At 33.4% G+C, this 55807-nt stretch carries 69 protein-coding genes, 1 tRNA gene and 2 pseudogenes (2 of these 72 cut by a window edge); 29 read left to right on the top strand and 43 right to left on the bottom strand.

Annotation, left to right across the window (positions count from 1 at the left end; all coding sequences use genetic code 11):
- The 7 genes and pseudogenes from ACQY22_RS02910 to ACQY22_RS02940 all read right to left on the bottom strand — a co-directional run.
- Window positions 1–323: the 5' portion of a hypothetical protein gene (locus tag ACQY22_RS02910; protein ID WP_428325562.1), read on the bottom strand. The gene continues 802 nt to the left of window position 1, outside the view; only the first 323 of its 1125 coding nucleotides appear in the window; the start codon lies at window positions 321–323; its stop codon lies off the left edge, out of view.
- Window positions 324–506: 183 nt separating this feature from the next.
- Window positions 507–1334 (bottom strand): annotated as a pseudogene (locus ACQY22_RS02915) (STT3 domain-containing protein); the annotation flags it as partial.
- A 61-nt stretch (window positions 1335–1395) separates the two neighbouring features.
- The gene (locus ACQY22_RS02920; protein ID WP_428325053.1) at window positions 1396–1845 is read right to left on the bottom strand and encodes a YbhB/YbcL family Raf kinase inhibitor-like protein; all 450 of its coding nucleotides are present in this window, start codon (window positions 1843–1845) and stop codon (window positions 1396–1398) included.
- Between the two features lie 35 nt (window positions 1846–1880).
- Window positions 1881–2249, bottom strand: a complete 369-nt coding sequence (locus tag ACQY22_RS02925; RefSeq protein WP_428325054.1) for a PIN domain-containing protein — start codon at window positions 2247–2249, stop codon at window positions 1881–1883.
- Window positions 2242–3504 carry a translation initiation factor IF-2 subunit gamma gene (locus ACQY22_RS02930; RefSeq protein ID WP_428325055.1) on the bottom strand — a complete coding sequence of 421 codons (1263 nt, stop codon included), beginning with the start codon at window positions 3502–3504 and terminating at the stop codon, window positions 2242–2244. Before ACQY22_RS02930 ends, ACQY22_RS02925 begins: the two co-directional genes overlap by 8 nt.
- Before the next feature lie 31 nt (window positions 3505–3535).
- Window positions 3536–3946 (bottom strand): S6e family ribosomal protein, encoded by a 411-nt coding sequence (locus tag ACQY22_RS02935; RefSeq protein ID WP_428325056.1) that lies wholly within the window; start codon window positions 3944–3946, stop codon window positions 3536–3538.
- A gap of 198 nt (window positions 3947–4144) precedes the next feature.
- On the bottom strand, window positions 4145–4318 hold the full coding sequence (locus tag ACQY22_RS02940; RefSeq protein WP_428325057.1) for a zinc-domain-containing protein: 174 nt from the start codon (window positions 4316–4318) through the stop codon (window positions 4145–4147).
- Between the two features lie 51 nt (window positions 4319–4369).
- Here ACQY22_RS02940 and ACQY22_RS02945 point away from each other — a divergent pair.
- Window positions 4370–4443 (top strand) — tRNA-Gly (locus ACQY22_RS02945).
- On the opposite strand, the gene ACQY22_RS02950 is transcribed toward ACQY22_RS02945, so the two are convergent.
- The 5 genes from ACQY22_RS02950 to ACQY22_RS02970 are packed head-to-tail and all read right to left on the bottom strand — an operon-like array spanning window position 4444 to window position 11033.
- Window positions 4444–5406, bottom strand: coding sequence for a tetratricopeptide repeat protein (locus ACQY22_RS02950; protein ID WP_428325058.1), 963 nt, complete (start codon window positions 5404–5406; stop codon window positions 4444–4446). It lies immediately after the preceding tRNA gene.
- A gap of 34 nt (window positions 5407–5440) precedes the next feature.
- Window positions 5441–5983 (bottom strand): type 1 glutamine amidotransferase, encoded by a 543-nt coding sequence (locus ACQY22_RS02955; protein WP_428325059.1) that lies wholly within the window; start codon window positions 5981–5983, stop codon window positions 5441–5443.
- Window positions 5984–8839 carry a UPF0182 family protein gene (locus ACQY22_RS02960; protein WP_428325060.1) on the bottom strand — a complete coding sequence of 952 codons (2856 nt, stop codon included), beginning with the start codon at window positions 8837–8839 and terminating at the stop codon, window positions 5984–5986.
- Window positions 8840–8886: 47 nt separating this feature from the next.
- Complete coding sequence (locus ACQY22_RS02965; RefSeq protein WP_428325061.1) at window positions 8887–10008, bottom strand: DNA primase small subunit domain-containing protein; 1122 nt, start codon at window positions 10006–10008, stop codon at window positions 8887–8889.
- The gene (locus ACQY22_RS02970) at window positions 10008–11033 is read right to left on the bottom strand and encodes a DNA primase (RefSeq protein ID WP_428325062.1); all 1026 of its coding nucleotides are present in this window, start codon (window positions 11031–11033) and stop codon (window positions 10008–10010) included. Before ACQY22_RS02970 ends, ACQY22_RS02965 begins: the two co-directional genes overlap by 1 nt.
- Window positions 11034–11118: 85 nt before the next feature.
- Between ACQY22_RS02970 and ACQY22_RS02975 the strand changes: the two genes are divergently transcribed.
- From ACQY22_RS02975 to ACQY22_RS02985, 3 genes are all read left to right on the top strand, one after another.
- Window positions 11119–11958 (top strand): deoxyribonuclease IV, encoded by an 840-nt coding sequence (locus ACQY22_RS02975; protein WP_428325064.1) that lies wholly within the window; start codon window positions 11119–11121, stop codon window positions 11956–11958.
- 30 nt (window positions 11959–11988) lie between these two features.
- Window positions 11989–13446 carry a glycine--tRNA ligase gene (gene glyS / locus ACQY22_RS02980; protein WP_428325065.1) on the top strand — a complete coding sequence of 486 codons (1458 nt, stop codon included), beginning with the start codon at window positions 11989–11991 and terminating at the stop codon, window positions 13444–13446.
- Window positions 13447–13619: 173 nt separating this feature from the next.
- Window positions 13620–14780 (top strand): glycosyltransferase, encoded by a 1161-nt coding sequence (locus tag ACQY22_RS02985; protein WP_428325066.1) that lies wholly within the window; start codon window positions 13620–13622, stop codon window positions 14778–14780.
- A gap of 47 nt (window positions 14781–14827) precedes the next feature.
- On the opposite strand, the gene ACQY22_RS02990 is transcribed toward ACQY22_RS02985, so the two are convergent.
- Window positions 14828–15478: a Snf7 family protein gene (locus ACQY22_RS02990; RefSeq protein ID WP_012214448.1), complete on the bottom strand. Its 651-nt coding sequence runs from the start codon at window positions 15476–15478 to the stop codon at window positions 14828–14830.
- Between the two features lie 105 nt (window positions 15479–15583).
- On the opposite strand from ACQY22_RS02990, the gene ACQY22_RS02995 reads away from it, so the two are divergent.
- Window positions 15584–16339, top strand: a complete 756-nt coding sequence (locus tag ACQY22_RS02995; protein WP_428325067.1) for a glutamate racemase — start codon at window positions 15584–15586, stop codon at window positions 16337–16339.
- On the opposite strand, the gene cobM is transcribed toward ACQY22_RS02995, so the two are convergent.
- The 4 genes from cobM to ACQY22_RS03015 are packed head-to-tail and all read right to left on the bottom strand — an operon-like array spanning window position 16320 to window position 18932.
- Window positions 16320–17090, bottom strand: coding sequence for a precorrin-4 C(11)-methyltransferase (gene cobM, locus ACQY22_RS03000; protein WP_428325068.1), 771 nt, complete (start codon window positions 17088–17090; stop codon window positions 16320–16322). The two genes, ACQY22_RS02995 and cobM, sit on opposite strands and share 20 nt — an antisense overlap.
- Window positions 17083–17805 (bottom strand): precorrin-2 C(20)-methyltransferase, encoded by a 723-nt coding sequence (gene cobI, locus ACQY22_RS03005; protein WP_428325069.1) that lies wholly within the window; start codon window positions 17803–17805, stop codon window positions 17083–17085. The genes cobM and cobI overlap by 8 nt, the downstream gene beginning before the upstream one ends.
- 35 nt (window positions 17806–17840) lie before the next feature.
- Window positions 17841–18431, bottom strand: a complete 591-nt coding sequence (cbiT, locus tag ACQY22_RS03010) for a precorrin-6Y C5,15-methyltransferase (decarboxylating) subunit CbiT (protein ID WP_428325070.1) — start codon at window positions 18429–18431, stop codon at window positions 17841–17843.
- Between the two features lie 24 nt (window positions 18432–18455).
- On the bottom strand, window positions 18456–18932 hold the full coding sequence (locus ACQY22_RS03015) for a hypothetical protein (protein WP_428325071.1): 477 nt from the start codon (window positions 18930–18932) through the stop codon (window positions 18456–18458).
- 103 nt (window positions 18933–19035) lie between these two features.
- On the opposite strand from ACQY22_RS03015, the gene rqcH reads away from it, so the two are divergent.
- The gene (rqcH, locus tag ACQY22_RS03020; protein WP_428325072.1) at window positions 19036–20985 is read left to right on the top strand and encodes a ribosome rescue protein RqcH; all 1950 of its coding nucleotides are present in this window, start codon (window positions 19036–19038) and stop codon (window positions 20983–20985) included.
- Here the strand turns inward: rqcH and ACQY22_RS03025 are convergent.
- Entirely contained in the window at window positions 20960–21346 is a 387-nt protein-coding gene (locus tag ACQY22_RS03025) for an aconitase X swivel domain-containing protein (RefSeq protein ID WP_428325073.1), read from the bottom strand. The genes rqcH and ACQY22_RS03025 overlap by 26 nt on opposite strands.
- Window positions 21343–22497 carry an aconitase X gene (locus ACQY22_RS03030; protein ID WP_428325074.1) on the bottom strand — a complete coding sequence of 385 codons (1155 nt, stop codon included), beginning with the start codon at window positions 22495–22497 and terminating at the stop codon, window positions 21343–21345. Before ACQY22_RS03030 ends, ACQY22_RS03025 begins: the two co-directional genes overlap by 4 nt.
- Before the next feature lie 55 nt (window positions 22498–22552).
- Here ACQY22_RS03030 and ACQY22_RS03035 point away from each other — a divergent pair, with 55 nt between their 5' ends.
- Window positions 22553–23203: an endonuclease III domain-containing protein gene (locus ACQY22_RS03035; RefSeq protein ID WP_428325075.1), complete on the top strand. Its 651-nt coding sequence runs from the start codon at window positions 22553–22555 to the stop codon at window positions 23201–23203.
- On the opposite strand, the gene ACQY22_RS03040 is transcribed toward ACQY22_RS03035, so the two are convergent.
- The 3 genes from ACQY22_RS03040 to ACQY22_RS03050 are packed head-to-tail and all read right to left on the bottom strand — an operon-like array spanning window position 23187 to window position 25753.
- The gene (locus ACQY22_RS03040; protein WP_428325076.1) at window positions 23187–23852 is read right to left on the bottom strand and encodes a hypothetical protein; all 666 of its coding nucleotides are present in this window, start codon (window positions 23850–23852) and stop codon (window positions 23187–23189) included. The genes ACQY22_RS03035 and ACQY22_RS03040 overlap by 17 nt on opposite strands.
- Before the next feature lie 31 nt (window positions 23853–23883).
- A complete protein-coding gene (gene sat, locus ACQY22_RS03045) occupies window positions 23884–25026 on the bottom strand; it encodes a sulfate adenylyltransferase (RefSeq protein ID WP_428325077.1) in 1143 nt (380 codons plus the stop codon).
- A gap of 1 nt (window position 25027) precedes the next feature.
- Window positions 25028–25753, bottom strand: a complete 726-nt coding sequence (locus ACQY22_RS03050) for a phosphoadenylyl-sulfate reductase (RefSeq protein ID WP_428325078.1) — start codon at window positions 25751–25753, stop codon at window positions 25028–25030.
- A gap of 84 nt (window positions 25754–25837) precedes the next feature.
- Here ACQY22_RS03050 and ACQY22_RS03055 point away from each other — a divergent pair, with 84 nt between their 5' ends.
- The 4 genes from ACQY22_RS03055 (at window position 25838) to ACQY22_RS03070 (ending at window position 29095) form a co-directional block, all read left to right on the top strand.
- Window positions 25838–26953 (top strand): thiamine biosynthesis protein, encoded by a 1116-nt coding sequence (locus tag ACQY22_RS03055; RefSeq protein WP_428325079.1) that lies wholly within the window; start codon window positions 25838–25840, stop codon window positions 26951–26953.
- 31 nt (window positions 26954–26984) lie between these two features.
- Complete coding sequence (locus tag ACQY22_RS03060) at window positions 26985–28220, top strand: glycosyltransferase (protein WP_428325080.1); 1236 nt, start codon at window positions 26985–26987, stop codon at window positions 28218–28220.
- Between the two features lie 153 nt (window positions 28221–28373).
- Window positions 28374–28685 (top strand): hypothetical protein, encoded by a 312-nt coding sequence (locus ACQY22_RS03065; RefSeq protein WP_428325081.1) that lies wholly within the window; start codon window positions 28374–28376, stop codon window positions 28683–28685.
- Window positions 28686–28696: 11 nt separating this feature from the next.
- Window positions 28697–29095 (top strand): hypothetical protein, encoded by a 399-nt coding sequence (locus tag ACQY22_RS03070; protein WP_428325082.1) that lies wholly within the window; start codon window positions 28697–28699, stop codon window positions 29093–29095.
- 7 nt (window positions 29096–29102) lie between these two features.
- On the opposite strand, the gene ACQY22_RS03075 is transcribed toward ACQY22_RS03070, so the two are convergent.
- Both ACQY22_RS03075 and ACQY22_RS03080 read right to left on the bottom strand, forming a co-directional pair.
- Window positions 29103–29897 (bottom strand): SDR family NAD(P)-dependent oxidoreductase, encoded by a 795-nt coding sequence (locus ACQY22_RS03075; protein ID WP_428325083.1) that lies wholly within the window; start codon window positions 29895–29897, stop codon window positions 29103–29105.
- Between the two features lie 34 nt (window positions 29898–29931).
- On the bottom strand, window positions 29932–30948 hold the full coding sequence (locus ACQY22_RS03080) for a lysylphosphatidylglycerol synthase transmembrane domain-containing protein (RefSeq protein ID WP_428325084.1): 1017 nt from the start codon (window positions 30946–30948) through the stop codon (window positions 29932–29934).
- 167 nt (window positions 30949–31115) lie between these two features.
- On the opposite strand from ACQY22_RS03080, the gene ACQY22_RS03085 reads away from it, so the two are divergent.
- The 3 genes from ACQY22_RS03085 to ACQY22_RS03095 are packed head-to-tail and all read left to right on the top strand — an operon-like array spanning window position 31116 to window position 33483.
- On the top strand, window positions 31116–31874 hold the full coding sequence (locus tag ACQY22_RS03085) for an ATP/GTP-binding protein (RefSeq protein ID WP_428325085.1): 759 nt from the start codon (window positions 31116–31118) through the stop codon (window positions 31872–31874).
- Complete coding sequence (locus tag ACQY22_RS03090) at window positions 31874–32797, top strand: homoserine kinase (RefSeq protein ID WP_428325086.1); 924 nt, start codon at window positions 31874–31876, stop codon at window positions 32795–32797. The genes ACQY22_RS03085 and ACQY22_RS03090 overlap by 1 nt, the downstream gene beginning before the upstream one ends.
- Before the next feature lie 11 nt (window positions 32798–32808).
- Window positions 32809–33483 (top strand): 7-cyano-7-deazaguanine synthase, encoded by a 675-nt coding sequence (locus ACQY22_RS03095; RefSeq protein ID WP_428325087.1) that lies wholly within the window; start codon window positions 32809–32811, stop codon window positions 33481–33483.
- Window positions 33484–33485: 2 nt separating this feature from the next.
- On the opposite strand, the gene ACQY22_RS03100 is transcribed toward ACQY22_RS03095, so the two are convergent.
- The 7 genes from ACQY22_RS03100 to ACQY22_RS03130 all read right to left on the bottom strand — a co-directional run bounded on the left by ACQY22_RS03100 (window position 33486) and on the right by ACQY22_RS03130 (window position 37055).
- A complete protein-coding gene (locus tag ACQY22_RS03100) occupies window positions 33486–33740 on the bottom strand; it encodes a hypothetical protein (protein WP_428325088.1) in 255 nt (84 codons plus the stop codon).
- Between the two features lie 40 nt (window positions 33741–33780).
- The gene (folE, locus tag ACQY22_RS03105; RefSeq protein WP_428325089.1) at window positions 33781–34338 is read right to left on the bottom strand and encodes a GTP cyclohydrolase I FolE; all 558 of its coding nucleotides are present in this window, start codon (window positions 34336–34338) and stop codon (window positions 33781–33783) included.
- Between the two features lie 62 nt (window positions 34339–34400).
- On the bottom strand, window positions 34401–35114 hold the full coding sequence (locus ACQY22_RS03110) for a 7-carboxy-7-deazaguanine synthase QueE (protein ID WP_428325090.1): 714 nt from the start codon (window positions 35112–35114) through the stop codon (window positions 34401–34403).
- Between the two features lie 41 nt (window positions 35115–35155).
- Window positions 35156–35350, bottom strand: a complete 195-nt coding sequence (locus ACQY22_RS03115; protein ID WP_428325091.1) for a hypothetical protein — start codon at window positions 35348–35350, stop codon at window positions 35156–35158.
- Window positions 35351–35409: 59 nt separating this feature from the next.
- Window positions 35410–35760, bottom strand: coding sequence for a hypothetical protein (locus ACQY22_RS03120; RefSeq protein ID WP_428325092.1), 351 nt, complete (start codon window positions 35758–35760; stop codon window positions 35410–35412).
- Complete coding sequence (locus tag ACQY22_RS03125; RefSeq protein ID WP_428325093.1) at window positions 35757–36764, bottom strand: helix-turn-helix transcriptional regulator; 1008 nt, start codon at window positions 36762–36764, stop codon at window positions 35757–35759. The genes ACQY22_RS03120 and ACQY22_RS03125 overlap by 4 nt, the downstream gene beginning before the upstream one ends.
- A 3-nt stretch (window positions 36765–36767) precedes the next feature.
- Window positions 36768–37055: a winged helix-turn-helix domain-containing protein gene (locus tag ACQY22_RS03130; protein ID WP_428325094.1), complete on the bottom strand. Its 288-nt coding sequence runs from the start codon at window positions 37053–37055 to the stop codon at window positions 36768–36770.
- A gap of 316 nt (window positions 37056–37371) precedes the next feature.
- Here ACQY22_RS03130 and ACQY22_RS03135 point away from each other — a divergent pair, with 316 nt between their 5' ends.
- On the top strand, window positions 37372–38013 hold the full coding sequence (locus tag ACQY22_RS03135; protein ID WP_428325095.1) for a hypothetical protein: 642 nt from the start codon (window positions 37372–37374) through the stop codon (window positions 38011–38013).
- Between the two features lie 100 nt (window positions 38014–38113).
- Window positions 38114–38587: a transcriptional regulator gene (locus ACQY22_RS03140; protein WP_428325096.1), complete on the top strand. Its 474-nt coding sequence runs from the start codon at window positions 38114–38116 to the stop codon at window positions 38585–38587.
- On the opposite strand, the pseudogene ACQY22_RS03145 reads toward ACQY22_RS03140, so the two are convergent.
- Together ACQY22_RS03145 and ACQY22_RS03150 are read right to left on the bottom strand one after the other, a co-directional pair.
- A pseudogene (locus tag ACQY22_RS03145) lies at window positions 38584–39132 on the bottom strand (hypothetical protein); the annotation flags it as partial. The gene ACQY22_RS03140 and the pseudogene ACQY22_RS03145 overlap by 4 nt on opposite strands.
- Before the next feature lie 598 nt (window positions 39133–39730).
- Window positions 39731–40378: a Snf7 family protein gene (locus ACQY22_RS03150; RefSeq protein WP_428325097.1), complete on the bottom strand. Its 648-nt coding sequence runs from the start codon at window positions 40376–40378 to the stop codon at window positions 39731–39733.
- 125 nt (window positions 40379–40503) lie between these two features.
- Here ACQY22_RS03150 and ACQY22_RS03155 point away from each other — a divergent pair, with 125 nt between their 5' ends.
- The 5 genes from ACQY22_RS03155 to ACQY22_RS03175 all read left to right on the top strand — a co-directional run bounded on the left by ACQY22_RS03155 (window position 40504) and on the right by ACQY22_RS03175 (window position 43602).
- Window positions 40504–41055 carry a hypothetical protein gene (locus ACQY22_RS03155; protein ID WP_428325098.1) on the top strand — a complete coding sequence of 184 codons (552 nt, stop codon included), beginning with the start codon at window positions 40504–40506 and terminating at the stop codon, window positions 41053–41055.
- 37 nt (window positions 41056–41092) lie between these two features.
- A complete protein-coding gene (locus ACQY22_RS03160) occupies window positions 41093–41521 on the top strand; it encodes a hypothetical protein (protein ID WP_428325099.1) in 429 nt (142 codons plus the stop codon).
- Between the two features lie 264 nt (window positions 41522–41785).
- Complete coding sequence (locus ACQY22_RS03165) at window positions 41786–42529, top strand: SDR family NAD(P)-dependent oxidoreductase (RefSeq protein WP_428325100.1); 744 nt, start codon at window positions 41786–41788, stop codon at window positions 42527–42529.
- Between the two features lie 41 nt (window positions 42530–42570).
- Window positions 42571–42777, top strand: a complete 207-nt coding sequence (locus tag ACQY22_RS03170) for a hypothetical protein (RefSeq protein ID WP_012214412.1) — start codon at window positions 42571–42573, stop codon at window positions 42775–42777.
- A 9-nt stretch (window positions 42778–42786) separates the two neighbouring features.
- A complete protein-coding gene (locus ACQY22_RS03175) occupies window positions 42787–43602 on the top strand; it encodes a 3'(2'),5'-bisphosphate nucleotidase CysQ family protein (protein ID WP_428325101.1) in 816 nt (271 codons plus the stop codon).
- On the opposite strand, the gene cysC is transcribed toward ACQY22_RS03175, so the two are convergent.
- Window positions 43594–44109, bottom strand: a complete 516-nt coding sequence (gene cysC / locus ACQY22_RS03180; RefSeq protein WP_428325102.1) for an adenylyl-sulfate kinase — start codon at window positions 44107–44109, stop codon at window positions 43594–43596. The two genes, ACQY22_RS03175 and cysC, sit on opposite strands and share 9 nt — an antisense overlap.
- 36 nt (window positions 44110–44145) lie before the next feature.
- Window positions 44146–44688 (bottom strand): hemerythrin domain-containing protein, encoded by a 543-nt coding sequence (locus ACQY22_RS03185; protein WP_428325103.1) that lies wholly within the window; start codon window positions 44686–44688, stop codon window positions 44146–44148.
- Between the two features lie 114 nt (window positions 44689–44802).
- Between ACQY22_RS03185 and ACQY22_RS03190 the strand changes: the two genes are divergently transcribed.
- Window positions 44803–46257, top strand: a complete 1455-nt coding sequence (locus ACQY22_RS03190) for a cation:proton antiporter (protein ID WP_428325104.1) — start codon at window positions 44803–44805, stop codon at window positions 46255–46257.
- Here ACQY22_RS03190 and ACQY22_RS03195 read toward each other — a convergent pair whose 3' ends face one another.
- A complete protein-coding gene (locus tag ACQY22_RS03195; protein ID WP_016939443.1) occupies window positions 46258–47163 on the bottom strand; it encodes a transcription initiation factor IIB in 906 nt (301 codons plus the stop codon). It lies immediately after the preceding gene.
- Window positions 47164–47280: 117 nt separating this feature from the next.
- On the opposite strand from ACQY22_RS03195, the gene ACQY22_RS03200 reads away from it, so the two are divergent.
- A complete protein-coding gene (locus tag ACQY22_RS03200; RefSeq protein WP_428325105.1) occupies window positions 47281–48222 on the top strand; it encodes a hypothetical protein in 942 nt (313 codons plus the stop codon).
- Here ACQY22_RS03200 and ACQY22_RS03205 read toward each other — a convergent pair.
- The gene (locus ACQY22_RS03205; protein WP_428325106.1) at window positions 48219–48518 is read right to left on the bottom strand and encodes a hypothetical protein; all 300 of its coding nucleotides are present in this window, start codon (window positions 48516–48518) and stop codon (window positions 48219–48221) included. The genes ACQY22_RS03200 and ACQY22_RS03205 overlap by 4 nt on opposite strands.
- Before the next feature lie 107 nt (window positions 48519–48625).
- Between ACQY22_RS03205 and ACQY22_RS03210 the strand changes: the two genes are divergently transcribed.
- Together ACQY22_RS03210 and ACQY22_RS03215 are read left to right on the top strand one after the other, a co-directional pair.
- Entirely contained in the window at window positions 48626–48853 is a 228-nt protein-coding gene (locus tag ACQY22_RS03210) for a hypothetical protein (RefSeq protein ID WP_428325107.1), read from the top strand.
- A 99-nt stretch (window positions 48854–48952) separates the two neighbouring features.
- Window positions 48953–49225, top strand: a complete 273-nt coding sequence (locus ACQY22_RS03215) for a hypothetical protein (protein WP_428325108.1) — start codon at window positions 48953–48955, stop codon at window positions 49223–49225.
- On the opposite strand, the gene ACQY22_RS03220 is transcribed toward ACQY22_RS03215, so the two are convergent.
- Both ACQY22_RS03220 and ACQY22_RS03225 read right to left on the bottom strand, forming a co-directional pair.
- Entirely contained in the window at window positions 49226–49453 is a 228-nt protein-coding gene (locus ACQY22_RS03220) for a hypothetical protein (protein ID WP_428325109.1), read from the bottom strand. It lies immediately after the preceding gene.
- 6 nt (window positions 49454–49459) lie between these two features.
- On the bottom strand, window positions 49460–49840 hold the full coding sequence (locus ACQY22_RS03225) for a fluoride efflux transporter FluC (RefSeq protein ID WP_428325510.1): 381 nt from the start codon (window positions 49838–49840) through the stop codon (window positions 49460–49462).
- 127 nt (window positions 49841–49967) lie between these two features.
- Here ACQY22_RS03225 and ACQY22_RS03230 point away from each other — a divergent pair, with 127 nt between their 5' ends.
- A complete protein-coding gene (locus ACQY22_RS03230; protein WP_428325110.1) occupies window positions 49968–50159 on the top strand; it encodes a DUF1059 domain-containing protein in 192 nt (63 codons plus the stop codon).
- Window positions 50160–50333: 174 nt separating this feature from the next.
- Window positions 50334–51254 (top strand): transcription initiation factor IIB, encoded by a 921-nt coding sequence (locus ACQY22_RS03235; RefSeq protein WP_428325111.1) that lies wholly within the window; start codon window positions 50334–50336, stop codon window positions 51252–51254.
- A gap of 16 nt (window positions 51255–51270) precedes the next feature.
- On the opposite strand, the gene ACQY22_RS03240 is transcribed toward ACQY22_RS03235, so the two are convergent.
- From ACQY22_RS03240 to hsp20, 4 genes are all read right to left on the bottom strand, one after another.
- Window positions 51271–51705, bottom strand: coding sequence for a hypothetical protein (locus ACQY22_RS03240; RefSeq protein WP_428325112.1), 435 nt, complete (start codon window positions 51703–51705; stop codon window positions 51271–51273).
- Window positions 51706–51775: 70 nt separating this feature from the next.
- Entirely contained in the window at window positions 51776–51994 is a 219-nt protein-coding gene (locus ACQY22_RS03245; protein WP_428325113.1) for a hypothetical protein, read from the bottom strand.
- A 29-nt stretch (window positions 51995–52023) separates the two neighbouring features.
- Window positions 52024–54165 (bottom strand): CDC48 family AAA ATPase, encoded by a 2142-nt coding sequence (locus tag ACQY22_RS03250; RefSeq protein ID WP_428325114.1) that lies wholly within the window; start codon window positions 54163–54165, stop codon window positions 52024–52026.
- A gap of 27 nt (window positions 54166–54192) precedes the next feature.
- Window positions 54193–54690: an archaeal heat shock protein Hsp20 gene (gene hsp20, locus ACQY22_RS03255; RefSeq protein WP_428325511.1), complete on the bottom strand. Its 498-nt coding sequence runs from the start codon at window positions 54688–54690 to the stop codon at window positions 54193–54195.
- A gap of 104 nt (window positions 54691–54794) precedes the next feature.
- Here hsp20 and ACQY22_RS03260 point away from each other — a divergent pair, with 104 nt between their 5' ends.
- Window positions 54795–55460 (top strand): ACT domain-containing protein, encoded by a 666-nt coding sequence (locus tag ACQY22_RS03260; RefSeq protein ID WP_428325115.1) that lies wholly within the window; start codon window positions 54795–54797, stop codon window positions 55458–55460.
- Window positions 55461–55530: 70 nt separating this feature from the next.
- Window positions 55531–55807, top strand: the beginning of a protein-coding gene (locus tag ACQY22_RS03265; protein ID WP_428325116.1) for an NAD(P)/FAD-dependent oxidoreductase. Its footprint extends 1079 nt past the window's final position; only the first 277 of its 1356 coding nucleotides appear in the window; its start codon is at window positions 55531–55533; its stop codon lies beyond the right edge, outside the window.

Here is a 55807-nt window from a genome sequence, read left to right on the forward strand (position 1 = left end):
GTTTTTGTTTTTTCTTTTGCATTTGAAAAAAATTCTTTAAATAGAATTGACAATCCTAATGAGGAAAAAATAATTATTGATAAAGTCGCAAATACTTCTAATCTTACAAATGCAGAACTGATGTAAATTCCCAGCAACCCAATAATTAAAGAAAAAGAAATCATATCGTTCTTAACAAGATCAGATCTTTTCGAACTTTTCAAAAGCAGCCAAATTCCCATACCAGCAAATATCATCAATACAGAATGAAATACGAATGACTGTTGAATAGTAGTAGTTGCATGTTCTGAAACAGAATCAACAAGTGGATCAGCAGTTATCATAAATGGATTTATTGCATTTAGGTATCTATAAGTGGGAAGAGGTAAAATTTCTTCAGTGAAATTTACTGCAAGGAAACTAGAGGAAATTATAAGAAATGCTGTAAGGAAAAATAATCCATTACGGGTTTTGGAATTAACATTACTTTTATTTTGTATGGTGATACAAATTACAAGAAATATTGTAGGTATAATAAGTGACAATCCACCTAACCCAGTAGCAAAAGTATCTGCTAATCTTTCAAAAGCCAAAGAAGTAACAATTGTGGAAATTGTAAAAGTAGGAATTGCCCAAATCAAAAATTTAAAATCTTTTCTCAAAAAAGGCAATACTAAAAAGAAAACCCCTAATGGGATTATGAAAAATTGGCTTCCTCCCCATGAAGATAGTGAAAAAATAAAGAAAATTCCACCTAAAATTAATTTTATAAAAGAAATTTTATGATTTTCAGATTTTATTCCACTTAGGAACAAGTAGATGGCTAAAATGCCAAAAAATAGTCCTAATGGTTCCGATTTAAACCAACCAATTTGTCCTCTAATTAATACGGGTAACGATATTGAAAAGAATAGAGCAGAAAACAGACCAGCAGTAGTTCCTCCAATTACTCGAACTAATCCAAAAACAACAATACAAGTTAATGAACCAATAATAGTTGGAAATAAAATTGTAAAATCATACAAACTGCTATTCCCTCCAAAAATCCAATAAGTTGAAGCAGTTGTAATGTGTAACATAACTTGAGATGTTTGAGAAACATCTCTCCCGTGAGGATACCAACTTAATTCATCATTCCATTGAAAATATGCATCAAATCCATTATTTACCAAATATTCAGTTGCTCTAAAATTAAAAAATGGATCAAATTCATGCAGTTCCCATCCCCATTCTGCAGGTTGGGAACGAATTAAAAAAGATAATGAAAAAGATAATGAAAGAATTCCTATTATTAAGAGATGATTTAATTTTAAATCAAATTGCCCAATAGAAATTAGAGTATAATGAGAATTCAATAATTTCCAGCGTAAATCTAGGCTTATTACTCTTTATGAAGAAATTATATTTTCAAGACGATTATTGTGGGGCATATTTTCCAGTTAATTTTGCTTCAGCAACAATATGATCTTTTATCAAAATTTCAAGATCTTTCTTGGTTGAACCTTTACTAAGATCGAATACTTTGTCAAGAGCATATAGTTTAAAGATGTAAGTATGTTCTTTATCAGGAGGTGCTGGTCCACCATAACCAATTTCTCCAAAGTCGGTTTCTCCTTCAATTGAATTTTCAGGTATAGAATTTTCATTTATTTTTGTAATTTCTGTAGGAATGTTCCACAAAACCCAATGAACCCAAACTTTACCTACAGCCCCCATTGCATCTGGATCATCCATGATCAAAGCTAAAGATTTTGTAGATTCTGGAATATCATTAATAATTAGTGAGGGACTAATGTTTCCATTCTTGTAACCAAATTTTTTTGGTATTGTTCCTCCATTTTCAAAAGATGAGCTTTCTAATTTCATAATTATAATCAAAAAATACCTAAAGTTAAATTTTTCTAAGATTCTAAAATTATCTTATCATTAGAAAAAGACAGTATAGTACTACCTACAGATTTAATTTGTTTTTTTAATTCTTTATCCATTGTCCCAATAATAGATTTATTGGATTTTGCAAATTCCAGTAATTCTTTATCTGCAAAAGAACCTGATAATTGAATAGTTTTAAAATTTTTAATAAAATCTAATGTTTTTTCAATATCATGTTTTTTTTCAGGGATTTTGAGTAATTTTGATAATTCTGTTTTTACAACATCAGGAACGACAAAAGAGATTGCACCTATCTCGACATCAAGATTATCAATATTTTTTATTCTTCTAGTAGCAAGATTAATCAGAAAACTGGTATCACAGATTACTTCAACCAACTATTCCTGCACCAATTAGTCTCCAGCGCTCATCAATTCGTCTACTTAGTGCTACATTTCCACCTTCAAAAATGCAGGCAGGTCTTCTTAATTCAATTTCCACATTTTTGGATTTAACTTTAGTTACTTTACCTAATAATGGTGCAGTACCAATATTTACTCGAAGTAGTTCTCCTGTTTGTATTGGTTGAACTTTGATGTCTTCAGTTGTTCCTACTGCTGAATCAAATAAAGTTACATCTAGTTTTAATTTTGTAGAATTTTCAGGTAATGTTCCTGGTTTTCCAATAACTGAACCAATAAATGAATCACTACGAGTCATCGATGGATCTAGTTTAGTTCCAATAGCAACTAGACCACCAGGTTTTACTGATTCAACAATTCCTGCAGCAGTTCCTAAAGAAGTAATTTCTGTTACTAGTGGTTCATAATTTTTTTTCTTTTCATTTAAAATTCCGGGTTTAATCTCAATTTCATCACCTACATTGAATATACCTTGAGTTAAGCTTCCTCCAATAACTCCTCCCTTGATATTTTTTAGTTTAGTTCCAGGTTTGTTGACATCAAAAGAACGTAAAACATGCATAACTGTATCTTGTTTTTCATCTCTATCAGGAGTTTTGATATTAGACTCTATCGAACCAATTAATGCATCTACATTTAGTCCAGATTGAGCTGAAATTGGAATAATTGGTGCTTTTGCAGCATGTGTTCCTTTGACAAATTTTGTAATATCTTGATAGTTTGCAAGTGCTTCTTTGTAAGATAATAAATCAACTTTGTTTTGAACAACTACAATCTGTTGAATCCCAAGTGTTTGAAGGGCTAAGAGGTGTTCTTTTGTCTGGGGTCTTGGAACCTTTTCATTTGCTGCAACTAGCAATAATGCTCCATCCATTAATGCAGAACCTGATAACATGTTAGCCATCAAGCTTTCATGTCCTGGGCTATCAACAAAACTAACAACTCTAGATAACTCACTTTCTCCACCACAGTTATTACATTTTGGAGTTGTAGAATATCCCAAAGGTTCTTCACAATTTTTGCATTTGTAAAATGCTGCATCAGAATAACCCACACGAATTGTAATTCCACGTTTTAGTTCTTGGCTATGAACACTTGTCCATGAACCAGTTAATGCTTGAATTAAAGTAGTTTTTCCATGATCTACATGACCTGCAGTCCCAATGTTAACACATGGTTGATATCCATACTTTTCAACGTACCAATCAGGAAGTGTATCTCTCCAATGCATGAGTCAAAATGTAGAATCGGTATATGTTAAGTTATTCTTTTTTGTCTTCAGTTTTTTCTTCTGCAGATTCTGCTGCATCTTCTGCAGGAGCTTCAACAGGTAATTCACCATCAAACTTGCAATTAATTTGATAAATTTCTTCGGAAACAGTATTTCCACGCATTAATTTTCTTACTCGTTGTCCTTTCTCTGCATCTTGTAAACCTACACCTTTAGAAAGTAAAACATATTTTCTTGCAGCTCCATGAATATCATTTCTCATTGGAACACCGGACTTGTCACTACCTCCAGTGAGTTTTAACTTTCCACTTAAACCCGCAACAGAAGCATCAGTTTCTTGTCCCAATTCAAGACCTAATAGAGGATTAGCATCGCTATCTTTAAGCTCCTTAGACATTGATTTTCCTTTGGTATCGGAAATGGTAATCTTGAAGTTTGCCAAGTATTCGAAAAAAATCTAAAACGACTAATTAACCTTTGGACATTATTTTTAAATTAATAGAGATAGAGATGAACATGGCTGAAGATATACGATGCCCCAAATGCGATAACAAGATGGTCGACATGCAAGCCTGTCATATGTTTTGTCCAAATTGTGGATCACATCTAGATTGTTCAGATAAAGGAAATTATTGGTAAATTACAATCCTGGTCTATCAGGAATATACTCAGAAGACATGTTGATTGCTTGATCTTTCATGATTTCAAGATAGGTATCATAATCGGCTTCAAAATTGCAATGAGGGCATTTTACATTTGTCACATCATCATCCAATACTGCAGCCTTTTCACATTCAGGACATCTTGCATCCATGGAATAACTTAGGAATTAAGATATTTAATCATAATTAATGAAGATGCTCAAGCGGAGTTAGTTTAGTCTGGTATGACGTCAGCTTCCCAAGCTGAAGGCCGCGGGTTCAAATCCCGCACTCCGCATTACAATTCACGAATTGCTTGTTCTATAATCCCTCGATCAGGAGCCTTAGGGAAATATTTCAAATAATTTTTGAGATCGTCTTTTGCGTCGTTATTCTTATTTTGTTGTTCTCTAAGATAAGCACGATTTTTGTAAATTTTAGCAGAACGTTTGGGATTAATTTCAATTGCCTTTGTGTAACAATCTTCTGCCTTTTGAAAATCATTTGTTTTAAGATAAAAATTTCCAAGGCCATTATACGTCAAATATGATCGGTTATTGAGTTCCAAGCATTTTTCATAGAGATTTATACACTCAGAAGATTTTTGTTCATTCATCATGGTACCTAAGAGATGAAGTGCAGTTGAATTTTCTGGATTCAATTCTATTGCTTGATTTAACGAATTGATTGCTTCAGAATAATTTTTTAGAATATTTTGTCGTTCTGATTCAAAACAAAGTCTATTTGATTTATCAAAAGAATCATTCTCAAGTGTAATAGAAGACATAATATCTTCAGGCGCAAGTACAATCAATAATTTTCCTTCTTCAGACCATTCTTTTTCAAAAACATCTTCAGGAATTGCACCTTCTTGTATTTCGCCCTCTTGATTTCCTGTTTGGATATAATGCAGAATCGTTTTTTCATCATCATTGTAACCTGTAATAATTGAAGCATGTTGAGTAACTTCAGGAATTCCTGGCAGAATCACTATTAGAGGAATTCCAGAATCAATAATTTTTTTTAATTCATTAAGAGAAGAATGTACAATTTTGCATATCAGACCATGTCTTTCTGCAGATTCAATACCTTCAATTAGAATACTTCCGTTAAATCCTGCATATTTTTTTGCAGTCTCTATGGCTTCGGCCATAGGTAAATCAATATTCCAATATTTTGATACTACATTAACAGGTAATGGGAGACAGATATTTTCTTCTTCAACTAGAGGTAAAAGTAATTCATGATCTTCTTGTTCCATAAATTAATCAAATTTTCAGAGTAATTAAAATCATTCAGAGTACACAGAACTGTTCAATTAGATTATTTCCATCTAAACTCATTTCAGGATGAAATTGAGTTCCAAAAATAGGCTTGTTTACATGCTTGATAATTTCATATTTACAATTAGAAGATTCACCAATGGAAACTAATTCTTTAGGTAGTTTAGCTATCTCAAAATTATGACTTTCAAAAACCAACAATGAATCATTATTAATTAGATCATTCTCAAAGATCTTTACAGTTTCGTTTCCTTTTTGAAGAGATGAGCTTTTCTTGATGGTTCCTCCCAAAGTAAGAGATAAAATTTCTGCACCATAACAAATACCAAGTAGTTTGGAATTATTTTTTATTGAATAATTTACAATTTTGGAATTTATTTCATTAATCTTTTTTTCATTTTTTCTTCTTCCAGATAAAATAAAAGAATCATAATTAGATAATGAACCAAGATCTAAATTATAAGGTGTTTGGATTTTAAATGGAATTTTTTTTTCATTAAGAAAATTAATTAGATTTTTTGTGTAAATGGAACCATTATCTACAACTAGAAGCAACTAACTGCCTACCTCAATTGAGACATAATGAATCTCAGAGATACCATCCTTGACATATATTGTTCCGATATTGAGATTATTTCCTTCCTCCCACATGAACACTCTATCACTCCGTGGTTTTACAAAGTCATCAATGAATTCTGATAAGAATCCTATAGTTTCTTCACGTTCATTTTCAGTAAAGAAGAACAATTCTCCTTCATTAAATGACAATGGAATTTGTATCGATGTAGGTTCAGATATAGTAATTTCATTTTCTTCAAATACTTTCTTGATAATTTCAATTCTATCACTTCTGTCTAGCTCAACATAATTCTCATCAGCTACTGTAATAGAACCTGCTACGCCTGAAACTTTCTTCAAATAAGCTTCAAAGGCTTGTTCTTGAGTTTCTCCCAATCCAACAAAGTATTCTCCATTAAATGCAGCACCTACAGCTGCAATTGTTCCTAATTGTGCAACTACACCACCAGCACCAGCAGTATAAACAGGGATAAAGTAAACATCATGAGCACCTACACGATACAAAATATTATCACCAATTCTTGGATTTCTCAATAATGTCTTTAATTGAGCAAATTCAGGATCTCTATCAAGTGCTTCTCTTACTGCGGTTGGACCAATTAGTTTTGTTTCAGAATCTAGTGGAACTTCATAAAACTGCAAGTCTCCTAGATTGGTAAGATCGTTTTCAACTACCATATATCCAGCAAGGTTTCTTCCTTCAGATCCACGTAATTCTAATGATAATAAGCCTAAGAATTCAGTTTGATCAAATCCAGGTGGTTTTGCTTCAACATAATAGGTATCAAGACCACGAGGAATTTCATAAAATTCATTTGCTTGGATGAATGTTTCAACATTTGTGACATGATAAACATTGTACATTTCAGTCTTCCAGTTGAACAATTCAACAGGATATCTGATTTGTTCTTCTAACCAAGCAGGCATTGGTTGGAATTGTTCCTCATATTGACTTGCAAACATGTCTGTGAAGAAATCATCTCCTGTTTTTAGTAATTGAATATCACCATCGTATGAATCAACAAGAGCATATCCAACTAAACGCAAGTATGGATTTCCAACAGACCATGGAACATCTCGTGTGTCAAATCCAATGATTAATGGAATTAACCAATACGAGTTCTCTCCATCAGTTACAGGAAGTGAATCTAGTTCTTTACCAAACAAGTCATAGAGGAAATAAGGATACAGAGTTTGCATTCTGTCATGAACATCTTTGTATCTCATGATATGAACAGACTCTCCTGGGAATGAAAGCAAAAAGTTTGGCTCAAATATCCAACTCAGTGGGGGTGAAACATCCAATCCTCCCAATCCAGAATAAGATACACCGCCAAGTTCTGCGCTTTCAGATCCTCTGGAATTAGGATAACCTGACCAGGTTTGTTCAAATAAACCACCTTCACCATAGTAAATTTCTCTTTGTTTGAAAAATTGCTCACTATCAACAATTTGTCCATCTGTTGCCTCTAGAGTAAGGAATCCTTCAGGAACATGTGTATAAACAAAATGCTCGTTATACCATCTATTTTCAAGGCTGACTGACGTTGGAAGAATTGGTTTCATTGAGGCTGTCCAATACAAAGTATTGTTGAATCTCAAAATATCATTATCTTCAAAGTCGACATAAGGAATCAAACCAATTTCAGGCTTTAATTTGGCAAAAGCTGCTTCCCAATCCCAAACTCGAATTACATCTAAAACATCACTGTTTTGAGAAACATAATTTTTGATATTATTTGGAGAAACAGAAGTTAGCTGGACATCATGAGTGTTTTCTTGTATATTATTTAGTTCACCTAGATATCTGTTAACACCAATTTGTTGAGCAGTGTATGGTCCCAAAAATTCAATCTTTTTTGCATCTGCAATACTATTATTTACAGAAACAACACCTGCAACAATTATTGCAATTGCAATTATTGTAAGAATTCTAATGTATACATCTCTCTTAAACATATGAGTTAGAACACGTGCTCTAATTCTATCAACTACGGAAAATGCAATTAATGCAGAACCTATTACGAGTGTACCACCAATTACATATCTTGTGTTATAATCAATTTGATCAGTAAAAAAGAGATTAAAGCCTGCCCAGATTATTCCAATGCCAATTATTCCTTCAATAGTTGAAACATAGTTTAAGTATCTAGGTTTGCCTTCATTAGAGTCTTGAAGAAATGAAGTGATTACGTTAATTATTCTGTGTAAGCCAACATACAAAACTAGACGCAAACCAATTGCAGCAAGTATCGGAGGAATCAAAATTACTAATGCAGGTATCATTGGAACTACATTTTCTGCAGCATAGTTTGGATCAGTTTCTGGAGTTACAAATGGTAATGAAAATAATTTTGGTAGGTTTTCAATTCCAAGATAGTTGCCATCAATAAATGACATTGCAGCAAATCCAAACATGATATTTGCAAAGAATGCACCAAAGAGGAAGATTTTGGTAATTTGCCAGAGTGCAAATTGGCCTGAGCTTAATTTGTAGTCTCTAAAACTAGGTACAGCATTAGATATTGGTTGCTGTCCACTTCGACCTAAAAATCCAATTGCAGTATTAATTGCATACCAGAAAATAGAAGATCGCCCAGCGATATTTACACGAACTAATGCAATGGCAGATAAAATAATGGTAGATACAAGTGTGTAAAAGAGCGGCTTGGTGAATTGATCGCCAAACTCTGTGAAATTCATGGATAAAATGACTGCCTGATTTCCTACAATTGCAAGAATAACAACACCAATGATTGCAACAATGCCTAATCTGATGTATTTTCCAGCATCAGGAGGGGGAGTCTGCTTATCAGTAGAGGCGCTATACAAAATCAAGTTGAGTTAAGATTTGGTAAATTAATGTCTTACCAGCAAAATTAGGCGATTGTTGCTAGTTTTTTGCATATCATATAGACTGCAGCAAATGTAGAAACGCTTACTTTTTCATTATGATACGGTCCAAATTTTTTATTTTTTAATTTAAACTCAATTGGGCAATTTGCTAAGACTTCAACAGTATCATCACTAAGAAAAGATGAATCCGCATAAGCATCAAATTTTTCCAAGTCTTTACAATGGATTTTTGTAAGACCACTTTTGCTATTGATAGAACCTGGTAAACGAAAAATTCTATGGATATCCATTGTAACATTTGGATCAATTTTGGTTCCAATATTTTCAGAAACATTATCCAAAGTTTTTTGGAATAACGAATAACCATTTGAAAGTAATTCTGAAATGATCTTTGATCTTTTTGATTTTGAACCATAAACGTATTTTGAAAATCTTCCTCTCCATCCAGATTCGTCAAAATCTGGAAAAGAATTTCTATTTGGCTTAAATTTTTTCATTCCGAATTTTTCAGGGATTGCACCATTAAACATAATGTAATCTACAAGCTCTGATCTCTCTCTAGAACCAATTTGTTGAAATTGTGAATTATACACATAGATATGAAATCCTTCATTCCCAGAAAAATATACTTGAATATCATCTTTGTTTACTAAAAGATCATTTGTTAGAATTTCTGATAATTTTTTAACTTCAACTTTTGAAGAGTCAATACAATTCTTACATGGCAAAGATTTTTTTTCTAATTTTGTAGAGTTACATTTTGAACATTTTTCAGAATTATTTGAAATTTCATGACATTCATTACATATTGATAATGTATGGTTTGATCTACAAGACAAATTAAGATCCTTTGCGTCAATATCAAAGATAAGATCAGCTTCCTTCCAATCTTTCTCATTCATAGGTAAGTTTGGAAATGAATAGTATGCATTTGAACAATAGACATCAGATGGAACATTTTGCATTAGTAGTAAATGTAGTTCTTTGTCATCTTTGACTGAAATATGACGTGTCATTCCTGAGTTGAATTTTTGGTAACCAAACTCTCTTTCAGATGTACGTTCTGGTACTCTAATCAATTCAAATTGTTCAAAATAATATTTTTTGAACGCACTTTCTAGAAATTTTATATCAGTTTCATTCATTATTTTCTCTTTTTTCCAAATTGAAGTGGAGTAATAATGCCATCACATTCAGATGTAGCAAAACAAAGACTTTGTGTTTTTAGTTTTTCACATGAAGGACAAGAATATTGAGTACCACTACCAGAGGTTCCAGCTAAATGATTGAGTTGGTAAAGGGTTACACGCTCATTATAATCAGGAGCATTTTTGAATAATGGTGCAATCTGTTGAACAGATTGTCCTTTTGAAAGAAGAAAGGTTGCCAACATAAATCTACCAGAATGTGGAAGGTTTTCACCTTTTTCAAGTATGTCAATTGCATGTTTGATACATGGGGGGTATTCTCCAGTTGTTACTGTAAAAGTTGAGAATTTTTTTGACAACATTACAAGTTTGTTTACAGAATCTTCAAAGCCAGGAATCATTGTTGGTGTTTTTGCATTTACTATTTTTGAATTGATGTACGTACCAAGTTCTTTTCTAATCAATCTCACAGTTTCATGAGGAGTAAGAAAAACTTGCCCATTTTCAACATGCCTGTTAATTAATTTCCATTCTCTTTCATGAAAATTAATAGAATGTTTTAGATAATCAGATACTGGAATTACAAAATAATCATCTAATTTTTCTATTTGAACTGAAAATAAATCATCAATTACCCTAATTGCTAATTGTTTTTTTGATTCATCTGAAATATTTGCCAAGTCTTTTTCCAGATATTTTTCAGCTCGTCTTGCCTCAGCGAGTGCAAATCTCTTGATCAGAGTATGCATACCACTTAGTTTTAACAAAACTATAGCGAGTAGAAATGAGAAGACTTCTCTAGGAAGTGCTGCCTCTTTTGATACCTGATCCCCAATAAGATCAGATTTGTAGATCTTTCCATCTGCTGCAACTTGAATTCTCTCATATGCTTTAGTTATCAGTTCCTTAAGATCAGGATCTGTTCCAAATTGTTCTAAGGTGAATCCCTTATCTTTTAGATACTGACCAGCATCAGCCAAAAAGGGGTATTTTGCAATTTCATCTTGTCCAAGTGCTAACATACTAGTAAATTACCTAGTTTACTTAAAAATCTGGTTTCAGTATATTTGATGCTGGTTTAAATTATGTTTTAATAAAATTTGGAATATGCAGATCGGTTGTCATGTATCAATTTCAGGTTCTATTGACAAATCAATCGATAATGCAGTGGAAAGAGAATGTTCAGCGTTTCAAATTTTTACCAGAAATCCAAGAGGATGGCATGCAAAGCCATTAACAAAAGATGACATTACCAATTTTAAATCAAAATTAAAAGAAAGTAAAATTGACAGATTTGCAACATGTGCACATATGCCATACTTGCCAAATTTAGCTACTCCAAAAGAAGATGGATTTGAAAAATCAGTAAAAACTCTGGTAGATGAAGTTGAGAGATGTGCACAATTAGGGATTCCATATCTTGTAACACACCTTGGAAGTCATTTAGGAACTGGAGAAGAGGCAGGAATTAAGAGATTAGTCAAAGGATTAACTGAAGCAGGTAAAACAAAAAATGATGTAATGATTTTGCTAGAAAATACAGCAGGACAAAAAAATTCTGTTGGTTCAGACTTTAAACAATTAGGAGAGATATTCAAACAACTAAAACCTGCAAAAAAATTTGGTGTTTGTTTAGACTCATGTCATGCGTTTGTATCAGGATATGATTTGAGAACCGAAGCTAAAGTTAAAGAAACTTTTGCAGAATTTGATAAATATGTAGGAATAGATAATTTGAAAATTCTTCATCTAAATGATGCTAAAGGCGATATTGGTTGTAATCTTGATAGACACTACCATTTAGGAATGGGAGGAATTGGTGAGAAAGGAATTTCTGCCATTGTAAAATTTGCAAACAAGAAGAAAATACCAATAATTTTAGAAACTCCTATTGATGATGATAGAGATGATTTTGAGAACGTTAGAAAAGCAAAAGAATTTGCGTAGAAATTTATTCAATGGTTTTAGTGAGTAAATATGGACTATGAAGCAGTAATGAAACTAGCACTTGAGAGAGGATTTTACTTTCCAAGTTGTGAAGTTTATGCTGATGCACAAGCCGGATTTTGGGAATATGGTCCAACAGGAGTAGGATTGAAAAATAAATTTCTAGAATTATGGAGAAGAGAGTTAATCAGAAGAGATGGAATGCTTGAGATAGATGGTTCTCAGATAATGTCAAAATCAGTTTTTGAAGCTTCAGGTCATTTGGGAAATTTTGCTGATCCAATAATAAAATGTACAAAATGTAATTCAACGTTTAGAGCAGATAGAACTATTGCAGAATTAACGCAAATTGAAATTCCTGAAAGCGCAGATTTGGAAGAATTTGATAACGCAATTATTCAAAATAACATAAAGTGTCCAAAGTGTAAAGGTGATTTTGATAAAACAAAGAATTTCAACATGATGTTTAGAGTAGGAATTGGTCCTGAGGAAGAGGAAGCATACCTTAGACCAGAAACATGTCAATCAATCTTTGTAGATTTTCCTAGATTATACAAAACTATGAGAGGAAAGCTTCCTTTAGGAATTGCACAAGTTGGAAAGAGTTTTAGAAATGAAATTGCTCCCAGACAAAGCTTATTGCGTTTAAGAGAATTTTATCAAGCAGAGATCGAAGTTTTTTGTAATCCATCAAAACTTGATGAAGTTGAAAAGTTTACAGAAGTTCAAGATACAATAATCAGAGTTCAGACAGACTCTGAACCAGTGGAAATGACTTGTAAGGAAGCAATAGAGTCTGGAACTGTTCCAAACAAGTTTGTAGCATATTATCTAGGAATACTAACTGAATTTTATGAAAAAACAGGCATAGATATCTCAAAAAGTAGATTTAGGAAATTGGGAGAAAAAGAAAAGGCGTTCTATGCAGAAGTTGCATTTGATTTTGAGGTAGAAACAACAATTGGGTGGTTAGAACTAGTTGCATGTAACTATAGATCAGATTATGATTTGTCCAGTCACGCAAACAAGAGTAAGGAAAAATTTGAGATTATGGATGGTGATGACAAGGTATTACCACACGTATTTGAGATTTCAATGGGAATTGATAGGAGCTTGTACACAATATTAGAACATTCACTCAAAGATGATAAAGAACATGAAAGAATAGTTCTATCGCTAAAACCATATCTAGCTCCAACTCATGTAGGAATTTTATCTCTAGTAAAAAAAGATGGGTTAAAAGAAAAAACAGATGAGATTTATCTTTCCGTTAAACGAAAATTTGATGCGTTCTTAGATCATTCAGGTGCAATTGGTAGAAGGTATAGAAGATTGGATGAGATTGGAGCTCCTTTTGCAGTCACAGTTGATCATCAGACGTTAGAAGATGATACGGTTACAATTAGAAAAAGAGACTCCATGGAACAATCTAGAGTAAAAATTTCTGATATGGATTCAATTCTTTTAGAATCTGTTGGTTTTCCATAGATTAATCTGAATAATTGTAATCATTTCAGAAATATCTTCTATTTCATTTTAACAGTCAAGTTTTTGATATAGAATTTTTAGAAAAAGTAATGGAAATGAAGAGTGATAAAAATAGACTGCCAAGCCTAAAAAATAATTAAAAATTAATAACTACTGAAAATTTCTGGGAGAATATGTTGGTAGAAAAACCAAGTAATCAGATCTCAATCATAATTCCTACATATAACGAATCTCAAAATATTCTCAATATTTTAAAATCAATTAAAGAAAATTTACCCAAAAATATTTCAGCTCAAGCAATTGTTGTTGATGACAACTCTCCTGACGGAACAGGAAAAATTGTTGAAGATTATCTAAAAAATTTGAAAAAAATTACAAATTATACAATTGAAATTATTCATAGAAAAACAAAAGATGGATTAGGTTCGGCAATTCTTAAAGGAATTCAACAAGCAACAGGTGATACAATTGTTGTTATGGATTCTGATTTTTCTCATCCACCACAAATTATTCCAAAATTGGTTGAATCTATAAAAAAATACCAATATGACATTGCAGTTGCATCACGTTACATTAAAGGCGGAAAAATTGAAAATTGGTCTGCAAAGAGAAAATTAATTAGTAAATTTGCAACACTTGTTGCAAAAAGAGGATTAGGAATCAATACAAAGGATCCAATGTCAGGATTCTTTGCATTCAAAAAAAATATTCTTAATGGATTAAATATTGATGCAATTGGTTACAAAATCCTTTTAGAAATTCTTGTTAAAACAAAAAATGTTACCATTACAGAAATTCCATACACATTTCAAGATAGAGAATTAGGCTCTAGTAAGCTAAGCATGAAGACAGTCTTTGACTATTACAAATCAGTGTGGAAGCTTTATCGATATGGAAAACCAGAAGAAGAGAATGAAAAAAGAAAGTCTGTAAAATTTCTTTACAAGGCAGCAAGATTCTACACAGTTGGAGCTTCTGGATTTGTAGTAAACTATTTGATTTCATTACTATTTGCAGGTGGAATTTCAGATATGTGGTACTTACATGCAAATGTTATTGGAATTATTGCATCAATTACAACTAATTTTATTCTAAACAAAGCATGGACATTTGGAGACAGAGATTTCAGAATAAAAAAGACAATGTCGCAATATGGCAAGTTTGTATTGTTTAGTTCATTAGGTGCATTAGTACAATTAGGAATGGTGTATTTCCTAGTAGATAATGCTGAGATTTCATATCCATTAGCATTAATTTTAGCAGTGGCTACAGCAGCTTTTGGAAACTTTGTATTAAACAAGAAATTTACCTTTAAAGAAAAATTACTAAACTAGTTTTTTAGAAATTAAAATAAAAAGAAACGACTGACGTCTTTTCCCAACTACTCAAAGGTAGAAGTAGAGGTTCCTGACGAAAGTCCAGTTGAGGAAGGTACAGATGGGAATTTATCACCAATCTGTTGTTCAGCTACTGCAGATGCTTCTTGTAGGATCTTCTCTGTTTCTTCACTAGAAACGTCTGACTCCATGTTAAATGAGTCTCCTGCAAGTGAATCCATCATAAGTCCATTGAGTGTCTGGGTCATGGTATTCAATTCTGAGTCTGCTTCTGGCATGAATCTTCCTAGCGATGACTTCAATCCCTTCATTGTAGACATTGCTGGTCCAATTGCCACCATAGCGTCACCAAGATCATGAATAGTTGTGAGTCTTAGTTGGACTTGTTCTAATGACATTCTTGCGTTGCCGAGCATCTTTGTAACCTTACGAATTTCAGCTAATTCGTTAGACAAAACTCTACTTGTGCTAGTATCATGTTGCTGCATTGCAGTCACGACTCTCTGAAAGAGTTGCGCATCTCTTTCGTGCAGTTTACCTAACATAGAGTCCATCTTTGAGATTTGGACTTGTAGTTTGTTTACTGCAGTTTGAATTCGTGGTTTTAATGCACCTTGAGGCTTTACTGCTTCACGGAGTTTGCCAGTTACGCTTTGGGTCTCTTGTCGAGCCCAAGTCTTGTCGAAGTTTGGCATGATTTGGATTTAGAAATTTAGTCTTAATGTCGGGTGTAAATTTAGATCAGTTTTTGGGTAAAATTAGCTAACAAACTATTATTCCGAGATTCTTTTGATAATGTTGTGGTTAGAATTGCAGTTTTTGACTCAGGATTAGGCTCATTATCCATAATTCAAGAAATGCAAAAAACATTCAAGTCGGAAATCATCTACTTTGCAGACCAGCAAAGTTACCCCTATGGTAAAAAATCTCAGGCTCAGCTGAAAAGAATTATGCGTAAATCTATCAATTTGTTAGAAGAATTCTTCCCAGATTTCATAGTTGTTGCGTCAAATACGCCTAGCCTTATGTTAGAATTAGGTACAAAGAAAATTTTTGATGTAAAACCTCCACTAAAAGAAGCAAAAAAAATCACAAAGTCAAAACAAATTGGGATACTTGCAACAGAATCAGCAACAAAAAGTAAAGGATTATCAAAATACATTCAAAAAAATTGTCCAAAGTCTTTTAAAATTTTTAAAATTAATGGAACAAAACTTGTAGATTTAGTTGAATCAGGAAAATTTCTTACAGAAAAAAAATATTGTAAAAAGATCATAAAAAAAGAATTAGAAATATTAAATGAAAATCAAATTGATGTTATTACACTTTCTAGTACACATTTACCATTTTTAAAAAAATATTTACTAAAAGAATTTCCAAATATACAATTTATTGATCCAGGAAATATTGTAGCTCAGAAAATTTATTCCAAAATAAAAAATAAGCAATCTAAAAAAAATTCATTAAAAATTTTTACTTCTAAAGATACAAAAAACTTTCAATCAAAGTTATTAAGAATAGGAATTAAAAATAAAGTTAATTTTTTATCTTTTTAGCTTTTCTGTAACCATGACTGAATTTTTTATCATATAATTTAGAATATTCATATGTTTCAGGATCAATTACATCACTGATAATTACTATAGCAGTTCTAGTAATTTTTTCTTCTTTGAGTTTTTTTGCAATGTCACCAAGTGTTCCTTTGATAATTTTTTGATCTTTCCAACTTGCTCTATACACTACAGCGACAGGTGTTTTCTTTTTGTATCCACCTGCAATTGCTTCTTTAACTAAATCAGAAATCAAATGAACACTGAGATAAAAGATCAAAGTGGATTTGTGTTTTGCAAGTTCAGAAATTTTTTCTCTTTTTGGAACTTTGGTTCTAGATTCTGCTCTAGTTACAATAATTGTTTGAGTAACTCCCGGAAGAGTTAGTTGGGTTCCCAAGGCAGCTGCAGAGGCTAAAAATGCAGTAACTCCAGGCACGACTGTAGATTTTATTCCTTTTTTTGTAAGATTATCAATCTGTTCTTTAATTGCACCATAGATTGATGGATCACCATCATGCAATCTAACAACAAGTTTGTCTTTTTTTGCATTTTTGTATAACATATCAAAAATTTCTTCTCTAACCATTCCAGCTGCATCATACAATTTTCCTTTTTTACATAATTTCAAAATGGGTTCTGGAATTAAAGAACCAGAATAAACAACAACATCTGCTTTTTGAATTAGTTTTTTTGCTTTAACTGTAATTAGTTCAGGATCACCTGGTCCACAACCAACAAAGAATACATCAGACACGTTTTACCACCAAAATTGAAAAGTATTTTGTAGTTAATGTATCATCATTTACTTCACCCAAAGTCATCTTTCTAATAATTTCATTTTCTGTTCCCAAGTCTTGTCCAATTGCAAAAATGGAATTATCAGGGAATCCTGATTCTTTTAGGACATCAATTACTTGATCAAAATATCTACCATCTTTTAGAAATATCATAGACTCAGAATTTTTTGCTATCTCTTTAACACTACTCAAATCATAACAAGAAGGAATGATGGCAACTTTTTCTGCACCCTCTGCAATACTTACACCAACCTTTGATGCAAATGTAAACATTGAAACAATTCCAGGAATAACACTAATATTCATTTCAGGATATTTTTCAGTAAGATCTTTGTGCATGTATATCCAAGTACTATACAAAAATGGATCACCTACTGTTAGATAAACAACATTTTTTCCTGATTGTACAGTTTCAGCCATAATCTTTGCATTTCTTTTCCAAGTTTCTTCAAGAACATTTTTGTCTTTAGTCATAGGAAAAATTAGCTTTACAATCTCTTGATTCTTTGATTTGTCAATGAGGGAATCAACTACAGATAATGCAATACTAGGCCTATCTTCTTTTGAGGCAGGACACATGATAATATCGGCATCTTGAATTGCTTTTACAGCCTTGACTGTAAGAAGTTCAGGATCTCCAGGACCAACACCAATTCCTATCAATCCAGGCATGAAATGATTAAATTTTCTCCCAATTAAAAGCTAGATTAGGCTTTAGTTGCTGAAATTATAGTTACAGGATTGCGTGCCAACATCATAGTTCCAGTAGTGGTTTTTCTGCTCTTAGATATAGTTACTTGAGTAATATCTACATCTTTGAATTGTAATGTATTCATAACTTGTAGTACAGAGTACAATGTTTCAATGAGAATAATTCCAATCACTATACGCCCACCAGTCTTTAGTTTTTTTTCAGACAATTCTACAATTTCTTTGGTATCGCCACCAGTTCCTCCAACAAATATTGCATCAGCTTGTTCTAATTCTAAAATTTTTTCTTTAGCGTTTCCAAGTATTACTGAAACATTTGAAAGTTCAAATTTTTCTAAATTCTTTTTTGTCAAGTCTACTGCATTTTGATCATAATCAATTGCAATGACTTTTCCAGAAGATTCAATTTGTAGTGCAGCTTCGACAGAAATAGAGCCACTACCACAACCAACATCATAGACAGTTTGTCCAGATTTTAGTCGAGCTTTGCTAATTTGAACAGTTCTAACTTCTTCTTTGGTAATAGGAACTTTTTCAGTTCTCTCAAACTCTTCATCAGGAATTCCAGGAGTTTTGTAATCCCACATCAGATTATCACCTTTTGTAATCTACTAGATGTTGATTCCAGTAGAAATATTTCCAGAATGAACTAAAGTATAGGTTACAATCCAAGTAAACAAGTACAAGAAAACATAGCTACCAATTGCTTGTGTAACAATTTTCTTTCTATCTGATGATGGTAATTGCATCTTCATTCCTTTAGCTACAATAATTGTTGCAAAAAATACTATAATCATAAATCCAATGGATGCCCATCGTCTATCTTCACCTTCAATATCTTCAAAGATAAAAGTAGCAGCAGTACCTGCAATAACTGCAAGAGCAACACGCAACCAAAATAATTTGTTTAATTTTCTATCCTTGTCACTTTTTTCAGCCTCACTAATCTGAGGTTCTTTTGATGGTTCAGGATCTGGTTCAGATTTTTCTATTTCAGGAATATCAACTGGCTCTTCTTGAGGAGTTTCCTTCTTAGAGTCCTCAGGCTCAGGTGTAGGTTTTGATTTCTTCTTTTTGAATTTGGCCAATTAAATTTCTAGCGTGTCTCAAGCAAACCATGTTTAATATCTTTGGTCAAAATTTGAGCACATCATAGCAAGGGTATAATTTCAGATAGAAAATATGATAGGCATGGCATTATCAGGAATTGAATTACGATATTTAGTTGATAAAATTTCAAAACAAGTCGAAGACTACTATGTCAGCAATATCTATGGAATAACAAAAGACAGTATTCTCTTCAAATTACATCATACTGAAAAAAGTGATCTATTCATGATGATCTCTACTTCAGGAGTTTGGTTAACAGAAGTAAAGATTGATCAAGTTGAACCAAATAAGTTGCTCAAAAGACTAAGAAGTGATCTCCTTCGATTAAAATTAAAAAAGATTGAACAAATTGGCGCTGAAAGAATTGCATATTTTAGATTTGAAGGATTTGGAAAAGAGTTTGTTTTAGTAGGTGAATTTTTCGGAGATGGGAATATTTTACTTTGCAACAATGAGATGAAAATTCTTGCATTACAGCATTCAATAGATGTAAGACACAGAAAACTAAGTGTGGGATTAGAATATACTCAGCCTCCACAAAGTGGATTAGATATTTTCAATTTAGCAGAAAAGGATTTTGAAGATATCAAAACAACAGAATTGGTTGCGGCAAAATGGTTTGGACGTACTCTGGGTTTGCCAAAAAAATATGTTGAAGGTATTTTTGAAGTTGCAAATGTTGAACCAAAAAAGATTGGTAATCTTCTTACTAATGAAGAGATTAGAAAAATATTTGAGACAACAACGAAGATCATATCAGATATTATTACAGAGAATCATGATCCTATAATTGTTAGAAATGAAAAAACTGAAGTTCTTCCAATTCAACTTGGAAAAATTGAAGGAGAAATTATCAAAGTAAACAGCTTCATAGAAGGACTTGACACTGTTTTTACACAAAATATTGTAGATAAAGGAAAATTGATTCAGACTAGTGGCTCAGACAAGAAGATAAAGGAATTAGAAACTCAGATTTCTGAGCAGGAAAAAGCCATTCAGACAGTAAAAGAGAGATCAAAAAACATCACAAATGTAGCAAATTCACTCTATGATATGATTTCAAAAGGAATTTTATCAATTGAAGATAGTTATGCGCAAGAAATTATGACAGCAAACAATGCAAAATTGATTTCAGAAAAAGGAATTCCACTAATTGTTATTCAAGATGAAAAAATAAAGATAGACCCAAAGGCACCTTTGCAATCAATTGCATCTGCATTATTTAATGAGGCAAAAAAACAATCAGGTGCAATAAGTTCCATTGAAGAAATCAAATCTAAGACTTTGAAAAAATTAGAGAAACTCCAAAACAAAACAGAATCTGAGAAAGATGCAATTATAGTTTCTGAAATTAGAAAAAAGAACTGGTATGAAAGATACAGATGGTTCTACACATCTGATGGATTCTTAGTAATTGGTGGAAGAGATGCTGCATCAAACTCTGCAGTGGTAAGAAAACATTTGGATAATAATGATAAAATTTTCCACGGTGATATTTTTGGTTCTCCATTTTTTATTATCAAAGATGCACAAAATGTTCCTGATACAAGTATGAATGAAGTTGCACATGCAACAGTTTGTTTTAGTCGTGCATGGAGAGAAGGAATGTACGGTGTTAGTGCATATTGGGTAAATCCCGATCAAGTAAAAAAATCAGCTCCAAGTGGAGAATTTCTGCCAAAAGGATCATTTACAATTGAAGGACAAAGAAAATTCATTAAAAGTGGAAATCTTAAACTAGCAGTTGGGATAATTCCACAAGAAGATGGCTTTTCATTAACATGCGGTCCACCTGAAACAATCAAGAAAAATTCGATCTGTTATGCGATAATTGAACCACAAGGAATCGAGATGGTTGATGCTGCAAAGAAAATTAGGCTTGAATTTTCAAAAATTCACGAAGAGATTACTAAAAAAATCAGTATTGATGAATTTGTACGTGTAATGCCTGCTGGGAAAAGTCAGGTAAAAGACGTAAACAGAGGAGAAGCAGATATTCAAAAATTCATTGATACTGAAGAGGATGAGTAGAATCAGTATCAAGTGATAGTTTCATTCCATTATTAATTGAAGAAAATTCTTCATCAGGTAAGATTACAAGTGGAATATTTGCCAATGCACACCCAGTAGCTACAGTCAGATCTGCTTTTTGGCAAATCATTGCAAGTGGTGCTGTTCCATTTGATTTGATAGAGTAAATTGTGTATGCACCAACACTACTTCCAACACCAGAAGGAAAAACTAGAATCGTATCTTTGATTGATTTTTCATATAGATCATGATTTTTGTCACTAATAATTCCAGTTTTTTTGTCAACTGTACCTAGAAAATTAATTGCATCTTTTGATTTTAGGACAGTGCCTTCAACTTTTCCTGAAACTAGAACCTTCATCGTGTCTCATCTTCTATAATTTGTGATAATGATTTTAGATTTACATCAACACCATTAGAGTTTTTTAGATAAAATGCACCCTTGATGCTATTAGTAGTAACAGCATCAACGCTGTCTTTGTTAATTAATGGAGTAAGACAAGTACAACAATCAGAAAGAATCTCACACCCAGCACGTTCTAATTCATTTGTATAGCCAATTTTGTTTGCTTGTTCTTTCACAGTTCGCGGAGTAAATATCATACATCTCTTCTCAAATGTTCGTCCCTTTAGTTTTCCAGCAAGTTCTGAAATTTCTTCTAAACCCAACTGAGGACTTCCAAGTGTAATGATGTCACCTTTCTCAGATGTGTTTAGTTCATCGTGAACATTTTGCATTGCTTTTTCATCAAAATCTATTTTTTCAGTATCAGAATCACCATCTCTAAAGATAAATTTGGCACAGGTTCCAGATGTTCCCATTCCACCACACATTGCTTTGCATTGACGGTTATCCATCTCACCTAAACCAGAAATATTTACAGATGTGTCTCCCACTTTTCCTGCAAAGAAACCTAGCATTCCATATGTTAGCTCATTTGGATTGTCTACGTTCATTCTAATTGTAACATTTGGTGAATCTTCCTTTCGTAGTGAAGAGTAAGGACTTTTTCCAGTTAATGCACTAGCTAGTGCACTAAATGCACTTTCCTTATTTGTTTTCAAATTATCATAAGAATTTGCATGAATTGCAGCATTACTTTCTGCAAATGCAACTTGAGTTCCATCTTTTGGAATATCAAAAATTTCGTAAGGAATACATGAAAAAGATGGAATAACACCCATTGTTTCATATGAATTTCTAATAGAGAGTTGTTTTGAGATAAAGTTCTCATCTAATCCATAGTTTGATACATTATCAATGTCAAATCCCATTGGATTAAGAGTAGTCTTTACTTTGACTCGCGCATCTTTGCTAATACTAGAAAGAAATTCTTCGCCTGCATCACCTATTGTGTTATAATTTACTCCAGATAGATGAGTCCATTCAATTGGAACTAGTTTTTCTGCATCTGTTGCCTCACCGGTTGCAACAAGAATTCTGTATGCCATCTGCATAATTTCACCTTGTTCGCCTTTTAGTGCAGATTCTTCTTCTTTAGTTAGTTCCAATGAGATGAATTTGGATTTACAGTTATAATACTTGTACGCAGTTTTTCATATGAAAATGGAAAAAATTCTAAGCAAAATGATGGATACAATGAATTCTGTAAAGACACCACGAATAACTGCATTACGAGATCTTCATGACGCTGAAACTGGTCCGTTTAGTATTTTGATTGGAACCATACTTTCTGCCCGAACAAAAGATGAGAGCACAACAAAGGTAGTCAAAGCATTATTCTCAAAATATAAAAATCCAAAACAACTTGCAAATGCCAAACTAAAAGATGTAGAAAAAATTATCAAATCAATTGGATTCTATCATGTAAAATCAAAACGAATTATTGAAGTTGCAAAGATTATTGATTCAAAATACAAGGGTAAAGTGCCTGAAGATTTGGATACATTGGTGGAATTACCAGGAGTTGGAAGAAAGACTGCAAACTGTGTACTAGTTTATGCATTTGAAAAACCTGCAATCCCAGTTGACATACATGTTCATAGAATTTCAAACAGATTAGGATTAGTCGAAACAAAAAATCCCGAAGAAACAGAACAAGAGTTAATGAAAAAAGTCGACAAAAAATTTTGGATTGACATTAATGATACATTTGTTATGTATGGTCAAAACATATGCAAACCAATATCCCCAATGTGTGACGTATGCAAAATTAAACGAAGTTGCAAGTTTTACAAATCTAAGAACGCTTCTTAGTTAGAAACAATACTCCAACTATAACACCAATTCCTGCTGCAACATAAAATGGAAACATTGCAAATGCATTCTTTGATGGATCGCCTGAGAGAAATTCTAAAAGTAATCTACCAGAGTTTACTGCAGGAGGATCAGTAGAGCCTTCCATTCCATAAACAGAATAAGAACCAATTGCAAATTCGCCAATATCCAAATTGGTAACGACAATTCTTGCACCGTTATTGACAGTCAGTCCTGCTCTATCAGTAAAGGAGATAATTGATTTTGCCTCTGGGTACCAACCTCTTTCTAAGTCACTGTGAACTACAATATATCCTTCTTTTGGAGTCTGTACTGCTACCCAGAACTTGTTGTCAGGAATTGAACCCATTCCAACCTCAATGAATTCATCTTCAGAGTTTGCGTCATAAAGCCGAAAGACTGCATTTCCATCAGGATTTGCATAAAGTAGATTGTTATCAATTGTTACCTGCCAGCTGACTGCATGGATTTCATCTAGAGGAATAATAGGTGCATCTCGTAAAACTCTGTTAAATTCTTCAGCAGGAATTTCGATTTCATCAATAATTAACGAAGGATTTACCTCCTGAGCAAATGCAGGTGTAGTAAAAATTCCGCATAGTAAAATTACTGCAAATAGATATCTCATTGAGCTAGTGCAAGTTTGATTGAATAAATATCTAATCAACAAAAGGTTTTGGATGATCCAAAATTACTTGTGCAACTTCTGGTCTTAGGATAAATTGAGAAGGTGCTTGTCCATTTTGAATCATTTCTCTCAATGCAGTTCCACTAATTTGCTCCTTGTCATCATTATCATGTGGACATGCCTTTGGGGTTGTGTATGTAAGACATTTTCTACAATAGAAGAACGGTGGGAAGAATACTGGAGCAATTTCTAATTCAGGATAATCTGAAAATATTTTTTGTGCTGCCATTGGATCATAGAACTTTCCAACTCCTGCATGATCTCTTCCAATAATGATATGAGTGCAGCCATAGTTTTGTCTCATTATTGCATGGTGAATTGCTTCTTTTGGTCCTGCATATTTCATTTGAGTATGTAGAGTTCCCAGTTTACATCTATTTTCTGGATAGTAATGTTCTATCATAGTTTCATAACATTTTACAATTACTTCATCAACAAAGTCACCAGATTTTTTCTTTCCAATTACAGGATTTACAAATACTCCATCTCGTGTTGTAATTGACGTTTTTTGTAGCATCTCATGTGCGACATGTGGCGGATTTCTAGTTTGAAATGCACAAATGGTTTTCCATCCAGCTTGTGCAAATGCTTCTCTTGTTTGTTTTGGAGTTAGTCTATTTTTTCTAATTTCAGTATCATTTGGTCTTTGAATAAAATCAATTTTTCCACCAACTAGGAAATCTTTCATTGACATTGTGTATGCTACACCTGGATGGGATGTATCATTAGTGTCATAGACCCCTTTGGCCGCCTTTTCCTTATCAAATGTAAATATTTCATCAACATGTAATACAGCAACACCAATTCCATCTTGATTTTGTAATAGTACGTCTCCTGCATCTTTCATTTTATTGGCAGTCTCCTCATCAACATCCAATACGATAGGAATAGTCCATGCCAGATCATTTGCAAGTCTTCCTCTTGATATAACACTCTCAAAGTCTTGTTGACCTAAAAATCCCTCCAAGGGACTAAAGATACCATCTGCAATATTTTCAACATCATTTGCCAAGTCTTCTGAAATTGTAATTGAGAATAATCCAGTAGGATCAACATTTGTAATTCTGTTAACTAGTACTCCACCATGTGGTTTGATTGAAGCGTTTTCTGACATGCTAATCCTCTTTTTTACGCTCTATATGAAGGCCACACTCTTTGTGTTCTCCTTGTTCCCACCACCATCTTCCTGCTCGAATGTCTTCTCCAGGCTTTATTGGTCGGGTACATGGCTCACACCCAATACTAGGATAGCCCTTGTCAAGAAGGCTATTGTATGGTAAATCATATTTTTTGATATGTTCTTGAATCTGATCCCATGTCCAATCAATTATGGGATTTATCTTGAGAATCCCACCATGTCCATGATCAAGTTGGAACATCGTAACATCTTCTCTAATTTTGGTCTGTTCTCTTCTTAGTCCAGTAACCCATCCATCAAGTGTACTCAACATTTTGTTCATAGGATGTACTTTACGTATCTCACAACAGAGTTTTCTGTTCTCTACACTTTCATAGAACAAGTTTAGTCCTTTTTCTTTTACCATATCTTCAACTTCTTTGGTATCAGGAAATAACACTTCAATTGTAATATTGTATTTTTTTCTCAAGACATCCATGATATCATATGTCTCTTGAGGTAATCGACCAGTATCCAAAGTAAAGAATCTAAATTTTGGATTAATTTTTAACATCATATCCATTACAACTGCATCTTCAGCACCAAAGCTTGAAGCTTTTGCAACCTTAGGATGTAGATTATCAGATACCCATTGAAGAGCTTCTTCAGCTGTTTTTATCTTTGAGTTGAGATCATCTACTTGTTCTTGTGTAAATCTAGTCACATATTGACTTGAAGTATTTGTTTTATATTGATTACCCGAGGTTTTGTCCTAAATTATAAACAAGTAGATTTCCAAGTAGAAAATATGGATGAAACGTCATATGTCATAGTTTTTCCAACTGTATTTTCAAAAAATAAAATTCCACAGTTAATTTCCAATATTAAAAAAATTCTAAAAATAAAAAATCAACAATTCAAATCAGTAAAGCGAGATGGGGAAATTATTTTAGTAGATGCAAATGATCCGGTCTTTGCATCATCTGCAATTAACATGCTTTTTGGAATCAAAGAGATTGCAATTGCAAAACAGATAAAAAATAATTATAAAGATATAGTTTCCGAAATCACTTCTGTAGGAGGTAATTTACTCCTAAAAGGAGAAAAATTTCTAGTCAAAGTTGAAGGGATTTCAAAAGGATTTCTTGTAAAGGATGTAGAGATCGCAGCTACATCAAGCATCATCGAAAAAAAATCAAAGCTTGGGGCTCACCCAGGAACAGAACAAAATTATGATAAATTACTGTATACATATCTAACAAAGAATAATGCATACATCTGTATTTTTTCAGATAAAGGAAAAGGTGGCATTCCATACCAATCACAAAATCAGAAAACAATTTGTGCAGTATATGACGAATTGTCTGCAGTTTCTTGTTATGAGACCATAAAACAGGGATATGACACAAAGATAATCGTTTGTTATCGACAAAAATCAGAGTTGATGAATCTAGTTAAAATGCTAAATCAAATAATTCCAAGATTAGTTCAAGAGAAGATTGAATTAGAGTTTCTCCATCTGAAAATAAATCCGAAGGGAGTCAAAAATTATCTAACATATGTAAATTCAGTTTTAGAAATAATGTTACAATATTCAATCAAGCGAGTGTCATTAGCTATATCACCACAAATATTTTCATCAGATTTTCTAGACAATGCATTAAAACTGATATTTTCAAAAAAGAAGATTCCCTTAGTTTCATTAGCTGGAGTAGACACAAACTTGTTTGATGAAGCAAAAGAGATCGGATTGGAGAGAAATATCAAGAAATTAGAAAATATTGTAACTATGAGTTCAGATGATATTCCTCCTTTTGCAAAAAAAGAGGTAGAAAATGCCCTCAAAACAAGAAAAGTGATTTCTATTCAGGCAGGACCAAACAATGTACACGATGTTTTGGATTCATTAGAAGAGAATCATTGAGAATTTAAACAGCATATTTGGTTGCAATATTGTGCTTAAGATAGGAGAATTTATCTATCCATGGGGAAGTGGTCACTATTCAAGAATGATGAGGCTAAATGAAGTTCTTGGAGATTACATCAAAGAAGACTTCGAAGTTCATTTTTCAAGCAAAGACCATGTATACGAAAAATTATTGAAAAAGTTTCCAAATGAAAGAGAAAGAATTCATGAGATTTTAATGCCAACTCCAATTGATGGAAAGTTTGGTCCAAGTGTTTCAATGTCATTAATGAATTTATTACTGCCAATTTCAAAAAACCCACCTCTAGTAAGACAAATTGCAAATTATCTTAGAGAAGAAAGAAAACTCTACAACAAAGAAAAATTTGATTTGGTAATAAATGATGGAGATATGGGATCAAATATTTTAGCAAAAAATAGAAACATACCAAGCTTATTCATAACAAACCAATTCAGACCAAAACTATACAATTCTAGATCATATCTATATCCATCATTGATATTTGTAGCAAAGCAAATTCAAAAAGCATCAAAAATTCTTGTTGCTGACTCTCCACCACCTTATACGATGTGTGAGTATAATCTAAATTTTATAAAAGAATCTGAGGACAAAGTAACTTTTGTCGGCCATTTTACAAACAGCAAGAAAATTGACAAGACAGAAAGTTCTGATCTTGAAAAACTAATTGAAAATAATGAATTTGGTTACTGGATGAGAACTGGAAATAAATCAACAAATGATGGAACTGGTCAGAGATATGAAGAAGTATTTCATAAAGATGAGATGAAAACAGAAAAAAGAATAATTTCACATGCAAGAAATGATCCAAATATTGATTCTGTTATTGGAAAAGATGGAAAAAGATACTCCATATCTGATGCATTAGAGAAGAAAATAGATTGGATTCAGATTGATGTGGGATTTCTTTCAGAGCAAGAAAAGGATTCAGTGTTGGATTTATGCAGATATACCGTTGTGAATGGGTCTCATACTGTTATGGGTGAGATTATGGGTGGAAAAGCAAAACCAATCATTGGAATTCCAATCTATGATGAGCACACAAACAACATTAGATGGGCAGAAGAGAAGAATTTGGGAATTCTAGCAACAAAAACAAAGCAGGTAATTGAAGGAATTTCAAGGATTAGAGAGAATTATGAGAGGTTTGAAGAGAGTTTGAATGAGTTTTCAAAGAATTTTGTTCCAAATGGGGCTGAAAATTCAGCAAAGATTGCTGCTCAAACCTTGGAGGAAAAGAGATAATACATTATTTTTAGAATTTCGCTCATCTGGCACGCGGGATTTCGATGGGCGAACGGACCGAAAGGGATGATGAAAAAATCCGCGTGTCAGATACTTATCGATCAATTTACAATGTGGGAACGCTTTTATGGAAAAAATTAAGCCAAATCATCAGTGCCTAACTGTCCAGAATGTACACACAGAGAGAAAAAAAAGATTCAAGAAAAATATGAATCTGAAGTTCCTGAAGAAGAAAGAAGTAGAGATGATCTTTTCAAATTATACGATGAAATTGACATTCCAATGAAAATGGATGAGAAGAATAGAAGAAATTTTGTCTGTAAACGATGTGGTCTTTATGCAACAAGAGAACAAGTTTCAGATATCAGATACAAACTTAACCAAAAAGAAAGAACACGTGATGATAAGCATGATGACTATTTAGAATGGTGGTCAAAGAGCAAAAAAGAAAAAGCTGAAAACTAGCGTGAGTTATTATGGTAAAAAAGAAAAAAGAAGATGAAATTCCTGAATGGGTTACTGATGAGATTCAAAATGCAAAATTCAAGAAGCCTGAAGAATTGAAAAAATCGGGATATATACTAGAGTTTTATTACGAGGATAACAAAGTTGATGTTCAATTGTATGATGCTGTAGAAGATGGCAGACACATTGTGACTATGGATGTTTCAAAAAGTATCAAAATAGATGACTTGTTAAAAGGAGAAGTCTATGAGTTTGTTTTTGATCAACACAAAGCACCACTTAGCAAAAAAGTTTCAGAATATTTAGAAAAAGAAAAAGAGATCGATATGAATGCAATTTATCAATTCGAACTAAAATCACTTGAATTGTTAGATGTAGGCTCTAATGAAGCCGCAGATGATGAAGAATAATTTAGAATTATTTTACAGCATCTAATTGTTTTTTGAAAGACTTGCCCATAATAGGATTAATGAAATAAGGAAACGTATGCTTTAACCAAACAGCACTTCTAACTACAGAAGGAACAATAATTTCCAGTCTAGGAGAATGTGCAGCTTTTAGAATTGCTTTTGCAACAGTTTTAGAACTAAGAGATGTTGGAGAGTATTTTGGCATTTTCTCAAATGAAGGATGATCAAAAAAGTCTGTTCTAACCATTATTGGACTAACAACGGTAATTCCTACCCCAGTACCATGAAGTTCATGTTTGAGACCCTCAGAAAATCCTAGCATTGCAAATTTCGATGCGCAGTAAGATGCAATTCCAGGAAGACCAAAGCTTGCAGCAACTGAAGCAACATTAACTATATGCCCAGATTTTTTATCCAACATTGACGGTAGAAAGTTTTTGATACAATACATCATTCCAAAGTAATTTGTTTCCATCTGGGATTCTATTTCATCAATAGACAGATCTTTGACATAACCATAAATTGCAAAACCAGCATTATTTACTAACACATCAATAAAATCAAATTTTTCTAAAACAGTTTTTGACATTTCTTTTACTTGTGCCTTATCTGATACATCACATTTACAAGCAAATGTAGTAACATTGAATTTTTCTAATTCGTTTGCAAGTTCGTCTAATTTTTCTTTTCTTCTTGCAACTAGAATTATGTTAGCACCTAGTTTTGCGAATTCTATTGCTGTTTGTTTGCCAATTCCAGATGATGCCCCAGTAATCAATACTGTTTTATTTTTGAAATCCACAAATCAAAAAAATCGTTTTAAGATAAAGTGGTTTCTATGGGGCTTGAGGTTTTGAGATTCTACTCAGTGCCAATTTTACTAAAAGTAACCAAGTAATCACAATTGGTACATAGTATGTTGCAATTCTCCAGCCTATTACGGCATCCCATGCTAAACCACCTTGAGAAGCATCAAAGTCAAATGGATTAAGGTTGTTCAGATACGCTACAATTCCAAATTCAGCAAGACCAGAACCACCAATAGTAATTGGAAGATTTCCAATTGCGTTTGCACCCATCACAGCCATAATAGAATCAAATGCGTTGATAACATATCCAGTTCCCATTGCAATGATCATAAATGAAATTCCATAAAATGACCAAGATGCTATTGAAAACAAGAATGATATTGTAAAGACTTTTTTTGATTCAGAAGTTTTAAGATTTTCTCTACTCATAGTACACACTTCTTCCATCCAAGAGTTTGTTTGTTCGATATACTTGACGCCTTTCTCTTTTCCAAATCTTTTTGCAAGTTTTCCTAATATTTTAGGAACTTGGAATGTACGTTTAGAAGACAAGAAGAAGAGAACCATCCATAATGTAGTAACAGTAATGCTAGTTCCCAAAACTACTGCTGCTACAACATATGCTCCATTTAGCAGCGCAATTATTCCTGCCATTATAGATAGTAGTCCAGCTGCAAATACTTCAGTTACAATATCCATGATTGCAATCCATGTTGATTTTGAAGGCTTTACTCCCTTTTTGTGCAAATAATAGATTACAATGAATTCTGCTCCAATGAACATCGGAGTTGTAAATTTGATAAACTCACTACCCACACGAACTCCAGTTAATTTCAAAACAGAATCAAAATTACCAAGATATCTTCTTGCAATGTAGGCAAACTTGACTCCCTGAAGTCCTAGTTTGATCATCATTGCTACAACTGCACCAACAAATGGAAAGAATCCAATTGCAAGAACATCTTCAGGTTTAATATCAAATTGAATAGCTATAATGATAATTGGAATTAGGGTAGCAGGAATAGCTGCAAGTCTCCAGTTCATTTGATGATTTCTTTGAAGGATCAAATATGAAAGTTGACAAAATTAGTTCAGCAGAGTTTTCATGCCTAAAATCAGGCATGAATTTTGTACTTTATTGAGGTTAGCCTCAATAATATTCTGCAGTGCTCAACTAGTTTGAAATATGAGCAAATTATGAATCAGACAGATTGAAGACCATTTTTGTTTCTGGAACTGCCGGTTCAGGTAAATCCTTACTCTCATCAAAATTATATGATTACTATACAAAGAACGGAGCATTTGCTGCAGTTCTAAATTTAGATCCAGGAGTTGAAAATCTACCATATAGTTGTGATGTTGATGTAAGGGATTTTGTAGATATTGTATCAATTATGCAACAATACGATCTAGGTCCAAACGGTGCATTAGTTATGGCAGCTGATTTGATTGCATCAAAGATTGATGATATTCAAAATGAGGTAAACAGAGTAAATCCAGACTATCTAATCGTTGATACGCCAGGACAAATAGAATTATTTGCATATCGTTCTAGCGGACGTTTTCTTATAGACAACATTACATCTGAAGAAAAAACAAGTGTATTTCTTTTTGATGGTGCGTTGATTACAAGTCCAGTTAATTTTGTATCAATTGCACTTTTAGCAACATCAATTAGATTACGTCTTAATCTGCCAACAATCAACGTGTTAACAAAAACTGATCTTATTGGAGCCAATCTCAAAAATATTCTGCAATGGTCAAGTAGTTTGAGTACTTTGGAGAGTGCAATTGCAAATGATGCAGATGGTGACACCTATACTCTGACTACAAACATCTTGAGAGGATTGAATCTTAGTGGATTTGCTCAAGGATTAATTCCAATCTCAAATATAACGGGAGACGGATTTGTCAATCTCGAGGGAGCTCTTAGCAGAATTCTTAATTTGGGAGAAGAGGTAGAAGACTAGTGGCATCAAAAATTACAGTAAAAGCACCCTCTTCTACAGCAAATCTAGGTCCAGGGTTTGATGTATTTGGTTTGGCAATAGATGCATTTTATGACGAAGTCACTTTGACTAAAACAAAAACTGGAATCACAATAGTAACTGATGATAACATTCCAACAAATCCAGACAACAATACTGCAGGACTAGTTGTAAAAAATATGAAAAAAAAATTCAAGATAAAAAGCGGAGTAGAGATTAAAATCAAAAAAGGCATTCCTGCAGGGTTTGGGATGGGAAGTAGTGCCGCATCGGCTGCTGCTACTGCAGTGGCATTTGACAAATTATTTAGATTAAAGTTAGATGGAAATTCTCTAGTAGAGTATGCAGGTTCTGGTGAAAAAGCCAGTGCAGGTTCAGTTCACTATGATAATGTTGCAGCTTCTGTATTAGGAGGATTTGTAATTGTTAAAACAAATCCATTACAAGTAACTAGAATAGATCCTCCAACTAATCTTAGAATGTGTGTTGCTGTTCCAAAACTTGATGTTCCAAAGAAAAAGACCAAAGTTTCAAGAGGAGTTGTTCCAAAGAAAATAAAATTAATAGACAGTATTTTGAATTTATCAAATGCATCTGCAATTGTTGCAGGATTTATGAAAAAAGATCCAGAATTAATTGGCAATTCAATCAAAGATGTAATTGTAGAGCCTGCAAGAAAGCATATGATTCCAGGATTTGACAAGGTCAAAGAAAATGCCCTAAAAGCAGGGGCATTAGGAGTGACAATCAGTGGTGCAGGACCTTCAGTAATTGCATTTTCCAAAAGTTCAGCTGATTTGAAAAAGATTAGTTCTGCAATGTCAAGAGGATTTTCATCAGCAAAAACAGAATGTCAGACAGTAATATGCAAACCAAGCAAAGGTGCTGCAGACAAGAAAAAATGATTTGATGAGTCATGAAAAAAGCAGTAATTGTTTTTAGTGGAGGAGTCGACTCTGTTTGTGCAGTATCATTTCTAAAATCAAAGTATGAGTTGTATGGAATTACTTTTTCATATGGTCAAAAAGCAAACATGGAGATTTCTGCCGCAAAATCATTTGCAAAGAAACTAGGACTAAAGAAACACAAGATTATCGATATTGGTTTTATGAAAGAATTGTATGGAGACTCTAATGTTTTGACTAGTTCAAAAAGAAAGATTCCAAGCAAGTTTGAATACTCCATAGTAGTGCCAATCAGAAATGCAGTGTTTCTCTCTGTTGCATCTGCATGGGCATACACACTGAATGCATCCCTAGTTGTATATGGTGCACATACAGGAGACAAACATTATCCAGATTGCAGGCCTGCTTTTGCAAAGAAATTAGAATCAGCATTTAACCAAGGTGAGATTGATGGAATTAATTCAAAATTGAGAAAGAAGATAGAGATTTGGTCCCCATACAGAGAAGGATTATCAAAAAGTGACTTGTTAAAGAAAGGAAAAACAGTATTGGGAGATTCTATTTTTAGAACCTGGAGTTGTTATTCAAACAAAAAACTGCATTGTGGTGTTTGTGAGTCTTGTAATAATAGAAAGATTGCATTTGAAAAAGCAGGAATTATAGATAAAACAAAATATCTAAAATAATTCTAATGTCTATTTTTTAGAATTTTCTTTTTTAGAATAAATCCTCTTATTCCAATATACCATGCCAAGAAAATCAATCCAGTGATTCCCCACCATATGTAGTTCTGAAGATCTGGAGATAATTCTGACAGAGTTGCAACAACTTCTCTTGCAACTAACATACAAACTGCAAGAACTATTGCAAATTCAATTGCATACCAAGTAAAACTAGGCCAGCCTTCCTTTGGGACATATGCAATTTTTCTTCCATCATCCATGAGTTTTTTGAAATAGAATCGGTATTTAATTTTTGAGTATCTAAAATGCAGAATCTGTAGCACGTTTTCTGATTAGAGTCATAATGCTCTCTTTTTCCTCTTTATTTTCATAAATTCCTCTAAATGCTGATGAGGATAGTGTTGCATCATTTCTAACACCACGCATTTTCATACATAGGTGCTCTGCATCAGCTAAAACGACTACTCCCTTAACGCCTTGAGAGTATAGTTCATCTGCGATATTTTTGGTTAGTCGCTCTTGAATTTGGAGTCGTTTAGAGTATTTTTCAACTAGTCTAACAAGTTTTGAGATTCCAAAGACTCTACCATTTGGAGAATATGCAATGTGGATTTTACCAAAGAATGGAAGCATATGATGCTCACACATAGAATAAAACTGAATATCACGTGCTACAACTACATCAGAATCCTCTGAGAATTGAACAGCTAATTCTGAATCAGAGTCATATCCAGAAAAAATTTCTTGATACATGTTTGCAATTCTTTCAGGTGTTTCACGCAAGCCCTCACGAGTAGGATCTTCACCAACTTCAATTATTAATTCTCGGACAAGTTTCTTTACACGTTCTTCATCCATTTTGATGATTTGAGACGATTTTTCTAGTATTTGAACGTAATCGGAATTTTAGGCTGTGGCAACTATGGTGCGCCAATGAATTTATGTAATTGAGGAACAACCTTGACTTCGTTATAATGTGGAAAAACAACATCATACAAACTCAACAACAAATCAAGTGAAGGTTCTGCAACACCATATGTTGGTTGGATGATGAATCCATCAATGTTATCTTTTGATACAACCTCAAATATTTGATTGACTAGTTCTGTAAAATCATTAGGTTTTGTTTTAGAACTGACAACTACTTTGATGTAAGTTGTCTTTTTTGCAGAAACTGAGGATTCTAAGCATTTCATAGTATGACTAATCAATTTTTCATAATGTTGAGAGTCTACAAAATCTGAATCCTTGGTTTTGAATTCAATTTTTACAATGTCAATAAATGGCAAGATATGATTGAATCTATCAATATCAAAACATGATGATTCTAGATATGTTGGAATCTTTTTGTCCTGAATGTGTTTTGCAAGTAATGCAACTGCTTGGTGTTGAATGAGTGGATCACCGCCTGTAAAATTTACCTTGTATGTTTGGTTTTTCAGATTAGAATCAATTAGTTGGTTTGCTTCCTCAATAGAGTATTCTGTGCCAGAATCAAGTGGAAGGGATTCTTTTGTATCACAATAAAAACAAGTAAAGGGACAACCTGCGAGTCTTACAAAAAGTGTCTTTGTCCCATAAAGAATACCTTCTCCTTCTACGGATGTAAATATTTCAAATACTCTAACTTTCAAGTAATAATGGTAATTTTTTTCATTATTTATTCAGTGAGTTTCTAATGCATCACGGGTTCTTTTGTGTAGAACAATCCAGAGATAAAGAACACTATGCCCAGAATGCCAATTGTGCTTCCAATTAGTTCTACTTGATTTTGAAGATTTCCTTCCATTGGAGCCCATAACCATGCCATTAAAGCGCCAACTACAATCATTGGAATTCCCACTCCAACAGTAATTCCTTTAGATGCCATGCTCAATTCTGTTTGGAAAATGTATAATAAGTTTATGATAATTTTTGGAAGTTTGAAAATTATTGGTTGAGATTGACGATGAGTTGTTTTGCAGTGATAATGTTATTTTCAGAATCATAGCTAATCACATAGAGTAATGCAGATGAGCCATTAGGGAATGGTGTAACATTATCCATGGTCATACTATTACCAGTTGTAAATTCCACAATATTTGGAGTGCAACTAACACAGCCAACTTTGTAATTTTTCACTGAATTATCGTTATTCCAAGTAATCTCTACAGTTGCAGAATCACCATCATAGTTTGAAACAAAGGTACTAACAGAATCTAACGGTTCGGCAAATGCTTGGTTTGTAGAAATTATGCCTACCGTCAATACCAATAATGCTAGTAATGCAAAGTTCTTCAATTCTCTTCCTCCAAATCGTTTCGTAATTTGACCATATTTAGAAGATCTTTTTTGTAAATTTCAACTACACCTAATCTTTCTAGTCTTTTTACTGCTCTCCACATAGTAGTTCTTGGTTGAAGGAATTTCTTTCTTAGTTCACTTTCAAAGACTTCACCACCGTTCTCAGAGATGAATTTTACAATCTCTTTGTCATCTTCTCTCATATCTGGTCTCAGATTAAAGATTGTATCAGGAGTTAGTGAATCAGTTGTGGGTTTAGGAGTATCTTGGATTATCTCAGTTTGTAATTGAGGTTTTGATTTTCTCTTTTTTGCTACGATTACTGAAGCAATTACAGCAGCTGCAATTGGACCAACTATCAAACCAATAGTTACTGAATCAAATGAAAATTCAGGTGGAGTTGTAGGTGTTTCTACGGGAGTGCTAAAGATGTAATCAATTTGTGCAGAGCCAGTAGAGATATCTAGTTTAATTTTAGAATCAAGTTGTTCCATATTTTCAGGTAGAATGTTCATTCCAACAATAACAGAGTTTTCTGGCATTAAGAGAGAATATCTTGTAGGAGAATCAAATGAAAATGTCCAAATTCTACCTTCTTTAGAAATCAAGTCATGGATATCATAATTTACGGTAATAGAAGAATAGTCATTTGCCTGAATCATTGCCTTGTTTTCAATGACTTCACCAGATAGTGTTGTACCATCTGACCCAATTGCAACAAAGTTGTCAATAGATGGACCAAAGAGACTTAACTCAAAGTTTGATGAATCCACATCAATTTGGGATGAGATATGTGTAGAACCATCTGAATTGATGATTAGATCAAGAGTTCGAGTAGTGGCAAATGAGGTCTGCAAAGGTATCGTTAGTGCTACAACCAGCAATCCTGCAACTATCAGAGGTGCATTAACCATTGTATCGATGATACCATCAGTCCTTACAAAAAGCATTCCATCTTCTCGAGGCTCTGTCCTATGAATTGGTACGATTTGGGGATTCATTGGCTAATACCTTAGATTCATGCTCTCCACGAGTCCCTGAAATCTCTTGAATTCTTGGAAAAATTTAAGTCCCTTTTCAGTGATTTGAAAGACTCTATTTCTGTCGTTTTTGACAGACTCGACTAAGCCTGCTTCTACCAGTTTCTCACATTTGTCTAGTACTGCATAGTGAGATAGGTTGGCTTTGCGAGATATTGCAGATACAATGATTCCTTCACGACCGCCATCAGCAGTAACGTTTAGGATATCACCCATGATGCCCATTTCGGACCTGTATTGTTGTTTTGACATGGTATAGTATACAATCAATTAGTTATTGAGGAATGTTTTGAAACACCATAGCGGAACACATAGCGGAACACCATTTTGAACAGAAAAAATGGTCAATTTTTAGCAAAATTGTTGCGGGGAAGAAAATTCCTAAAAATTCTGTGCCTAGTTTTTTGTGTAAAAAATGCTAGGTTTCATGCAAAAAACAGACTTTATGACATATTGAGAAAAAACGTCTGAAACTGGCAGATTTTAGGGGATTTTGCTAAAATTCAGTATATAAAGAACAGAACAATTCCTGTCTGTTCCTAATGTATAATTTTGAAGTGTACTATTCATGGTAAAACCCCAAAACAGAACTATTGGTGTTATTGCTGTCCTTTTGATGCTTGGTGCATCTCCAATCACTGTAACCTACTCGTTTGCAGACAATACTGGAGTTTATGAGCCAAAAGGAAGTTCCAAAAATGAGGGGCTAGGAGTAATTCTAACCGAAAAAATGGTTGATGGAAAGCTCAAAGTCCAACGTTATACCTTGCCATCTGATACTTCAAAAGAAGATATGCAGAGAATGTTGTCAACTGACATATCAGGATGGGCAATAATGAATTACAAGGCCTATAATGCTGGAATTACTCTCTTTGATGGAAAAGCAGTAAAAGTCGGGCAAGACTTGTGGGAGATTTCAACTAATGGAGTCCTAAGTCTTGGAGAAAGAGAGTTTGACCTAGAATTAAGTGGAAAATCCAATGGTTCCCATGTAGAACTACATGGAACTGCCTCAGATGAGGATCTCAGTTACAAAGTTGTATTTTCTGGCAAGTTTTCAGAAAATGAGAATGTCTTTGAAATTTTCTTTAATTCAGCAGTAAATCCTGAGATGGGTCAAAATATCAAATTTCTTGAGATTGGAGCTACCAGTTTTGAAAAATCAGTTGATTCTAACCAAGAGTTCAGAAATTCAATTTCGGTGAAATAATTCACCACATTTTTCCTTTTTTTGAGTAAAAATCATTCACCTTGTCAGCTTTGAGATTCATAGTAACTTTTTATTCCCATTTTAGAAAGTAAATCATAAAATGTTTGATAAATTCAAGAAAGAAGAGGGAGGAGAAATGGTAGAGGATAGACCTGAAGAAAATACAGCAGAAGAAACTCCAGAAAATACTGTTTCAGAGACTCCAAGTCAGATTGGAATTGGAGAATTAATGGGAAAACGTGCCCAGCTTGAAGAAGCAATTGATTATGTTGGTTTAATGATTAAGAATCTCAAAGATAAACGAACTTTACTTGAGAAAGATATTGAAGAAGAATCAGTAGATATTAAAAATCTAAAAGAAAAACTCCAAAAAGTCAGTGAATACATTGAGGAAGAAAATAGAGGAATTTCAGAACTTGCTGAAAAGAGAAAACAGGTAGAATCAGAAGCAGACGAAGTTGGTTCTATAATCAACAATTTACGAGAGAAATTATCAGGTGTTGATAGAATTATTGATGATGAGGGCAGTCGAGTTAGAAAAATTAAGGAATCTCGAGAATCATCTTATAACTAGTTTACAATCAAAATTCTATTTTCTACTAGAAATTCAATTCCCTTAACAAATTCATCTTCAGAAATTAATCCTTCAGACCACCAATCTGCATTGTTTTTTATCCATGTAGGAACTGGTTTTGATATTCCAACTGCTTCTTCAATAGTATAATCAGGATAGTTTTCATCAAACCATTCTTTGTATGATTCTTCATTGTTGTATCTGTCAATGTAGCTTTGTGGATCTTTAGTTTCATCTACAAAGTTTGGTTTTGTTTTTTCTGATGGCTGTTGAGGCAAATCAGGAATATTTACAATTTTTTCTTCCATCAAGAATTGTACACCGCTAACAAATGTATCATCATCAATATTTCCTTCAGACCACCACTTTGCATTGTTTTTTATCCATGTAGGAACTTTTTCTTTTGGTGTTTCAAATAGCCCTACTGCTTGCTCTATGGAATCATATTGTGGATAGTTTTCATCAAACCATTCTTTGTATGATTCTTCATTGTTGTATCTGTCAATGTAGCTTTGTGGATCTTTAGTTTCATCTACAAATGATGCGATTTGAATTGAATTGGTTGAAGAGTCTTTTGATAATACATTTACATCTAATTCAATTGGTGTTATTAGATCATTTTTTTCTCCAAGATTATTCCATACTCCAAAGATGAGTGTGTGTTTGCCTTCTTTTTGTGGATTCCAGGTTAAAGCAAGTGTAAAGTCTTGATTAGGGTTTATTGATGCTGAAAAGGAACTGAGTTCCAACAATTCATTTCCATCATCAACCATAGCATAGAAGGTGAAATCTATTGGAGATGTTCCAGTATTCTTCAGTATTGCAGATGGTTGATAGGCAAAATGTACTCCATTTAATGGAGCAAAAATGTCATCTACAGTATTGCCAATACTATCAACAATTTTTGGTTTAGATATTTCTAATTCAACATTTTCGGCGTAAGAAGTGATAGGGATGAAAAGGGCGTATAGGATAAATCCAAAGATTAGATAATTCTTCAACTTTAATCCTCACAGCATAGTATTATTTAGATTCTCAGCCAAAATACTCTCAAGAACGAACAATGAAAATTGAATATAAGAAAATAGACGTGATCAATAGTAAATATTATAACATAACAAGTAAATTTTTAAAAAATATTTTTTAGTAAAATTTTGAAGTTGATTCTGTAGATGCCGTTGATTCAGTAGGAACTGATGGGAACATTTGTCCTGCAGAACTTTCTGCAACAGCTGCTGCCTCTTTAAGAATTGCATCAGATTCTGCATTTGTTGTTTCATCCGTTCCAAATGCAGCATCACCGGAGAAACTTTCAGTCATAAATCCACCTAACATTTCTGCCATCTGACCAATTTCGGCTTCTGCTCCAGGCATTACTTTTCCAAGAGATGATTTGAGATTCTTCATCAATCCCATTGTTGGCATTATAGCTACTACAGTATCTCCGAGATCACTAAATGTCGTTAATCGTAATTCAATTTGTTCTAGAGCAACTCTGGCACTACTCATAATTTTGATAACTTTTCTAATTTCTGCTAGTTCATTTCCTAGAACCTTGCTTGTTTGAGTATCATGTTTCTGGGTTGCCTCTACAATTCTTGAAAATAATTGTTCGTCTCGTTCTTTCAATCCGGACAACATTTTATCTAATTTTTGAATCTGTAATCGTAATCTTTTGACTCCTTCTTGGACACGTGGTTTTAGAGCACCTTTAGGCTTGACAGTATCACCAATTTTTTCAGTAATACTAGTAGTAGGTGGTTTAGTCCACTTGTTACTCAGATTAGCCATGGTTTAGGTTTAGGAAAATGTACTTAATTTCAGGTGTAAAGAATGATTCACAGCGTGTGTAACTTCACTAACAAAGGTGAAAAATCAATCCAAAAACCTATTTGTCATTTTTCTAGGTATAACTCATGAGTGAACCATTTGGTTTTGATTTGCCAGATAATTCCAAAGAATTAACAGATAAGGAATATGTCAATTTGGTAAATCGAATTAGGGGTAATTTTCTGAGCTATGTTTCAGTTCTAGATTCAACACTTACGGTAATTATTTCAGACTTGTTTTTACGTGACAAAAATGATTTTCCATTGTGGGCAAAAACTGTATTTGATGAGGATAGAACTGCATCTTTTGGAACAAAAATAGTGTGGATATCAAGAATAATGAAAAATCATCAAGAATTTAAAAAAGCAATTGAAGAGAAAACAAGAATAAAGATTCAACAAAAATTAAATGAGATTAGAGAAATTAGAAATGATTTTGCACATAATTTTGCACAAAATAAAAAGATTGAATCTGAAAATGTCAAAAATAGAGTTATCAAATTATATGATTTTGAAGAAGGGATGACTACACCAAAATTATTCAAAATGGAAGAAATTATGGATTTGATAAATGACTCATGGATTTTAGAACAACTTGAAAAAATAGAAGAACTAACCAAAAAAATAAGAGAAAACTAGAAATTTATTTTTATAATGGAATTTTCAAAATAATTTTGTGAAAAAGAAAATAATCATCATCTCCATTGCAATAATCATAGGATTTGTTATGATGATGTCTTTGGACTCATCTGAGAAAAGTGACGGGGTTATTTTTCATGTGACATTAGCAGATCCGCAGATGTATGAGAATGGAGAATATACAGAAACTTTTGAAATAGAAAGTGGGGAATATTATTTCAGATTTGTTCCAAACGGAAGTAGTCCTGAGATTTTATCAATTTCATTAGATGGATACAGTATAGAATTTTTTGAAGATTTCAAATTAGAAAATACTTTACATGAAACAGGAATTTCTGAATATTATACATGGGAATATCTTGGAGAAAATAAAATTACAATTTCAGAAGATCAACGGGTATCAATTAACATTAATCCAAATGGGAATGTGATGGGTTCAGTGTCTGTCAGTATTTTACAAAATTAAGAGGCGTAATCCCCTTCATTGCAGAACTATGAGAGATTCCCTCTCGTTGTCAAACGACCTTAGCGCTTGATTGCCTATATCGTTCTGCGGGGTTACGCGGTTTTAGTCGATAGGAATTATATCCTTCGGCATTAATTATTATAGGAACTTCAACTATTTAACACTTAATATAATAAATTACAATTAATTCTTTAATAATTAAAATATTTCATTCCTATTTCTTAAAAATCGATCTATAAATTACGAATTTTTCTGTTAAAGCTATTGAGTTTATCAGGTAAAGTAGCCCTAGTAACTGGCGGAAGCAGAGGAATTGGATTTGCTACTGCAAGGATATTGTCAGAAAATGGAGCTAGTGTAGCAATTACCGGAAAAAACCAAGAGCGATTAGAAAAAGCATCTTCTGAAATTCCCAATTCATTTGCAATTGTAGCTGATGTAAGAAAAACAGATGATGTAAAAAATGTAGTAAGAAAAATTGTTGAAAAATTTGGTAGATTAGACATTCTTGTAAACAATGCAGGGGTTTTTCCGAGAATAAAAAAATTACATGAAATTGATGATGATGAATGGAATGAAGTTTTGGATGTAAATCTTACAGGACAGTTTAGAATTACAAAAGAGGCAATTCCTCATTTACAAAAAACATCAGGTTCGATAATTAACATTTCATCAGATGCAGGACTAAAAGCATATCAGGGATTTAATGCAGATGCATATTCTGCAACAAAAGCAGCACTCGTTGTACTTACAAAATGTTGGGCACTTGAATATTCTGAAGACAAAATCAGAGTCAATTGTATTTGTCCAGGTGTAGTAGATACTGATATGACAAAACCGTTTGTGAAAACTCAAAAAGATAGAGATTTCATGGATGCAGAGCACCCATTAGGAAGAATGGGCAAACCTGAAGAAGTGGCAAAAGCTGTACTCTATTTTGCCTCAGATGATGCAGCATGGACTACAGGTGCAATTTTAGCAGTAGATGGAGGAGAATCAACCAAATAAATTCACATGAATTTAATAGCACCAGGAGAAAGTGAACAGTGATGAAAGATAGAAAAGCAAAAGCAAAGTTGATTATATTATTAGGGATTATTTGGATAATCGTATCTTTACCACTTCCTTGGATTATTAACAATCCACTAGTTTCAGAATCCCAATTTTTCACAATTCTTGGAATTATTGGAATTATTTCGATTCCATTTATTGCACTTGGTGTGGTATGGACATTAAAGCCAGAACTAACAACTTAGGAATACATTTTGAAAGATATATCAATTTTAGACAAGCTTCCTGAGTTAGATATCGCCATAAAGGCAGTACAGGAAGCAGGAGATGCAATTTTAGAGATCTACAGAGGAGAATTTGAAGAATTTACAAAAAAAGATGATTCACCCATCACAGAAGCAGATCTAAAAAGTAACGAGATAATCAAAGGAATTCTAGCTCAAACAGAGCACAAAATATTATCTGAAGAAGACAATGATGACCAAAGTAGATTATCTGAAGAAACAATTTGGATAGTAGATCCGTTAGATGGCACTTCTGATTTCATTGACAAAACAGGAGAGTTTACTGTAATGATTGCACTTGTAAAAAACAAAAGGCCGATTCTGGGAGTTATAGGTTGGCCAACGGAGAGAACATTATTTGTTGCACAAGAAGGAAAAGGAGCATTTAGATATTCTAATGACGAATGGAAGAAAATCTCTGTAACTACAACTGGAGAAATTTCAAAATGCAGAACTGTTGGCTCAAGACATCATTTATCAGACAAAGAAAAGACCTTTATCAGAAAATTGGGAATTGAAGATTTTACAAGTATTGGTAGTTCATTAAAGGTAGGAAAAATTGCATCAGGTGAAGCTGAAGCATATATCACAACCACAAACAAAATGAAAGAATGGGATTCAGCAGCATCATATTGTATAATTTCTGAGGCAGGTGGAAAGATGACAGATATGCTAGGAAACAACATTTCATACAACAATAAGGAAGTTCATCATCAAAACGGAATTCTAGTTACAAATGGAATTATTCATCAAACAATAGTTGATGAATTTAAAAAATTAGAGTAGGTTTCTTGATTTAAGAAAGTCCTTTACTTTGTTTGCACTATCATCAAGTGATTCATTTTCTGTGTCAACTATAAGATCTGCTTTTTCAGGAGCCTCGTAAGGATCGTCAATTCCGGTAAATCCTTTGATTTCTCCTTTTCGTGCCTTGGCATACATGCCTTTGACATCTCTTTTCTCACATTCTTCTAGTGAACATTTGACATAGCATTCTGCAAACTGATCACCTGCATCAACAATAGTTCTGGCATTTTCTCGGTTTTCAAGATATGGTGAAACCAGAGATACTGCACTTGGAACACCATGTTTTAACAACAGTTTTGCCAAGTGTGCAACTTTTTTGTTATGTTCATCACGTCCTGCTTTTGAGAAATCTTTTGGAGAAAACCATTCTCTTAGTTCATCTCCATCAAGCATTGCCAAATTTGGAATGTCTTTTTGCAAGTCTTTCACGATGGTAGTCTTTCCTGAACATGGAAGACCAGTCATCCAAAGAACAAAAGGTTTCATGCAAAAAATTTCTGATTTACCCATAAAGAGCTTACGTTAATTTTGAACCCAGGGTTGGTTTTCAAGATATTCAATTTCTTTAATCATGTCTTCCATTTTTTTTGAAATTGTCATGACCGATCTAAATTGCTCATACATATCTAATTCTTCCTCTTTTGACAAAACTTCAGCTTCTGCTTTATCAAAAAAGTCTTCTTCTTTGTTCATATGATCCATAAGATATACAGAATATGTTTTCAGATATCTTGCAACAGGTTCTCTTGCATCTTCACCTTCTTTCCACCTTTTGAGATGTTTTTTGATTTGTAAAGCAATTCTTCTAGAAAATTCGTGCTCAATTAACAGTCCCCTGATCTCTTGTTTGAGATGATCATATGTTGCAACACAGGGAAAATACGAGTCTTCCTCTCTAGAATAATGAATAGAGTCTAAAAATTCTTCAATAATTAATGTAATTTTGTCAATATCAGAAAATGAGATGTTTTTTCCTGCATAAAGTTCTGTATAGCATTTTATGATAACTTTTTCTAATCGTCGTATTTGTTTATGATCTTCACGTAATGTCTCAGTACCACTCAAGTAAGAAAATTACATTATCGTTGATTTAATGTGTATCTAAAATCACCACTGAGCCTAAAATGATCAACTAAATCTAGTTTAATTTTTATCCGAAGATATGGAGATCAGTCATAAATGAATCCAATAATTTTGTCTATTTTGAATTTAATTAGAGGTCAAACTAGTGAAACTCCTTTAGCTAACTTTGATTCAAGTTTGATTTTTGAAAAATTTGCAGAGATAGAGAATTCGGTTGGAACGTTATCTTCTCAAGATGGTTTCATTGCTCCAGCTCATGTGATTTTACTTGCAGCAGGAGTAGTAATATTTCTTGGAGTTGCAGGTGAAGCGTTTTTCAAAAGAACAGGAATTCCCGATGTTGCATTTTTGATGGTTCTAGGAGTTATTTTAGGTCCAGTACTTGGTTTGATTCAACCAGAAGCTGTAATTCAAGTGGTCCCATACTTTGCAGCTCTTGCATTGATAATAATCATGTTTGATGGTGGATTGAATTTAGATATCAAACATGTGATAAGAACTGCACATTTTTCATCAACACTAGCTATTCTTGGTTTCATTTTATCAGTTGCAATGATTTCAATTGCAGCTCATTATGCGCTAGGCTGGCTTTGGTTAGAGAGCATATTGCTTGGGTCAATTGTAGGAGGAAGCAGCTCTGCAATTGTATTTGGTTTAGTCAGAAATGTCAAAATTTCAGAAGAAACAAAGTCAATGCTAAGTTTTGAATCAGCATTAACTGATATTTTGGCTACAATAGTGGCATTCATTCTATTTGAAGCAGTACTTGCAGGAACATTTGATTTACAAATTTTACAAGAAACTATTGGAAGGGCAGTCATCGTAGGTCTAGTTCTTGGATTTGGTGTAGGAATTCCTTGGATGTATGTATCAACAAAGCTTGGAAACGCTCAACACGCATACATGCTCACATTAGGAATATTGTTTGTACTATTTTTCTTGGCAAATTCGTTTGGGGAGTCAGGTGCTTTGACTGCACTAGTATTTGGTTTGATGTTAGGAAACAAAAATCATCTTGCACGTATTCTCAGATTCAAACTGCCAAAAATTGAGATGGATGATCCGACTCATAACCAACTCACATTCTTGGTAAGAGCATTCTTCTTTGTGTTTGTTGGATTGATGGCAAGTTTTGGACAAATAGAATACATGATATTTGGAATTTTGATTACAATTGCTGTATTCTTTGGAAGAGGAATTGTTACAAGAATAACATTAACGAAAAGATTTTCCAAATTAGACAAAGCTGTTACGAACTCTATGATTCCTAGAGGATTAGCTGCTGCAGTACTTGCAACATATCCAATAACAATGGGACTTCCAAATGCTGAAGCGTATCCACAACTAATATTCTTCATTATTTTATCATCAGTAATTATCACTACAATTGGAATGGGAAGATCAAAAAATATTCCTCCACCTGATCCAGTAAAGGGGGGATTTGTAAAGCCACCAGAAGATCCTGATGATACATCTAAAGATGAATCAGAAGAATTTGTTGATGAATCAAAAGAAGGTGGATTTGTAAAGAAAGTAAATTCTCAAGAGTGATTATAGATCAAGTGACTCTTTGAGTCCTTTGTACCTGTTTCTGATAGTAACTTCAGTCACATTTGCAGCCTCTGCGATGTCTCTCTGAGTCTTATCCTCACCATTTTTAACACAAGATAGGTACAATGCTGCGGCTGCCAATCCCATTGGATCTTTTCCTGCAGAAACCTCGTTTTCTTGTGCTTTTTTGAGAACTTTGACTGCATATCTTTTTGTTTTCTCTGCAATTCCAATTCTACTTGCAATTCTTGCAACACATTGAATTGAATCAGTAACTGGCATCTTCAAGTCAAGTTCTTTGACTAGTAATCTGTAACATCTTGCAATATCTTTTCTTTTAATATTTGCTGCTTGTTCTACATCTTTTAGATTTCTTGGAGTTTCAGTATCACGACATGCGGCATAAAGTGCTGATGCCATTAGTGCTGAAATGGAACGGCCTCTAACTAATCCCTTGTCGAGTGCTTTTCTGTAAATATAAGCTGCTTTTTCAATTACTGCATCTGAAATTGCTAGCTTGTCTTTTAGTCTGTTTAATTCACTAAATGCTTGTCTAAAGTTTCTATCAACTGGTTCATGAACCTGGCTTCTACTATCCCAAGTTCTTAATCTCTCAATTGTACTTTTCATTGAAGCTGTTAGTGGTCTTCCAGAAGCATCTTTGTTTACTGGGTTGATAATTGTTGCAAGACCCATGTCATGCATTGTCAATGATGTAGGAGCTCCTGCTCTTGCTCTATCGCCATGTTCATCTTGTGTAAAAGAACGCCATTCAGGACCTGCTTCTTGTAATTTTTCAGTAATTACAAAACCACATTTGGAGCAAAACATTTCTCCAGATTCATTATCAGTAACTAATTTTCCCTGTGCACATCTTGGACAGAGTTCTTTTGTTTTACTTACCATAATTGATTCTGGAATCCTAGGATTGGTGGTATTTATGAATCAACAAGTTATTTTTTGTGATTTTTGAGCCTGTAATTACCCAGAATAGTCATAATGCAGTTATGATAACAAAGAAGCATGAATCGGTTCTGGATTGCACCTTTTCTTGTAGGATTATTCTTTATGATCCCTAGCATTCATGGAGAAACTCTAGTTCAGAATCTAGATGGGGGAATGGATATTGAAATTACTCATCCTGATAATATTGTTGTAGGTAGAGAAGGAATTATCTCAATTTTAGTAAAAAATAATGGATGGGAAGAAAAACAAGACATTTCATTTGAATTTTCATTATCTGACGTTCCAGGATTGATTGTAGAGCCAAACAACATAACAATTCAGAAACTTACAGAAGGTGGGTCATATGGTGAAAATGTTAATTTAAACATCACAAATGATGCTAGTCCAGGAATTCATTTTTTGAACATAAAATATTCTCAAGTTCTAGTTTCAAATAATGAAACACCACAAGAGCCATTTTATCACGACATTGCAATTCCAATTACAATAAAAGAAGATCCAAGTGTAACCATTCACACAAAGACTCCTGAATCAATTTTTGCAAATGCAGAATTTCCAATTGAAGTTGAAGTGATATCACAAGACATTGACATTACAGACGTTAGAATCAAGATCATACCACCTAAAGATATTGAATTTAGAGGAGAAACAATGCATACATTTTCTAAAATAGAAAAAAATACTCCTGTAGGAATCACATCACGGATCATTACTCCAACTGAAGAAGTAAATACAGAGTACAAGTTACCATTTGAAATTATTGTAGAATATACTGATGATGTAGGAGGTGAGAAAGAGGATTCTCAAACTGTTTCAGTGGTGTTGCGACCTAGAACGTTTATGGAATTGACAACTGATGGGGGAATTTGGGTAGGAGATTTTTTTATTGCACCTTATGTTAGCCTTGGAACAATCATAGGAATTCCAGCTGGTGCAATCATTTCATTACTGGTAAGAAGAAAGACATCTCCAAAAAAGCGTAGAAAGAAAAAAGTTTAAGACTCTAACTTTTCTTTGATACTTTGAATATATTTTTGGCTATACTCTGTGAATAGTTGGATTTTAGGTTGAGACAGTGCCATAGCTCCTGGTCTACTATTAACATGGGCTTCAGCAGCTTGTTGTTGTTCTAAGAGTTTTTCAAGTTCTTCTTTTGATTGAGATTCTAGTTGTGAAACTAGAGTTACAAGTTCATTTTCTAAAATTTTTTGAGTGTCAGGAACTACAGGTGGTTCTGCACCTATGATTTCTTTAGTAGTAATTTTACCAAACACTTTTTCATCTAAATAATGCAACAGCCAAAAATGGAGACTAGTGTTATAAATTCAATTTGGATAAATTTCAAAAAGTGCGTTGCAGTGCAATCAAATCTTTTATCTTTGAATAATTTCTGGCTTTAATAATGACTTATTGTATTGGGAAATGCAAAGAGTACAAGGCATTAAAACCATCACAAATTGGAAGGTATGCTGCAGGACAAAAGAGATGTAATTATTGTGAAGTTTTTGTAGAATACGATGGATTGACTTGTCCATGTTGCAATAGACAGTTAAGGTGTCTGCCTAGAAGCAGAAAAGGAAAAGAAAAGTATCTATCTCAAATTGTCATTAAAAAACAATTATTGAACTAACAAAATTTTTACAAAACAAATTCTAAAAATAATTATCAATTTTAAAAATAACACCTACAGTTAAAGATCTACTTATAAGAAATCAATACTAGTAGAAACATGGCAATACCATCAGACATTGAAGATTTTGTTGAAAAACATATCAAGTTGATGATATCTCAAACAGAATCATATCTTCCGTTCATTAAAGTTGCATTTCCATATTCAAACAATGTAGCTGATGGCGTCTACAATCTTATCATAGGTAGTGCCTTGTCTGTATTTGTGAATCAATATGCAATGAGAATGAAAAATCCAACTGTAGAAGATTTTTCAGATTTTGGAAAAATTGCATTAAAGTACAGAGATCAAGTTGATCAATTCTTCAAATAATTAAGCAAGTTCACCTAGAAAATGAACAACATTGTTTGTAACAATTACAGTTCTATCTTTTGGAACACGGAATAGTTTTTTTGCATTATTTGTTTGAACGATTAGTTTTGAGAATGGATCTTTAAGTGATTTATACAGTATTCCTTTATCTCCTACAGATTGAGACCAGTGAGTGCCTTGAACAAACGAGATTGTTTGAAATTTTACAACCTGATACGAGTAAACCATTTCTAATCAATTAGATATTATCGCACTCATTAAGGATTTGCCTCCAATTAATGCTCCAATAGATAGTCCAACATTAGCAAGAATGTTAGCTGCAAGTATTCCATACTGATTATTTTCCAATAAATTACTAGAATCAAGTGCAAATGAAGACATTGTTGTAAGAGATCCACAAAATCCTACTGCTGCAAACAGAGAATATCTTCCATCAAGATTCCATTGTTGTGAGATTACAATAAATGCACCAAGGATAAATGCGCCAATTACGTTTACTATCAAAACGTTTAGCGGTAATGTGTTGAAAATCAAAGGAGATTCTGTAATTTTGTATCTTAGAAATGCTCCAAGAACAGAGCCAGCTGCAAGAAAAACAAACTCTAATCCTTTCATGATTTGCTCATAGTATCTGGACGTTATTAGTGCTATTTCAGATATTTTAGGTTCAAAATACCTAATTTCGTTTTTGCCTGAAATCAGGTCCATGGTTTTTATAGGTTTGATATTTTTTCCAGATTAAATGACTCTCAAACTAAGATGTGAAGATTATGGATTTGAATGTCAATATGAAATTGACGAGGAGAAATCTATCGGTACAATTGAGAAATTAAGAAATCATTTTGAAGAAGAACACGGAATTGATTATACTGTTGAAGCAGTTACACAAATGATTCAAAATCGTGGACACTCTTTAGAATCAATTAAAAAATAATTTTAAAAAATTTCTTTTTCATTTTTAACATTTAATACAATGTATGTTGTATTGGTTTTAGAAAGTAATTTTTCTAAAAAGATTAGGAATTTTTTGTTTGTAAAGTATAGTTTTGATTACAAAATTTCCTGTAACAGTTTATTTTTATTTTATGTTGACTAATAGTAGTTAATAGTGGTAGAAAATTATTCAAACGATTATGATGTCAAGTGTAAACTAGACACTTGCAAAACCCACCCTGCAATAACAGATTCTGAACGAGGAGAAATTGTTTGTGGGGGTTGCGGTCTTATTCTAGTGCAAAACTTAGCTGACGCATCATATGAAAACAACGGTTACACTCAGGAAGACTTTATGAAGCAATCAAGAACAGGTCCTGCAACATCACTAACGATGTTTGACAAGGGATTATCAACTGTTATTGGTAACAATAAAGATTCTTCAGGAAACGCATTACCAAGTAAAACAAAATACGAATTCAATAGACTCCGAACATGGGATCAAAGAAGTAAATCAAGAAAGACTGCTACTTTGAGCAAAGCCTTTACTTTACTTCATTCAATGAAGACAAAATTAGGCGTACCAGACAATGTAGTAGAAAATGCTGCATATATTTACAGAAAAATCGTGAGTGCAAAATTAACACGAGGTAGAACAATGGCATCATTGATTTCAGCTTCTTTGTATGCAGCATGTAGAGAAAATAACATTCCAAGAACATTAGATGATATTGCAAAAGCTGGTAATGTTGAAAGAAGAATACTTTCCCGAGATTTGAGAACCATAATCAAAAAGCTTGAATTGAATCTTAATCAGTATGATACTGCCTCGTTTATTTCCAAAATTTCAAACAACATGAATTTGAAAGAAAAGACAAAACGAGGAGCATTTGAGATACTAAAGCACTGTGAAAAAGAAGGAATTACTGCTGGAAAGCACCCAGTAGCACAAGCTGCTGCTTCATTATACATTTCATGTATACTAAATGGGGAGAGAGTTAGTCAAAAAAAAGTCTCAGTAGAAGCAGGAGTAAGTGATGTAACAATAAGAAACAGAACTGCTTTGATTAAGAAGATACTAAAGCTTGATGAGTGAAAAATCCAAAAAAATCCTACATGTTAATTGTAGGAGAAATTATTTTTTCATAAAATACATCTTTTAGTCTATTTACCAAGTCCATAATTACGCGAAGTTGTTCCATTGTGATTTCTTCTAAATCTTTAATTCTTTCATGTAATTGTGATATCTGTGACTCTAATCCAGATTTTTCATTTTTTAGAGTAGATATTTGGCCTTGAAGATTTTTGTTTTGTTGTTTTAGTTGTTCATTTTCTTCAGTTAGTCTCTGAATTTTTTCTGATTCACTCTCTTCTGGGAACGGTTCGGGAACAGGTTCAGGTTCTGGTAATGGAATTGGTTCAGGTTCTGGAGAAGGTTCTGGTAGTTTTGGAGGTTCAGGTTCTTGTTCAGTTTCTTGTGCAAACGAAGGTGTTAAGCAAATCAAAGCAGTAATTGCAACTAAACCAAACAGAAGACTGATTTTCATATTATACCATAAGTTTAGGACAATTTTGTATATGAATATGATTACTGATTGTTAAGAAGGGAAAAGAGAATTATTTGTAGAAATCAGGTTCTTGTTCTCTTTTTTGTTTTGGAAGATCATCCATAACAGCTTGAACTACTTCATTATGATTGTATGTCAAGTGTCTAAGAAACTTTGCAGATTCATCTGCTCGAGTTTTTTCATCAGCAAATAGCATCTCAGGGCTACTAAGTTCTGCCATCATTTTATTACATTCTTGGCAGGGCTCAAAGTCAAGATACAGTTTCATGTTTTGTCTCATTTTCCTTAGTATTTAGACTATTTTATGGATTGAGCAAGTGGAGCCTCTTTTTTTCGAGGCTTTACTTTGTCAATTGCATCAATTAGTTCTTGTTGAGATATCTTGATGTCTTTGACATTTTGTGCTTTGTCACCTACATATTTTTTGAGAGCTGCTATTGCTGCTCTGTTTGCAACTGCTGCAATCTCAGCCCCACTAAATCCATCAGTCAACTCTACAAGTTTTGCAATATCTACATCACTTGCAAGTGGCTTCTTTTTGGTATGAATCTCAAAGATATTTCGTCTTCCTTTTGCATCAGGATTTGGAACTTCGATGATTCTGTCAAATCTTCCAGGTCGAAGCAGTGCATCATCTACAATGTCTAATCGGTTTGTTGCACCAACTATCAACACATTGTGTAGTTCTTCTAATCCATCTAGCTCAGTTAGAATTTGAGATACAACACTTTCTGTAACATGTGATTCTGAACCACCGCTACCTCTTCTGGGCACAAGTGCATCTACTTCATCTAAGAAGATGATACAAGGTGCTGCTTGTCGTGCTTTTCTGAATATTTCTCTGACTCCTTTTTCAGATTCGCCTACCCATTTTGAGAGTAGTTCAGGTCCCTTTATGCTGATAAAGTTGGATTCTGTCATTTTTGCAAGAGCTTTTGCAATCAATGTCTTACCAGTTCCAGGTGGACCATGTAGTAGGATTCCTTTTGGTGTTTCAACATCAACATAATCAAATGCTTCTTTGTGTTTGATAGGCCATTCAACTGCCTCTCGTAGTTCTTCTTTTAGTTCATCAAGACCACCAACATCATCCCAACTTACATTAGGAATCTGTACTTGTACTTCACGTAATGCACTTGGTCGAACTTCTTTTAGTGCATCTCTAAAGTCTTCACTTGAAATCTCTATTTTTTGTAGAATTTCTGATGATATTTTATCTTCATCAAGATCAATCTCAGGAAGAATTCTACGGAGGGATCTCATTGCAGCTTCTTTTGACAATACTTCCAAGTCAGCCCCAACAAATCCATGTGTTGTCTTTGAGATTTGTTTGAGATCGACTTTTTCATCTATTGGCATTCCACGTGTATGGATTGAAAGAATTTCAAGTCTTCCTTCATCATCAGGAATTCCAATTTCAATTTCTCTATCAAATCTTCCTGGTCTTCTAAGTGCTGGATCAATAGAATCAGGTCTATTAGTAGCTGCAATAACTACAACTTTACCTCTAGATTTCATTCCATCCATCAAAGTCAAAAGTTGAGAAACTATTCTCTTTTCAACTTCTCCTGAAACTTCGTCTCTTTTTGGAGCAATGGAATCTATCTCATCAATGAAGACTATACTAGGAGAATTCTCTTCAGCTTGATTGAAGATTTCTCTGATTTTCTCTTCACTTTCACCATAGTATTTGCCCATGATTTCAGGACCACTAAGTGAGATAAAGTGAGCATTAGTTTCACCAGCAACTGCCTTTGCAAGAAGAGTCTTTCCAGTGCCTGGAGGGCCATACAACAAGACTCCTTTTGGTGCTTCTACGCCAATTTTGTCAAACAACTCTGGATGTCTCATTGGCAATTCCACCATCTCACGAATTTTTTGAACTTCGTTTTTGAGACCGCCTAGTTCATCATATGTTATTCTTGGAACAGAAGCATCAATTGATTTTGTCATAGTACCAAGTTTGAAAATTGTTTTTTCAGTAACAATTACCGGTTTTGAAGGCTTTGTACTAGTTACAATGAATTGAACTCGTCCACCCATCTGTGTGTTAAGAGATAATGTATCTCCAGTTGTAAACACATGATTAAGATAGTTGTAAGTCATGTATTCTTGTAATCCTTCAGCAGATATTTTCTCAGTTGGAGACAAAACAATTTGTTCTGCATTTGCAGCTTCAACTGACTTTAAAGAAATCTTATCGCCAATTCCTGCTCCAATGTTTTGTCTTGTCATTCCATCAATTTTGATGATTCCTGTTCCATATTCTTCAGGATTTCCTGGCCAAAGTTTTACATGTGTTTTTTTGTTATATGTTAATTCTAAGATTTGGCCAGTATTCCAATTTTGGTCTTCAATAATTTTAGGATCAATTATTGCCCTTCCTCGTCCAACATGTTGTTGTGGAATTTCATCAACTTTTAAAATAATTTCACTCATTTTTTCACCTCAAAAATAAAGGGGGGTTTATTCAACCTCCACTTTTTTGCCAGTTGGTTTTTCTTCAACTAACTTGAAGACTAGTTGTAAGATTCCATTTTTGTAAGAAGCCTTTGCAGAGTTCTCATCAACTTTGTGTTGTACTGGAACTTTGACATGGTATTTTTTATCACCATGTTCTGCAGACAGATCTACAACTTTGTTGTCAACAACAATTTTGACATCAGTCTTTTCAACTCCTGGCATCTCAGCTATGAGTTTTACAACTTTTTCTTTTTCATCAACAATTGTGTCGACTATTGGTTCTCGTGTAGCAGAAGCTGGAAGTTGGCCTGGTTTGACGTTTCCATATTCTTTTACAACAGGTTTTCCATCAGGACCCATGGTCATTGTATAACCATAATAAAATGGACCAGATTCAGAACCATTTCCCTTGAATCCCTCAAAAATGTCATCTGTATTGAAAAAAGATCTAGACATTTGTTTGAAGATTCTATCAATTTCACTATCAAAGAACATTGTCATATTCACCTATAGTATGTAATATCTATGACATTATATAAAGATTATTAGAATTTCTTTGATTTCTTACATAAGCCTATTATAACTGACATTATATAATAATCTTAATGAGAATAGCAAGCATGTCTGTGCCTGAGGTTGTCAGAGAAATAATCACTAGAAATCGTTCAATTTATGACTGTATGAAGATGGATTTGATAAACTATACAGCATTAGCAGTAAAGATTCAGCCAGAAATTGAGAGAATTCTAGGAAATAGTGTTAATCTCAATACCATAGTTGTCGCAATCAAGAGATATGCAGATTCATTTGAAATTAAAGAGGAGGTAAAAGAAGAACCAGTTTTGAAAAATGCAAGATTAGCTCTGACTGATGGAATGATGGATATTAAATTTTCAATCAAAGATTCCAATCAAATTGACCCTATGGCAATTTTGGACAAATTCTCAAAGATCACAAATAACTATGAATTTTTTAGAATGTCTGATTCCTTTAGATTCCTCACAGAGGACATGGATGACATTAGACAAATTTTTGATAATGTTTCAGACAGAGATGATGTATTTAGTACGGGTCTTGCAAAAATCAAAATTACAATACCAAATTCACAAAATCAATCAGATACAGTTTCTTATGTTGCAGAGGTATTACATGCAAATGGTATTGAGCTTGTTAATGCTTTTTTCAGTCAGGATAGCATCATAATTATTCTAAATGAAAAAGATGCATCAAGGGCATATGAGATTTTACATTCGGATATAATGAGAGCCTAAATAGGCACGATGTATAATTTACGAAAATAAACTCATAGGGATATATTCCGTCTTTTTCTGGGGTAAGCAAATGGCTCGAAATAAGAAGAAAATTGTAGTTCTGGGGGGCGGTTTTGCAGGATTAGAGTGCACTAGACAATTAGAACAATATTTCAAGAATGATTCAGAAATTGAGATTGTTTTAGTTAGTGAAGATAATTTTCTACTATTCACACCAATGTTGCCCCAGGTAGCATCTGGAATGATTGAGACAAGACATATCGTTATGCCAATTAGAACAATTACAAAAAAAGCAATTTTCTATGAAGGCAGAGTCAAAAATATAGATCCTTACGGAAAAATTGTAA

The sequence above is a fragment of the Candidatus Nitrosopumilus sp. genome, from assembly GCF_965263415.1.
Lineage (GTDB): Archaea > Thermoproteota > Nitrososphaeria > Nitrososphaerales > Nitrosopumilaceae > Nitrosopumilus.

What these genes read in the sequence shown, in the direction of transcription:
- ACQY22_RS02920 (WP_428325053.1), bottom strand. Translation starts at nt 1,845, where the DNA reads ATGAAATTAGAAAGCTCATCTTTTGAAAATGGAGGAACAATACCAAAA.
- ACQY22_RS02930 (WP_428325055.1), bottom strand. Translation starts at nt 3,504, where the DNA reads ATGCATTGGAGAGATACACTTCCTGATTGGTACGTTGAAAAGTATGGA.
- ACQY22_RS02940 (WP_428325057.1), bottom strand. Translation starts at nt 4,318, where the DNA reads ATGGATGCAAGATGTCCTGAATGTGAAAAGGCTGCAGTATTGGATGAT.
- ACQY22_RS02950 (WP_428325058.1), bottom strand. Translation starts at nt 5,406, where the DNA reads ATGGAACAAGAAGATCATGAATTACTTTTACCTCTAGTTGAAGAAGAA.
- ACQY22_RS02965 (WP_428325061.1), bottom strand. Translation starts at nt 10,008, where the DNA reads ATGAATGAAACTGATATAAAATTTCTAGAAAGTGCGTTCAAAAAATAT.
- ACQY22_RS02970 (WP_428325062.1), bottom strand. Translation starts at nt 11,033, where the DNA reads ATGTTAGCACTTGGACAAGATGAAATTGCAAAATACCCCTTTTTGGCT.
- ACQY22_RS02975 (WP_428325064.1), top strand. Translation starts at nt 11,119, where the DNA reads ATGCAGATCGGTTGTCATGTATCAATTTCAGGTTCTATTGACAAATCA.
- glyS (WP_428325065.1), top strand. Translation starts at nt 11,989, where the DNA reads ATGGACTATGAAGCAGTAATGAAACTAGCACTTGAGAGAGGATTTTAC.
- ACQY22_RS02985 (WP_428325066.1), top strand. Translation starts at nt 13,620, where the DNA reads ATGTTGGTAGAAAAACCAAGTAATCAGATCTCAATCATAATTCCTACA.
- ACQY22_RS02990 (WP_012214448.1), bottom strand. Translation starts at nt 15,478, where the DNA reads ATGCCAAACTTCGACAAGACTTGGGCTCGACAAGAGACCCAAAGCGTA.
- cobI (WP_428325069.1), bottom strand. Translation starts at nt 17,805, where the DNA reads ATGCCTGGATTGATAGGAATTGGTGTTGGTCCTGGAGATCCTGAACTT.
- cbiT (WP_428325070.1), bottom strand. Translation starts at nt 18,431, where the DNA reads ATGTGGGATTACAAAACTCCTGGAATTCCTGATGAAGAGTTTGAGAGA.
- rqcH (WP_428325072.1), top strand. Translation starts at nt 19,036, where the DNA reads ATGGCATTATCAGGAATTGAATTACGATATTTAGTTGATAAAATTTCA.
- ACQY22_RS03025 (WP_428325073.1), bottom strand. Translation starts at nt 21,346, where the DNA reads ATGAAGGTTCTAGTTTCAGGAAAAGTTGAAGGCACTGTCCTAAAATCA.
- ACQY22_RS03035 (WP_428325075.1), top strand. Translation starts at nt 22,553, where the DNA reads ATGGAAAAAATTCTAAGCAAAATGATGGATACAATGAATTCTGTAAAG.
- ACQY22_RS03040 (WP_428325076.1), bottom strand. Translation starts at nt 23,852, where the DNA reads ATGAGATATCTATTTGCAGTAATTTTACTATGCGGAATTTTTACTACA.
- sat (WP_428325077.1), bottom strand. Translation starts at nt 25,026, where the DNA reads ATGTCAGAAAACGCTTCAATCAAACCACATGGTGGAGTACTAGTTAAC.
- ACQY22_RS03055 (WP_428325079.1), top strand. Translation starts at nt 25,838, where the DNA reads ATGGATGAAACGTCATATGTCATAGTTTTTCCAACTGTATTTTCAAAA.
- ACQY22_RS03070 (WP_428325082.1), top strand. Translation starts at nt 28,697, where the DNA reads ATGGTAAAAAAGAAAAAAGAAGATGAAATTCCTGAATGGGTTACTGAT.
- ACQY22_RS03080 (WP_428325084.1), bottom strand. Translation starts at nt 30,948, where the DNA reads ATGAACTGGAGACTTGCAGCTATTCCTGCTACCCTAATTCCAATTATC.
- ACQY22_RS03095 (WP_428325087.1), top strand. Translation starts at nt 32,809, where the DNA reads ATGAAAAAAGCAGTAATTGTTTTTAGTGGAGGAGTCGACTCTGTTTGT.
- ACQY22_RS03100 (WP_428325088.1), bottom strand. Translation starts at nt 33,740, where the DNA reads ATGGATGATGGAAGAAAAATTGCATATGTCCCAAAGGAAGGCTGGCCT.
- folE (WP_428325089.1), bottom strand. Translation starts at nt 34,338, where the DNA reads ATGGATGAAGAACGTGTAAAGAAACTTGTCCGAGAATTAATAATTGAA.
- ACQY22_RS03115 (WP_428325091.1), bottom strand. Translation starts at nt 35,350, where the DNA reads ATGGCATCTAAAGGAATTACTGTTGGAGTGGGAATTCCAATGATTGTA.
- ACQY22_RS03125 (WP_428325093.1), bottom strand. Translation starts at nt 36,764, where the DNA reads ATGAATCCCCAAATCGTACCAATTCATAGGACAGAGCCTCGAGAAGAT.
- ACQY22_RS03130 (WP_428325094.1), bottom strand. Translation starts at nt 37,055, where the DNA reads ATGTCAAAACAACAATACAGGTCCGAAATGGGCATCATGGGTGATATC.
- ACQY22_RS03135 (WP_428325095.1), top strand. Translation starts at nt 37,372, where the DNA reads ATGGTAAAACCCCAAAACAGAACTATTGGTGTTATTGCTGTCCTTTTG.
- ACQY22_RS03140 (WP_428325096.1), top strand. Translation starts at nt 38,114, where the DNA reads ATGTTTGATAAATTCAAGAAAGAAGAGGGAGGAGAAATGGTAGAGGAT.
- ACQY22_RS03150 (WP_428325097.1), bottom strand. Translation starts at nt 40,378, where the DNA reads ATGGCTAATCTGAGTAACAAGTGGACTAAACCACCTACTACTAGTATT.
- ACQY22_RS03155 (WP_428325098.1), top strand. Translation starts at nt 40,504, where the DNA reads ATGAGTGAACCATTTGGTTTTGATTTGCCAGATAATTCCAAAGAATTA.
- ACQY22_RS03170 (WP_012214412.1), top strand. Translation starts at nt 42,571, where the DNA reads ATGAAAGATAGAAAAGCAAAAGCAAAGTTGATTATATTATTAGGGATT.
- cysC (WP_428325102.1), bottom strand. Translation starts at nt 44,109, where the DNA reads ATGAAACCTTTTGTTCTTTGGATGACTGGTCTTCCATGTTCAGGAAAG.
- ACQY22_RS03190 (WP_428325104.1), top strand. Translation starts at nt 44,803, where the DNA reads ATGAATCCAATAATTTTGTCTATTTTGAATTTAATTAGAGGTCAAACT.
- ACQY22_RS03195 (WP_016939443.1), bottom strand. Translation starts at nt 47,163, where the DNA reads ATGGTAAGTAAAACAAAAGAACTCTGTCCAAGATGTGCACAGGGAAAA.
- ACQY22_RS03200 (WP_428325105.1), top strand. Translation starts at nt 47,281, where the DNA reads ATGAATCGGTTCTGGATTGCACCTTTTCTTGTAGGATTATTCTTTATG.
- ACQY22_RS03210 (WP_428325107.1), top strand. Translation starts at nt 48,626, where the DNA reads ATGACTTATTGTATTGGGAAATGCAAAGAGTACAAGGCATTAAAACCA.
- ACQY22_RS03215 (WP_428325108.1), top strand. Translation starts at nt 48,953, where the DNA reads ATGGCAATACCATCAGACATTGAAGATTTTGTTGAAAAACATATCAAG.
- ACQY22_RS03220 (WP_428325109.1), bottom strand. Translation starts at nt 49,453, where the DNA reads ATGGTTTACTCGTATCAGGTTGTAAAATTTCAAACAATCTCGTTTGTT.
- ACQY22_RS03225 (WP_428325510.1), bottom strand. Translation starts at nt 49,840, where the DNA reads ATGAAAGGATTAGAGTTTGTTTTTCTTGCAGCTGGCTCTGTTCTTGGA.
- ACQY22_RS03230 (WP_428325110.1), top strand. Translation starts at nt 49,968, where the DNA reads ATGACTCTCAAACTAAGATGTGAAGATTATGGATTTGAATGTCAATAT.
- ACQY22_RS03240 (WP_428325112.1), bottom strand. Translation starts at nt 51,705, where the DNA reads ATGAAAATCAGTCTTCTGTTTGGTTTAGTTGCAATTACTGCTTTGATT.
- ACQY22_RS03245 (WP_428325113.1), bottom strand. Translation starts at nt 51,994, where the DNA reads ATGAAACTGTATCTTGACTTTGAGCCCTGCCAAGAATGTAATAAAATG.
- ACQY22_RS03250 (WP_428325114.1), bottom strand. Translation starts at nt 54,165, where the DNA reads ATGAGTGAAATTATTTTAAAAGTTGATGAAATTCCACAACAACATGTT.
- hsp20 (WP_428325511.1), bottom strand. Translation starts at nt 54,690, where the DNA reads ATGACAATGTTCTTTGATAGTGAAATTGATAGAATCTTCAAACAAATG.
- ACQY22_RS03260 (WP_428325115.1), top strand. Translation starts at nt 54,795, where the DNA reads ATGAGAATAGCAAGCATGTCTGTGCCTGAGGTTGTCAGAGAAATAATC.